This is a genomic window from Nonomuraea sp. NPDC049649 (genome assembly GCF_040675175.1).
Taxonomy (GTDB): domain Bacteria; phylum Actinomycetota; class Actinomycetes; order Streptosporangiales; family Streptosporangiaceae; genus Nonomuraea.
This window is the reverse complement of sequence record NZ_JBFAOH010000034.1, coordinates 1-53584: the sequence shown is the minus strand read 5'-3', so window position 1 is coordinate 53584 and position 53584 is coordinate 1. Positions and strand designations below refer to the sequence as shown.

The window sequence follows — 53584 nt, the reverse complement described above, 5'->3', positions numbered from 1 at the left end:
CCGGTCCAGCAGGCGGCGGTCCACCGACGGTCCGGCCCGCACGGCTGTTCTCGCCAGCAAACCGGCGTGCAGCACCAGCAGGTCGTCGACCTGGCCGGGGGCGAGACGGCGGATGAGCGGGTGGGAGTCGGCGAGCGGCTCCGTGAGTCACAGGGGGCCTGACACCGAGGTGGGGGCCGCCGGACAGAGCGGGGACCGGGAGACTTTCTCGTTCAGTTCAGCGGCTGACGGCTCTTCTATACAGGCGGGTGGCCAGCGGGACGAAGACCGCCAGGAGCAGGAGCGACCAGAGGAGCGATACCGGGACCGCGTGGCGGAGTGGCCAGGCGGTGGGCGGGGGCATGGCGGCGCTGGTGTTGCCGAAGAGGTCGCGGGAGGCCTGGACGAGGGTGGAGACCGGGTTCCATTCGGCGATCGGCTTCAGCGGGGCGGGCAGCCGGGCGGGGTCGACGAACGCGTTGGACAGGAAGACCAGCGGGAACGTCATGATCGTGGCCACGTTGTTGAAGGACTCGGGCGTACGGAGGGAAAGCGCGACGGCCGCCGTCACCCAGGAGAAGGCGTACGCGAACAGCAGCAGCATGACGAACCCGAGGGCCGCCTCCCACGGCGGCGTGTGGATGCGCCAGCCGACGAGCAGCCCGACCAGCGTCATGGTGACGATGCTGGTGACGTTCATGATGACGTCGGCGACGGTCTGGCCGGTGAGCACGGCCGAGGGTGACATCGGCAGGGTGCGGAAGCGGTCGAAGATGCCTTTCTGCAGGTCCTGGGTCAGGGTGTAGCCGGTGATCTGGCCGCTGGAGACGATCGTCATGACGAAGACGCCGGGGAGCAGATACTCGGCGTACGACATGCCGGGCAGGCTGATCATGCTGCCGAACACGTACGTGAACAGCAGCACGAGCACGATGGGAAGCATGACGACGCCGCCCAGCAGGTCGGGCGCCCGCCGGATCTTGAGGGCGTTGCGCCTGGCGATGGTGAGGCCGTCGGCTAAGGGCAGGGCGGTCATGATGCGGGCTCCTTGGCGGTGAGGGCGAGGAACACGTCGTCCAGGGTCGGCCGGCGCAGCCCCGCGTCGCGGACGGTGATCTGTTCGGCGGCCAGCCGGACGAGCGCCTCGGTCAGCGCGGACGCGCCGCCCGCGACCGGGATGGTCAGCCGCAGGGCGTCGCGCCGAGGCTCGCCGGTGGACAGCGGGGCCAGCACCCGGACGGCGGAGGCCAGGTCCTCCGCGCTGGTCACCGACAGCTCGATCCGGTCGCCGCCGACCTGGCTCTTCAGCTCGTCGGCGGTGCCGAGCGCGATCACGCGGCCGTGGTCGACCACCGCGATGCGGTCGGCCAGCCGGTCGGCCTCCTCCAGGTACTGGGTGGTGAGCAGCACGGTCGTGCCCGTCCCGACGAGTTCGGCGATGACGTCCCACAGGCCCGCCCTGGCGCGCGGGTCGAGGCCGGTGGTGGGTTCGTCGAGGAACAGCACCGGCGGGGCCGCGACCAGCGCGCCGGCCAGGTCGAGCCGTCTCCGCATGCCTCCCGAGTACCCCTGCGCCGGGCGGCCGGCGGCGTCCGTCAGGCCGAAGCGTTCCAGCAGTTCGCGGGCGCGTGCCCGGCTGCGCCCGGCGCCCAGGTGGTGGAGGCGGCCGATCATCTCCAGGTTCTCCAGGCCGGTGAGGTGGTCGTCGACGGCGGCGTACTGGCCGGAGACGCCGATCCGGGCGCGTAACCGGGCTGCGTCGCGGACGACGTCGAGCCCGGCCACGGTGGCGCGCCCGGCGTCCGGTGTCAGCAGGGTGGTCAGGATCCGCACGGTGGTGGTCTTGCCCGCGCCGTTCGGGCCGAGCAGCCCGAGCACCGTGCCCTCCGGGACGGCCAGGTCCATCCCGTCGAGGGCGACGACCTCCCCGTACGTCTTGACCAGGCCCTCGGCCACGATCGCGTCAGGCATGAATCTCTCCTCGCTGTGAACGGTGTACGCCGATGTCGCCGTACTGGGTGTGCGCCCGCACCTTGACCACGTCGGCGGACGGGCCGGGGCCGTCGGCGGAGTCGAGGCCGACGTCCACGGATCCGTACTTCGAGCTCAGGTCCAGCCAGGCGGCGCTGCCGTCGCGGATGCCGAGCTCCAGCCCGCCGCCGGTGGTCTCCAAGACGACCGCGCCGCGGACCGCCTCGCCGATCCGTACGTTCCCGTACGCCGTCTTGGCGGCCACCCCGGCCAGCGCGCGGTCGACGGTGGCGTCGCCGTAGGCCATGTTCAGCCGCAGCTCGCCGGTGACCTCGCGGAGGTGGATCTCGCCGTGCGAGTTCCTGACCACCGCCGTGCCGTCGATCTCGCCGACGCGGATGTCGCCGTGACTCGTGGTGATCTCGGCGTGCCCGGCCGCGCGGCTGACCGAGATGTCGCCGTACGTGGTCTTCAGGCGGATTCGGCCGGCCTGTTCGAGCCGGATGTCGCCGTACGAGGTGGCGTACGTGACCTCGCCGAGCGGTCCTTCACAGCGCAGGCCCGCCGCCCGCTTGACGTCGAGGCGGGAGCCCGCGGGCAGGCCGATGGTCAGCTCGACCGAGCCGCCCTGGCCGAGCAGCAGCGTGCGGGCCCAGTCGGCGGGCGACTCCACGAGCCTGCCGAGCGACAGGTCCAGGCCGGACTCCTGGTCGTCGCGGACCAGGAGCCTGCCGTCGCCGTGCTCGATCCCGGCCCGCTGGGCGGCCCGCACGTCGGCCTCGTTCCGCTCGTCGCTCGGGCGCACCTCGACCACCGTGTCGGCGCGGTCTGCGGCGGTGATTCTCACGGTGGCGACCGCCATGTCGATGACGGCCACGATCGGCTCGGGGGTGTGGAAAGCGGGCATCGTGGTCCCCTCTACGTGGATGGTCATCAGCGCACCCAGCCGCTGTAGCGGTTGCCGGACCGGCGGCGGGCCGGCTCGCCGGGGTCGAGCGCGGCCGAGACGGCGCGGACCAGCCAGGCGTTGACCGACAGCCCGTCGCGGGCGGCGGCCTCCTCGATGCGCGGCTTGAGGTGCTCGGGAACGCGGAGCGAGATCCGGGCCGTGCCGCCCTCGTCGGGGTCCGGCGGCGGTGGCGGGGCGGGCCTGGTCTCGTCCTCGTACGACGGCTCGACCGGCGGCGGCGTCACCACGAAGCCGGGGTCGCGGCCCCGCAGGCGCACCTCGACGGAGCCCGGCGCGAGGTCGCGGGTGATCTCGTCGGCGGCGGCGGACAGGGCTTCCAGCAGGGCGAGCCGGGCGGCGGAGTCGAGCGTGGCGGCGAGACGTTCGCCTACCGCGCGCGCTTCCTCGCCGCCCGCCGCTGCGGCGACCGCCAGCTCGCGGCGGAGGTGATCGACATAGGGCGCGAGATCCATGACGCCACTGTGACGCCATTCAGGCGTCATGACAACCCCTTGTGGCGTCAATGTGGCGCGGAGGGCAGGGAATCCACCCAGTTCCTCCTCGTCCCGCTCGCGCTGTTGATCGGGATCGTGCTCCTCCGGCGGATGCGGAACCGTCCGCCCGGCTACGTTCTGGGGGCGGTGACGGCCGCGTTCGGCGTGCTCGTCGCGAGCCAGGGCTGGGCGACGATGGCCTGGACCGAAACGAGACCCATCGGGATCGGCGATCCCGACGGTGAGCTCGTCCTGGCGATGATCGCCTCCTTGTCCGGCATGGCCACGATCGGGGTCGGCGTCTCCATCGCCGCGTTGCGGTGGGCCGGCTACGGGCGGGGAGGTCAGTCCCAGCGGAAGAACACCGCGGCGACGGCGAGGTTGATCAGGCGGCCAGGCGGCTTCCGGCATACTCGCGACATACCGCCGATCTCTAAGGTCCTGTGCCCAAACGGACGACCGGCGAGACGGGCGGATGAATGAGCGGAATTGACCGTAGACGGTTGCTGGGTGTGGTGGGCGCGTCCGCCGCGGCCGGGCTGGTGCCGGGGCTGGCCGGGCCGGCCCACGCCGCCGCGGCGACCATCGTGGTGGACGCGTCCAAGCGCCAGGGCACGTTCTTCAACCCCGGCTGGTACGTCAACCACACCCATCCGAACTGGTACTTCTCCAAGGGCCTGCTGCCCGCCTCGACGCTCCGGCAGCTCCGGGAGGACTTCAACGTCCGATGGGCGAGAGTGGTCGTCAGGGCCGAGAACTTCTTCGACCCGGACACCGGCGCGTACGACTTCGCGCGCAACTACCCGTACATCGACCAGGCCGCGTCGTACGCCAACCGGCTGCTGCTGAACTTCGTCTCCTCGACGAGCATGCGCAAGACCCCGCAGCTGTGGGAGAAGCTCATGTACGACACGCTCCTCGACCACAAGGCCCGCTATCCGAAGATCGACTCCGTGATGCCGTGGATCGAGCCCAACCTCGGCATCGTCGGCGGCCACCCCGACAAGACGGCCATGACGCCGAAGGAGTTCTATCCCTTCTACGCCGCCGGATACCGCGCCGTGCAGGCGGTCAACGACAGGATGAAGCCCGCCGTGCCGCTGACCTACGGCGGGCCCACCACCTCGAACCTGCCGGAGGCCTGGCTGGCGGAGTTCCTCAAGCTGTACGCGGCCGACACCGACGCCAGGAAGCGGCTGGACTTCCTGTCGGTGCAGCTCTACCACAAGAACCGGGACAATCCGCGGCAGGCGCTGACCCACCGGACCACCCTGCGGACCCTGCTGCGCGAGGCGGGGCTGAACCAGTATCTGCCCCCGTACGTCACCGAGTACGGCATCTACGGCGGCGCGGAGACCGGCGAGACCGGGGGACGCACGCCCGCGCAGGACCTCGCGCACGACCAGCTCGTGCAGGCCTGCGGCGTCGCCGCGCTCGGCCGCTACTACATCGAGAGCGGCATGAACCGGCCTTTCCACTGGGTCGTGCACCACGGCGAGAACCTGCGCAAGGACATGTTCGTCGAGGGCAAGGACGGCGTCCGCCTGCCGTTCGGGCACGTCGTCGTCATGCAGGGCATGCTGAAGGACGCCTACGACAACGGCGAGCGGGTCGCCACCACGATCACCCCCGACGGCTCGGCCACGAACGGCCTGGGCATCGGCGCGATCGCGCACGTCGACTCCGGCCAGCTCACGCTCATGTACTGGAACTACCAGGCGGAACTCGGCACCAGGACGTACGACGCGAAGCTGGTGATCCGCAACCTGCCCAGGAGCCTGTTCAGCACGAGCCGGATCCGGGTGGAGAGCTGGCTGGTCGACGCGACCAACAACAACTACAACTACAACGGCACCACCGAGTTCGCCCGTAATGCCATCTTCCGGATGGATCGCCCTGCGGAGTTCAAGCGGATGCTTCCCCTCACCAAGAACGCGATCGGGCTTCTCCGCATCACCCCGGCCACCTGACCCGGCTAGTCCCAGCGGAAGAACACCGCGGCGACGACCGTGCCGAGCACCGTGCTGACGGCGAGGCTGATCAGGTGGGTGGCCTCGACGGCCGTCCCGAGCCAGGCGGCCGACAGGGCCTGGACGGAGGCGCCGAACGGGAGCCACTGCCCGACCGTGGCGATGACCGGGGGCAGGTTGTGCAGGCCGCCGAACATGCCGCCGGTGGCTCCGATCAGGAAGAAGGCGGTCAGGCCGATCGCGACGGCCGAGTTCGGGGTGGGCGCGAGGGCCGCGACGATCAGGCCGACCGCGTACATGGCGGCGACCGCCAGCGCCAGCACGCCGAGCGTCACGCCCACCCGGGCCGGCGGGTTGGCCCCGAAGAGCGCCACGGCCAGGACCCAGGCCGCCGCGACGCCCACGGCGATCTGCGCGATCCCCACGGCGGCCTGGGCGACCAGCACCATCAGCGGCGAGGCGGGCGTCACGCCGAGCCGCCGCAGAATGCCCGCCCGCCGGTAGTAGGCCAGGAAGCTCGGCATGTTCACGATCCCGGTGGTGGCCACCACCAGCGTGAACACCAGCGGCAGCACGAACACGTCCAGCGCCGTCCGGCCGTTCCCGACGACCTGCGTGCCCGCCGACGAGGCGTTCATCACCAGGATCAGCATCGGCAGTCCGACCGGCACGACCAGCCCGGCGGTGTCGCGGACGACCATCTTGAGCTCGCAGATCAGCATCTGCCCGAAGGCCCGCGGGCCGGGGCGGTACACGGTGGTCATGAGTTCTCCGGTTCCGGCCGGTGTCCGGTGAGCGCGACGAACGCGTCCTCCAGCCCGGCCTGTTCGCTGCGGGTCTCGGTGGCGACGACGCCGGCCCGTACGAGAGCGACGCTGACGGCCTGGAGCAGTTCCCCGTGGCCCTCGACGGCGACGAGGTCGCCGTCCGCCCGCACGCGCTCGACCTCGTCCAGCCCCTCCAGCAGCCCGTCCGGTACGGGAGAGGCCGCGCGGAACGTCACCCGCTGGGCGAACCCGGCCCGCTTGACCAGCCCCGCGGGGGTGTCGAGGGCCACGATCCGCCCGGCGTCGAGCAGCGCCACCCGGTCGCAGAGCCGCTCGACCTCTTCCATCGCGTGGCTGACGAGCAGGATCGTCACGCCGGAGTCGCGCAGCCCCTCGACGGTGGCCCACATGTGGCGGCGCGCCTCCGGGTCGAGCCCGGTGGTCAGCTCGTCGAGGATCACCACCCGGGGCCGTCCGACGAGGGCCAGCGCGATCGACAGGCGCTGCTGCTGGCCGCCGGACAGGTTCTCGAAGCGGGTCCGGGCGGAGCCGGTCAGGCCGACCGACTCGATCAGCTCGTCCGCCGGGACGGGGCCGGGGTAGAAGGACGCGTACAGGCGGACCAGCTCGGTGACGGTGAGCGCCGAGTGCAGGGTGGCGTCCTGCAACTGGACGCCGAGGACCTGGCGCAGCCTGGCCCGGTCGCGCCGGACGTCCAGGCCGAGCACGCGGGCGGTGCCGCGGTCGGGCCGCCGGAGCCCGGCGATCAGCTCGACGGTGGTCGTCTTGCCCGCGCCGTTGCGGCCGAGCACGCCGAAGATCTCGCCGGGGTCGACCGTCAGGCTGATGTCCTCGACGGCGACCGTGGTCCGGTAGCGCTTGTGCAGTCGTTCCGCGTGGACCGCGGGAGGTGATGGCATGCCTGTGACGCTAGAAAGCGACGGGGGCGCGGCGCCTGTGCCGATGGTCAGCGAAGACACCCATGACTTTCGGCACCCGAGCCTGCCCGGATACGTCGTTAGAGTGGCGGTATGCGGCGGATCGACCCGGAGACCTGGTCGGGTCTGGCCATGCTGCTGGTCTGCGTGGCGGTGGGGACCCCGACGCTGCTCGGCGCGACCGAGACCCGGGTGCCGCTGCCCGTGTGGAGCGTCCTGTTCGCGGGCCTGCTGGTCGCCTGCCTGGCCGCCGTGCTCTGGGCGGACCGGCGGCCGAAGGCGGCGTGGGCCTGCTACGCCGCGGCGGTCGTGCTGGGCTGGCTGACGGTCCTGACCGCGCCGGGGGCGGGCTGGCTGCCGATCCTGCTGGTCTTCACCTCGACCCTGAGCGCCTACGTCGCGCCCCGGTGGACGGGCCCGGTGGTGATCGCGCTCAACACGGCCGTCGTCGCCGCGACCGCGGGCCTCGGCGGCGCCACCCTCGCCGCGGCCGGTCTCGGCGCGCTGCTGTACCTGCTGATCCAGGCGGCGGCGCTGCTCAGCTCGCTGGCCATGATCCGGGAGCAGCGCCTCCGCCGCGAGCTGGCCGAGGCGCACGTGGAGCTGCGAGCCGCGAGCGTCATCCTGGCCGACTCCGCCCGCGCGCACGAACGCCTGCGCATCGCCCGCGAACTGCACGACCTCATCGGCCACCGGCTCACCGCCCTCACCCTGGAGCTGGAGGTGGCCAAGCACCGCGACGGCCAGGCCGCCCGTACTCATGTCGAACGCGCCGACGGGGTGGCGCGCGACCTGCTGCGCGACGTGCGCACCACCGTCGGCCAGCTCCGCGCCGACGCGCCTGACCTGCGGGCCTCCCTGAGCGCGGTGGTACGGGACATCCCCGGCCTCGACGTCAGCCTGAGCATCGGCGACGACGTACGACCCTGCGAAGAGGTGACCATGACCCTGATCCGCGCCGTACAGGAGATCGTCACCAACACCATCAGGCACGCCGGCGCGACCTCGCTGCGGATCAGCATCGAGAACACGCCCGGCCAGGGCGTCACGCTCACCTCCGCGGACGACGGGCGCGGCAGCCCGCGGCTGACGCTCGGCAACGGCCTGCGCGGCCTGCTCGAACGCGTCGAGGCGATCGGCGGCGACGTGCGGTTCGACGGCAGCGACGGGTTCCGCGTGACGGCGACGGTGCCCGCCAGATGATCCGGGTGATCGTGGTCGACGACCAGACGCTGGTCAGGCAGGGCATCCGCAGCCTGCTCGACCTGACCGACGACATCGAGGTGGTGGGGGAGGCCGACGACGGCATGGCGGCGCTGGCCGCGATCGAGGAGCACGACCCCGACGTCGTCTTGCTCGACCTGCGCATGCCCCGCCACGACGGCCTCTGGACGCTGGAGGCGCTGCGCGAACGGGACGGGGAGCCGCCGGCGGTGCTCGTGCTGACCACGTTCGACAGCGACACCCTCGTCCTGGACGCGATGCGCGCGGGCGCGGGCGGCTACCTGCTGAAGGACGTCACGCTGGAACGGCTGACCAAGGCCATCCGCGTGCTCGCGGGCGGCGGGACGCTCATCTCGCCGTCGATCACCGACCGGCTGCTGCGCGCGGTCCACCGCCGCCGGCCTCCCGGGGAGCCCGACCTGCCGGTGATCCAGCAGCTCACCGAGCGCGAACTGGAGGTGCTCCGGCTGGTCGCGGAGGGCTACAGCAACCGCGAGATCGCGCAGGCGCTGTTCCTGGCGGAGGGCACGGTCAAGAACCACGTCTCGACCGTGCTGCTCAAGCTCGGGGCGCGCGACCGTACGAACGCGGTGCTGCGCGCCCTGCACGCCCACGTCCTCGACTGACGCGTCAGCCGGGAAGGTGGGGGTTCCAGCCGGGGCCGATCCGGATGGCGGGGGTGAACTTGTTGCCGCCCTTGCCGTTCCAGACGTGGAGCTCGCCGTTCTTGTTGATGGCGGCGATGTCGGCCTTGCCGTCCTTGTTCACGTCACCCACGGACATGAGGGTCCTGGCGTACTCGGTCCAGCCCGGGCCGGTCTCTATGGCGGGGGCGAACTTGTTGTTGCCTTTGCCGTTCCAGATGTGGAGTTTGCCGGCGTTGACGGCGGCGAGGTCGGCGATGCCGTCGCCGTTGAAGTCGCCGCCGATCGGCCGGCTGTAGTTGCTCCAGCCCGAGCCGATCCGGATGGCGGGGGTGAACTTGTTGCCGCCCTTGCCGTTCCAGACGTAGAGGACGCCGTCACCGACGGCGGCGATGTCGGTGTGACCGTCGCCGTTCACGTCGCCCAGAGAGGCGAGGGTCGAGGCGTACTTTGTCCAGCCCGGCCCGGTCACGATGGGGGAGGTGAACTTGTTGTTGCCTTTGCCGTTCCAGATGTGGAGTTTGCCGGCGTTGACGGCGGCGAGGTCGGCGATGCCGTCGCCGTTGAAGTCGCCGCCGATCGGCCGGCTGTAGGTGGCCCAGCCCGAGCCGATCCGGATGGCGGGGGTGAACTTGTTGCCGCCCTTGCCGTTCCAGATGTACAGAGTGCCGGTGCCGGTGGCGAAGAGGTCGCCGATGCCGTCGCGGTTGAAGTCGGCCCCGGACCGGACCACCGGCTTCGGCGGTGTCTCGGGCTCGCTGCAGTTGTTGCTCTTGACGTTGCGCCACTCCTTGCCCGAGGCCGGGCCGTACGCCTTGCCGTCGAACTTGGCGGTGACCCGCTCGGAGTTCTTCGTGCCCCAGGAGGCGGAGCCGTCCTTGTTCTTGTCGTACCCCTGCTCGTAGTGCAGGTGCGGGCTGCCGTTGGAGGTCGGCCCGGTGTGCCCGACCCGTCCGATGGTCTGCCCGCGGGAGACCTTGGCGCCCACCTTGACCGAGCGGGACTTCAGGTGGATGTAGGTGGTGAAATGGCCGCCGCCGTGGTTGATCTGGATCACGTTGCCGGCATTGGAGTGGTAGAAGGACTTGTTCACCGTGCCGGAGGCGGGGGCCACCAGCGTCGCTCCCTCGGTCTGCGACTGGGGTTCCTTCACCATGTCCAGGGCAGGGCCGTGGGCCCAGGTGTTCAGCCGCCACTTCTGCCCGCAGGGGAAGGGGAGCTGGAAGTCCGGGGCTGCCGAGGCCGGAGCCGGAGTTATGGCCAGAGTGCCGAGGGCCATCGTGGCCACGACAGTAAGGCTGGACAGGCGTATGCCTTTGCGCATGTCATTCCTTCCGCGGGAAACGCCGTCAGGCGGCGTCGTTCGATGGCCGAATCCGAGACGTAACTGGATTTGTTGACTCGGAGTCGGTGCCCGCGGAAATCTACGCAGGAGCGGTATATCGCTGGTATGTCCGTCGGTTCGGCGCCCGTTTCTCAAGCTCGGGGTGCGTACGACCGATCAGAGCTTGATGCGGGCGGCGACCGGCAGGTGGTCGCTGCCGGTGGCGGGGAGGGTCCAGGTGGTGACCGGGGTGGCCGGGGAACCGGATGCGGACGGACGGCAGGTGGACCACGTACGCGGCCAGGTCGCCGTGGGGCGTCCGCTCGGTGGATCGCAGGCCGCGGTTCCAGTCTTCTCCGGCGCCGGTGGGTCTGAGGGGATGCCGGGACCAGAGATGACGCCGCCTGCGAACGGAGGCCTTCGTTCGCAGGCGGACGTGCGGGTGCGGTCAGCCGCAGTGCTGGAAGGGGCTGGTGTAGGAGCTGCTGCCGATGGAGCCGCCCCACTTGACGCAGGTGGCGGGGGCGGAGCGGCGCACCGGGCCGGCGTAGTAGCCGTAGCTGCCGGAGTCGGTCGTCCTGTTCGACCCCTGCGGTTCGAGGAAGGCCGACATCGCCGTCTTGGTGCCGACGTTCGACGTCTTCATGGTGACGACGCAGTTGTTGCGGTTGCCGCTGTTGTAGAGCAGGTAGACGCGGCCGCCGGTGAGGGGTTGCGAGTTGATGACGGAGTAGCCGCTGCCGCAGACCTCCGTGGGGGTGTACGGGTTGGCGCTGCCGCCGCCACAGGAGTTGGTGCTCGTGACGGCCTTCTTCTGGCCGAGGGAGATGGTGACGCCGTCGACGGTCGGGCTGGTGTCCATGGCGCCGCTGGAGGTGCGCTGCTCGTAGTGCAGGTGGGGAGCGGTGGAGCCGCCGGTCGAGCCGACGGTGCCGATGGCGGTGCCTTGGCTGACGCTCATGGAGGAGCCGGCCGCCCGCACCGTCGTGGCGAGGTGGGCGTAGCGGGTCCGGGTGCCGTCGCCGTGACGGATCTCGACCCACTTGCCGTAGCTGGTGCTGCCGGCGTTGTAGAAGTACGCGGTGCCGGCGGCGGTGGCGCGGACGGTTTCGCCGTTGATGGCGTCGCCGCCGTAGGTCTGCCAGTCGATGGAGCCGGACGGGTTGTGGCCGGGGCTCCAGTTGTTGGCGTAGAAGGTCTTTCCGCAGTTGAAGGGGCTCTTGTGGGATGCCAGCGCGGTGCTGCCGGCCGCTGCGGCCTGCGGGAACAGCGCGGGGGCGAGCGCTACTAAGAGGGCTACGACGATGGGGCGGGTGGGCTTTCCGGTGGGCATGAAACACCTCTCGGAAGTGGGTGGGGGGTCACCTCAGAACCACAAGTTGATCGTGAAGATAGCCTTGGAAAATGTTTTCTACAATCCCCTCTGACATGAAACTTTTCTGCTGTTGGGGTGAAGGTCGCGATAATTCGGACATAACGCCCGCCCTCGGGAGAGTGACGCGCCGGGCCGGGCGGGGACGCAGAATGACGTCATGAAGGCGATCGTGCAGGACGCGTACGGCTCACCCAGCCGCCTGCGATTACGCGACATCGAACTGCCGGCGGTCCAGGACGACGAGGTGCTGGTCCGCGTCCGCGCGGCCTCCGTGCACCCCGACGTGTGGCACGTCGTGACCGGCCGGCCGTACGTGCTCCGGATCATGGGCGCGGGGCTGCGCCGGCCCAAGAACCCCGTCCCGGGCACCGACATGGCCGGCGTGGTCGAGTCGGCGGGCCCACACGCGACCAGGTTCCGGCCGGGCGACGAGGTGTTCGGCGAGACCCTCCGCAGCATGCAGTGGAAGAACGGCGGCGCCTACGCCGAATACGTCGCCGTACACCAAGACAACCTGGCGCCGAAACCCGCGAACGTGAGCTTCGAGCAGGCCGCCTGCGTGCCCACCGCCGGGCTCATCACGCTGCTCAACCTGCCGCCGGGCCCGCTGGGGAACGTGCTGGTCAACGGCGCCGCGGGCGGCGTGGGCGGGTGCGCGCTGCAGATCGCCAAGGCGCGCGGGGCGACGGTGACGGGGGTCGAGCACACCGCCAAACTCGACCTGGTCAGGAAGCTCGGCGCCGACTACGTGATCGACTACACCCAGGAGGACTTCACCCGCCGCGGCGAACGCTACGACCTGATCTTCGACGTCCCGGGCAACCGACCGTTCGCGGAGTGCAGGCGCGCGCTCGCCCCCGGCGGCACGTACATCCTCATCGGGCACGACCACTACGGCGCGGAGGGCCGCCGGGTGCTCGGCAGCCTGCCGCGGTTCGTGGGGCTGATGACCCAGTCGATGTTCCGGCCGGAGCTGCCGAAACCGACCAGGCCCGTGCCTGACCGCAAGGAGTCGATGGCGGTGCTCGCGGAGCTGCTGGAGTCCGGCGCGCTCACCCCGATCGTCGACCGCGCGTTCCCGCTGGCCGAAACCGCCGACGCCCTCCGCTACCTGACCGAGGGCACGGCCCGGGGCCGGATCGTGGTCACCCCCTGAACCCGGGAGCGCGGAGTGGCCCCGAGACCGCTGACACCCTCCGGCGCCTGGCCGAGGGGCACCGCTCGCCTCACCTCCTGACGCGGAAGGGTGTGGGGCGGCTTGGCCCAGGGCCGGATCGTGACGGGGGTGGCGGGGCGGCTTGATTGAGGGCCCCGCTCGGGGCCGGATCGTCGTCGTTGCTTGGCGCGGGTAGCGTGGGGCGGCATGCGGCTTCATGTGGGATGCGCGATGTGGACGCACGGGCCGTGGCAGGGACGGCTGCTGCCGCACCCGCTCCCGCCGGCCGAACGGCTGCGGGCCTACGCCACCTGGTGCAACGCGGTCGAGGGCAACACGACGTTCTACGCCACCCCGGCCCGGAGCACGGTGGAGACGTGGGCGGCCCAGACCGAACCCGGCTTCCGGCTGCCGGTCAAGCTGCCCAGGACGATCACGCACGAGCGGCGGCTCGCGGCGGCCGACGAGCCGCTGCGGGAGTTTTTGTACGCGATCGAGCCGCTGGGTCCGAGGGCGGACGCGCTCTGGATCCAGTTGCCCGGCTCCTTCGGCCCGAACGACCTGGGGGCGCTGGCCGTGTTCCTGCACCGGCTGCCCCGCGACTACCGGTACGCGGTGGAGGTCCGGCACCAGGCGTTCTTCGAGGACGCGCGGGCCGTCCGGTCGCTGGAGGGCGTGCTGGGGCGGGCCGGGGCCGAGTGGGTGCCGTTCGACACGGTCACGCTCTTCGAGAGCCCGCCGACGACCGACGCCGAACGGGACGCGTGGGTGAAGAAACCGCGGATGCCGCGCCGCTCGGCGGCGCTCACCGAACGGCCGATCGTCCGCTATCTGGGCCGCGACGACGTCGATCGTACGGTCGAGGGGTGGGCTCACTGGGTGGGCGTCGTGACGGACTGGCTGCGTGAGGGCCGCTCGCCGACCTTCTTCATCCACACCCCCGACAACGCCGACGCCCTGACGCTGGCCCGGCGCTTCCACGACGAGGTCCGCGCCCGCCTGCCGCAGCTGGAACCCCTCCCGGACCCCGAACCGGTGGAACCGCTCACGCTGTTCTAACGGCCGGGTGTGGAGGAGCGGGCCGGGACGTATCTAGCGGCCGTGCGTGAAGGACTGGGCCGGGACGTACAGCTCGTGCCCGCTCGTGAAACGCACCCTGACGCCGTCGGACGTCCACTCGGTCTCCGCGACCTCCTCGCCGGGCGCGCTCACCATGTGGCCGTACCCGAAGCCCGGGTCACGGCCGATGACCAGCTGATGTTCCGGGGCGCTGAACAGCGAGTTCTTGCGGAGCAGGCCCAGGTGATGTGCTGAATTATCGGTATAGGTCACGTCGTCCGGCTGCTCGTTCCGGTACACCACCTCGGTCACGGGCCACTGCCCGGCGACCACGATCGTGACTCCGGCGACGAGCCCGGCCAGGAGTAAGGCGAGTTTCTTGACCATGCCCACAAGCCTCTACCGTCAGCCGCATGGACGGCTACGCGGAGCTGCTGGAGGCGGCGCGCGGCGGGAACGCTGGCGGTTCCTGCCCGCGCGGGCCGACGGGCAGCTTGAATCGACTCAAGCACGAAAATCAGGCTTGTGCGGGTGTTTCTCGTGCCGTGGAAGGAGGGTTGCCCGCTGAGAGGAAGAACGTTTTAATCCCTCTGGGGCACCCCGGCAGGAGGAGGGCACTTGATCGGCTACGGCGGCGACTGGAATCCGGAGCAGTGGCCTGAGGAGGTCTGGGCCGAGGACGTCGCCCTGATGCGCGAGGCCGGGGTCAACCAGGTCAGCGTCGGCATCTTCTCCTGGTCCATGCTGGAACCGGCCGAGGGCAGGTTCGAGTTCGGCTGGCTGGACCGGGTGATGGACCTGCTCGCGGCGGACGGGATCGGCGCCTTTCTCGCCACCCCGACCGCGTCGCCGCCGCCGTGGTTCGGGCACACCTATCCCGAGGCGCTGCCGGTGGACGCCGACGGGCGCAGGCTCCACCACGGCAGCCGCCAGGGCTTCTGCCCCAGCTCGCCGATCTACCTCGACAAGGCGCTGCGCGTCGTGGAGCAGCTCGGCGAGCGTTACCGCGAGCATCCCGCGCTGCGGATGTGGCACGTCCACAACGAGTACGGCTGCCACAACGCCCGCTGCTACTGCGACGCCTCCGCGGAGGCCTTCCGCGACTGGCTGCGCGGGCGGCACGGCACGCTGGACGCGCTGAACGAGGCGTGGGGCACCGCCTTCTGGTCGCAGCGCTACAGCTCGTGGGAGCAGATCCTGCCGCCGCGCGCCACCCCGTCGTTCCCCAACCCGGGGCAGCAGCTCGACTTCCGCCGGTTCAGCTCGGACGCGCTGCTCGCCCTCTACCGGGCCGAGCGCGACCTGCTCGCCCGGCTGGCCCCGGACGTGCCCGCCACCACGAACCTGATGGCGGGCGCGCACTGGGACATGGACTGCTGGTCCTTCGCCAGGGAGGTGGACGTCGTCTCCACCGACCATTACCTGATCGGCCCCGACCCGCACATCGACCTGGCGTTCGCCGCCGACTACGCCCGTTCGCTGGGCGGCGGCCGGCCGTGGCTGTTGATGGAGCACTCCACGAGCGCCGTCAACTGGCAGCCGGTCAACCGCGCCAAACGCCCCGGCGAGCTGCGCCGCAACTCGGTGCAGCACTTCGCCAGGGGCGCGGACGCGATCATGTTCTTCCAGTGGCGGGCGTCCCGGGCGGGTGCCGAGAAGTGGCACTCGGGGATGGTCCCGCACGCCGGCACCGGCACGAAGATCTGGCGCGAGGTGACGGGCCTGGGCGCGCTGCTCGGGGCCGCCGCCGAGGTGGCGGGCAGCACGGTACGGGCCGACGTGGCGATCCTGCTCGACCACGCCAGCGTGTGGGCGCAGGACCACCCGGCCCAGCCCACCGAGGAGCTGAAGCCGGTCGACGTCATCAAGAGCTGGCACGCCGCGCTCTGGAAGCAGGGCGTGACCTGCGACGTCGTCCACCCGGAAGCCGACCTGTCCGGTTACCGGCTCGTCCTGGCGCCCGCCCTCTATCTGGTGAGTGACCAGGGTGCCGCGAACCTCGAACGTTTCGTGGCCGCCGGCGGGACCGCCCTGGTCGGCCCGTACAGCGGGGTCGTCGACGAGCACGACCGGGTGCGGCTCGGCGGCTACCCGGGCGCCTGGCGCGACCTGCTCGGGGTGACGGTGGAGGAGTTCTTCCCGCTGGAGCCCGGCGAGACGGTCAGGCTGTCGGGCGGCGGCACGGGCTCGGTGTGGAGCGAGACGGCGCGGGCAACGACCGCCAAGGTGGCCGACACGTACGAGACGGGCGAACCGGCGTGGACCCGCAACGCGTGGGGCGACGGGACCGCCCACTACCTGACCACGGTGCTCTCGGGCGACGACCTGGCGGCGGTGCTGCGGACGGTCTGCGCGGAGGCCGGGGTCGGCGGGACGGCGACCCCGGGCGTGGAACTGGTCCGGCGGGCGCATCAGGACGGCCGGGCCTACCTGTTCGCGATCAACCACACGGCGGCGGACGCGGTCGTCGAGGCCACCGGCACGGACCTCGTGACCGGAGAGGCGGCGACGGGCGAGCTGACGGTCCCCGCCGGGGAGGTGCGGATTCTGCGGGTGTCCTAAAGCGGCCACGCCCTCCGCCGCGAAGGTCGTTTACGATCAAGGCAAGTCGCCGACACATGCACCCGGGGGGTCCGCGTGTCCGTTCTGCGCGGTCCTGTCTTGCTGTCGTACGTGGCCTTCGTCCTGGTCGGGGTGAGCGCCGGGATCGCCGGGGTGCTGCTGCCCGCGCAGATCGCCGACTACGGCGTGGACATGGCCACGATCGGCATCACGTTCTTCACGTTCTCCGCCGGTTATCTGCTGGCCGGGTCCACGTCCGGTTCGCTGATGCAGCGGTACGGGACGCGGGCGGCGCTGGTGCTGGGGACGGGCTGGTTCGTGCTGTCGGCGCTGGTGCTGGGGGTGCGGCCGCCGTTCGTGGTGTTCGTGGCGGTGCAGGTGGTGGCCGGGTACGGGATGGGGCTGCTGGAGGCGGTGCTCAACACGTACCTGGCGGGGCTGCCGTCGGCGGCGACGCTGCTCAACCGGCTGCACGCGTTCTTCGGCGTGGGGGCGCTGCTGGGGCCGCTGCTGGCGACGTGGATGCTGGCGTTCGCGCCGTGGAACTGGGTCTGGCTGGTGGTGGCGGGGCTCTTCATCGCGCTGGCGGTGGGGTTCGCGCTCGTGTACCCGCGCGAGCGGCCCGCGCCGGCGGCGGAGCGGGTCAGCAGGGGGCTGCTCGGCACGTCCCTGCGCTCGCCCGCGGTGGTGCTGGCCTGCACTTTCCTCGCCGTGTACGTGGGGCTGGAGACGGCGGTGGGCAACTGGGGGTTCACCTTCCTGGTGGACGAGCACGCCCAGGCCGCCGAGATCGCCGGGCCGATGGTGAGCGGCTACTGGCTTGGGCTGACCGCCGGGCGGTTCCTGATCAGCCCGGCCGCCGAACGGCTCGGCTGGACGACGGTGGGGATGGCGTACGCCTGCCTGGCCGGGATCGCGGCGTCGGCGGCGCTGATCTGGGCGGCCCCGGCGGGGCTGGTGGCCGGGGCGGGGCTGGTGCTGCTCGGGTTCTTCCTCGGGCCGGTGTTCCCGACCGCGATGGCCGTGGTGCCGAACCTGACCGAGGCCCGGCTGGTGCCCACCGCCATCGGACTCATGAACGGCGTGTCGGTCCTCGGGGGCGCGGTGTTCCCGTGGCTGGCCGGGGCGATCGCCGAGGGCGCGGGCGTGTGGACGCTCATGCCCTTCTCGCTGGCGCTGGGCCTGCTCCAGCTCGCGCTCTGGCGGCTGATCGTGGTGCGGATGCGCTGAGCTCAGTTCCGGCGGGCCGCCTCGGGGCCGTAGCGCTCGTGGACCCGCCGCAGCATGTCCATCAGCTTCGCGTCCTCGCGGATCTTCTCCCGGTACTTCTCCGGCAGCCTGCGCAGCTGCGTCTCCTCGTCCACCAGCAGGCGGTAGAAGTACGCGCACTCCTCCGGGTCGCACTCCCCGTCCAGCAGCCGGGTGGCGTACCGGCGGGCGGCCGAGGACATGTTCTGCGCCCGGCCCTTGGTGCTGACCAGCGAGGCCACGATGGTGACCGTCAGGACGCCGATGATCACGATCAGGGACAGGCCGGTGGGGATCTCGACCACGTTGACGGGCTCGCCGTCGTTGATGAACGGCACGTTGTTCTCGTGCAGGGCGTGCAGGAAGAGCTTGACGCCGATGAAGGCGAGGATGGCGGCGAGCCCGTACGAGAGGTAGATGAGCCGGTCGAGCAGCCCGTCGATGAGGAAGTAGAGCTGCCGCAGCCCCAGCAGGGAGAACGCGGTGGCCGTGAAGACCAGGTAGACGTTCTGGGTGAGACCGAAGATCGCCGGGATGGAGTCGAGCGCGAACAGCAGGTCGGTGCCGGCGATGGCCACCATGACGAGCAGCATCGGGGTCAGGACGCGTTTGCCGTCCACGACGGTCGTCAGCTTGTCGCCGTCGTAGTGCTCGGAGGTGTGCAGGAACCGCCGGGCCAGCCGGACCACGATGTTGTCGCCCTGGTGGCTCTCCTCGCCCTCGGGCCTGATCAGGTTGCCGGCGGTGAGGAGCAGGATCAGCCCGAAGACGTAGAACACCCAGGCGAACATGTTGATCAGCGTCGCGCCGAGGAGGATGAATCCGGTACGGGCGACCAGCGCGAACGTGATGCCGAACAGCAGCACCTTCTGCTGGTCGGCCCGGGGCACCCGGAAGCTCGCCATGATGACCAGGAACACGAAGAGGTTGTCGACCGAGAGCGCCTTCTCCGTGACGTAACCCGCAAAATACTCGGCCCCCATGTCGGAGCCGCCGAGAGCCCACACCCCGAGCCCGAACAGCACCGCGACGCCCACGTAGAGGCTCGACCAGATCGCCGCCTCGCGGAGCGTGGGAATGTGCGCCTGACGCACGTGGAAGAGGTAGTCGAACAGCAGCAGCCCGGCGATCCCGATGATCGTCAGCCACCACACCAGCACCGGCACACTCACACGAGCCCTCCCCGGGATCGGACAGGAACCTGTTACCCCGCGCCACGGGACTCACGCACCCGGTGTCGTGCGCGGCGGGCTGATCCTAATAAAGTCTGTTCGTCATGACTTCGGCACGCCGCACCGGGATCGCGCGATGAATGAACCTTGGCAGGAGATCGGCGATCGGGTGTATGTCCGCCGCCACGAGTCCTATGACATGAACGTGGGTCTGGTGGTCGGCGACGGCCACTGTCTGATCATCGACACACGCATGTCGCATCGGGAGGCCGCCGACCTGATAGAGGCGGTCCGGCGGATCACCCCGAACCCGTGGACGGTCGTCAACACGCACGCCCACTTCGACCACTATTTCGGCAACGCGATGTTCCGCCCGGCGGAGATCTGGGGGCACGTCCGCTGCGCCGACGAGATCGAGCTGCACGGGGCCCGCGACCGGGACGCCGTGGCGGCACAGCTTCCCGAGGACCGCCGGGCCGAGGTGGAGGAGGTGGAGCTCGTACCGCCGGACCACGTCTTCACCTCGGCCGCCACGCTCGACATCGGCGGCCGGATCGTCCACCTGCGCCACTTCGGGCTCGGCCACACCTCCCACGACGTGGTGGCGCACATCCCCGACGCGGGCGTGGTCTTCACCGGAGACCTGGTGGAGGAGGGTGCGCCCCCGTCGTTCGGTGGCTCGTACCCGCTCGACTGGCCCGGCACGACGGCGAGGATGCTGCGCGACATGCGCGAGCAGGTGTACGTGCCGGGACACGGCGCGGTCGTCGGCCGCGACTTCGTGATCGCCCAGCACGAGGAGCTGGCGGTGGTGGCCGAGCTGGCCCGCCGCGCGCACGTGGAGGGGCTGCGTGACCTCATCCAGAAGTTCCCCTACGACGAGGACGTCACCCGTACCGCCATCGAGCGCGCCTTCGCTCAGCTCGACGAGGCCCTTCTCTAGAGTCGAGCACTCCGCTATAGTGCAAAGTGCAATAGTCGAGGAGGGGTGATGGCGCGACGACACGACCTGGTGGGGCTCACCGTCCTCGCCATGCTCTCCGTACGCGCCAGCCACCCCTACGAGCTGCACCGCTTCATCGTCGACACGCACAAGGACTACGTGACCGGCCTGCCGCGAAGCCTCTACCACGCGGTGGACCGGCTGGCCAGAGACGACCTGATCACGCCCGCGGAGACCGAACGCGAAGGCCGCAGGCCCGAGCGGACGGTCTACGAGATCACCGACGAGGGCAGGCGCGAACTCGGCGTCCGGCTCCGCAGGCTGCTCGAACAGCCCGAACCGGACCGCCGCACACTCGTCGCCGCCGTCTCCCTGATCGGGGCGCTGCCGCCGGACACCGCGCTCAAAGCGCTGCGCACCCGCACGGCCACGCTCCAAGGCATGATCGGGACCATCGACGCGCACCTCGCCACCCAGGCCGAGAACGGGCTGCCGCAACTGCTCCTGCTGGAGCTCGAGTGCGACCGCGCACTCTACGGCGCCGAGCTCGACTGGGTGCGTACGGTCATCGGCCGCATCGAGCGAGGCGACCTCGACTGGCCGGGCACGGTCAAACAGTCGCTGCTGGAGCAACTGCTCGACGAGTAAGACGGCCGCCGGAGTGCGCCAACACCCCGGCGGCCGGCCATCCGAACACGGCGCCTGCCTTGTCCAGACTTCGCAGTTCCCAAGGATAGGCGCCCGACCACACGGGAGTGTGCCTTGTCCGCTGAGATCCGTGACCTGCTCGACCGCGTCTACGAGACCTGGAACGCCGGTGACGCCGCCGCCTACGCGCGACTGTTCACCGAGGACGCCGACTACATCACCTACTTCGGCGCCACCATGAAGGGCCGCCAGGCGATCGAGGAGGGCCACCGCAAACTGTTCACCATGCCGATCAAACTGGAGAGCCGGGGCGAGCCCGCCATCAGAACGCTCGGAGACGGCGTCGCCCTAATCATCGCCACCGGCGGCTCCACCGTCGACGGCGCGCCCGACCCCGGTCGCGACTCCATCCTCACCTACACCGCCGTACGAACCCCGGAAGGCTGGCGCTTCGCCTCCTTCCAGAACACCCGGGTGAGCCAGCCCTAAGACCGGCGGTGCGCGTCATCGCGGCGCGGCTCCCGGATAGCTCTCTTTCCAGAACACCCGAAGCCAGCAGCAGGGTTTCCGGCCGTCCGGCGGTGCGCGTCATCGCCGGGCGGTGGGAGGGTGCGCAGGGAGGGCGGGGAAGGTAGCGACCAGGCCGCCGTCCTCCGCGACGAGGGTGCCGCCGTGCAGGTGGGCGATGTCCCTGGCGATCGGCAGTCCGAGCCCGGCACCGCCCGCGTCCCGGGCGCGCGCCTCGTCGAGCCGGGTGAAACGGTCGAACACCGCCTCACGGTGCTCCGGCGGAATCCCCGGCCCGTCGTCGCGGACCCGCAGCACCGCCCGGCCCTCCTCTCTCACCACTTGTACGGTGACGCGCCCGGTGGCATGCCGGGCCGCGTTCCCCACCAGATTGGTCACCAGCCGGCCCAGATGCGGCCGTGACCCCTCCACCAGCACATCCGGTTCGATGTCGAAGGCCAGCTCGACCCCCGACCGCCGCTCCACCCGCAACGACTCCTCCGCCGCGACCTGACCCAAATCCACCTCGGTCATGCCGGGCCGCTCACCCGAGTCCAGCCGGGCCAGCAGCAACAGCCCGGCGGCCAGCGACTGGAGCCGGTCCAGATCCGCCAGCCCCTCCCGGGTCAGCTCGCTCGGTTCGGCCAGCGGTCCTGGCGACGGCCGGGCTGAGCGGCTCCGCCCTGGCGACCACCCCCGACTCCTCCCCGGCCCCTGCCTCCGGCTCCGCCCTGGCGACCACCTCCGGTTCCGTCCCGGTGCCTGCCCTCGCCGGTCAGCCCGGGTGCGAGGCGGTGGCGATCAAGCTGGAGGACGGCTCGACGGTGCGCGCGGTGCCCGCCACCCCGGTCGGCGAGGCTTCCGCCGGGGTCGCGGAACCGGCGGAGACCGTCCGGCTGGAGACCGTCACCAGGGTCGTCGAACCGGCCGAGAGCGTCCGGCCTGAAGCGCTCGCCGACGTCCCCGAATCGGCCGGGACCGTCCGGCTTGACGACGTCGAGTTCGCGGAGGCCCGCCCGGCTCTCCCGGTCGACGGCGAGCCTCCGGTCCTGCCTGGTAAGTCCGTCGCGGTGACCTGCCTGAAGCGCTGACGGCCGGTCAGGGGGCGGTGCAGCTGTCGTGGGTGGCGTCGATGCCCTTGGCGGCCTCGGCCGGGTCCGGGGGCCTCAGGCCGCGCCAGTCGTCGCCCACGATCAGCATCAGCCGGGCCGTGCGGGCGTCCGGCATCGCCCGCGCCGCGGCCCGGCGCACGTCGCGGGTGAGCGTGGGCACCCGCTTCTCGCCTGCCGGACCGTACAGAATCTTGGATTTGCGGTGCGGTTTGCGGGGGGTGTCGCCGACGCGGGTGACCTGGTAGCCGCGTTGCTCAAGGGCCGCCGCCACCTCGGCGGCGGCGCCGGCGCGCGTGGTGCCGTTGCGTACGTCCAGGGCCACCTTGGAGCGGGGCACCCGGGTCCGGCCGCCGCGCACGCCGCCGAGCCGAGCGTCCTTGGCGATGGTACGGAAGAGCCGGTCGGCCTGCGGTTGCTCCCATTCGACACGGCCCGGCTGGGTCACCGAGTAGCGCCAGGGGGTGGTGATGAAGCGGATCCGGCCGCGGTCGAGGCCCTGGAGGCTTTCGGCCAGGTCCTTCATGACGCCGACGGTGAGGCCGGGGTCGGTGGTGACGGCGCGGGTGCCGGCGTCGAGGAAGCCGAGCATGTGGGCCGGGTCGGCGTTCATCACTTTCTTGAGCATCGAGGCGATGAACATCTGCTGGCGCTGAATCCGCCCGATGTCGGAGCCGTCGCCGAAGGAGTAGCGAGCCCGGACGTAGCCGAGCGCCTGCTCGCCGTCGAGCGTCTGGCGCCCGGCGGGCAGGTGGAGCCGGGCTTTCTCGTCGTCGACCCGCTCGGCGAGGCAGACCTCCACGCCGCCGACGGCGTCGACCATGCTCTTGAACCCGGAGAAGTCGACCTTGACGAAGTGGTCGATGTGGATGCCGGTGAGCGTCTCGATGGTCTTCCAGGTGCAGGCGATGCCGCCGTTGTTGAACGACTCGTTGATCATGCCGGTGTGCGGCTGCTGGCCCGGGTGCCCTTCGCGGGGGCGGCAGCCGGGGAGCTGCACCACCGAGTCGCGCGGGAAGCTGATGACCACGGCGCCGTCGCGGCGGGACGACAGGTGGGCCAGCATGATCGTGTCGGTGCGCTCGCCCTCGATGTGCCGGCCGTAGCGGGCGTTCTTGCCCTCGCGCTGGTCGGAGCCGACGATCAGCACGTTCACGGCGGTCATGGCGACCTTGGGCGGCCGGGTGGCGTCCAGCTCGCTCGCCACGTCGATGTGCCGGACGTTGCCGGTGAGCCGGAGCACGACGCCCACACCGGCCGCCGTGACCAGCAGCGCCCCGGCCCCGGCGCCGATGGCCAGCCGCCGCAGCCAGCGGCGTCGGCGACGCGGTGCACGGGTTTTCGGGGGCGTGTCGATGAGCCCGCTCGTCACCGGATATCTTCCGGCTGGAGGCCCCGTCCTTCAGGGCGGCAAGGGAAGCCGGAACGGCCGGACACTTCTGTCTCCCAGTTCTGTCGGTGGCGGTCGGTAGTTTGATCGGCGTGTCCCGTTACCGGCTCCAGCCTTCGCCTGCTCAGGAGCAGGCGTTGCTGGAGCATTGCGGGCATGCCCGGTTTGTGTGGAATCTCGCGGTTGAGCAGCACTCTTGCTGGAGGCCTGGACGTAAGAGTGCGCCGGGGTTCGCCGAGCAGTGCCGGCAGCTGACCGAGGCGCGGGCGGCATTCGCGTGGTTGCGGGCGGGGTCGATCATCGTCCAGCAGCAGGCGCTGAAGGATTTCGCGCAGGCCATGAGCAACTTCTTCGGCGGCAGTCACCGTCGTCCGGCCTGGCGCAAGCGCGGGCGGGGTGAGGGGTTCCGGCCTCCCGCGTACACGAGTCAGCGGTGTTCGGCGTGCGGGATCGTGGACCGGCGAGCGCGTGAGAGCCAAGCGCGTTACCGGTGCCGGTCCTGCGGATACGCCGGCAACGCCGATGTGAACGCGGCCAGGAACATCGAACAGGCGGCAGGGCATGCCGTTTCTGCGCGGGAAGGGCCACGGGCTGCCGGGCCGGTGCACCGCGAACCTCAACGCGACCTCCTCCTCGTGGGGTAGTTGCGGTTGGAATCCCTGTGCTTCAGTTCAGCGCGGGGAGGATGCCAAGCAACTCCCCCTGGGGGACGCGGCCGCGGGTGGCAGCCCTAGGCACGTGGTGGGTCCGGCCGGTCGATAGTACAGAAACGGGCCGGGTCAGGTGTCCGTATCAGTCGACAACCGGTATACGGAGCGTCACCATTCCGCGCATGTCGAGCCAGGCGGCGTCGGGTTCGCGGACGAGGCGGAGCAGCACCTCGTCGCAGCCGGGGCAGCGGGCGACCAGCCCCGGGTCCGGCCCGTACACCTTGAGCGTGGCGACCGGGCCGGTCCGTCCGCAGCTCGCGCACTGGCCGGTGGCGGCGGTGAGGTCCACGGCGAAGAGTTCGCTGAGGGGGCCGGCCAGCACGTTTCCGTCGAGATGCGTCATGTCAGCCTCCGCTGGGTCCGAAGCGTTCCGTCTTGATCCGGTCCGGCGCGTGCCCGAGGGCGAGCAGCAGGTCGGCCGCGGCCTCGACGAAACCCGTCGGGCCGCACACGTACACGTCCGGCTCGAAGTCCGCCGGCCAGCCGCTCTCGGCCAGGTCGTCCAGGACGACGCGGCCCGCCTTGCGCGGCCAGTCCGCGGGCGCGCTCCTGGTGTAGAGGTACGTGACGTCCAGGCCGGGTTCGGGGAAGTGCAGTTCGTCCGCGTAGTAGCGGTGGCCGGGGTCGCGCAGCGAGTACAGCAGCCGGAACGGCGCCCGGCTGGAGACCCGCCGGCGTTCCCTGATCATGGCCATCAGCGGCACGATCCCCGACCCGCCCGCGACCAGCAGCACCGGCGCGGCGCTCTGCGGCCGCCACACGAACCAGCCGCCGACCGGCCCGCGGAACTCCGCCTGGTCGCCGGGCTCCATCACCCGGGTCAGGTACGGGGAGACCTCGCCGTCCGGCACCTCCTCCACGGTCAGCTCCACCCGGTCGCCGTCGGCGGGGGCGGCGATGGAGTAGCTGCGCTGGGTGCTGTAGCCGTCCTCGGCGGTCAGCCGCACGTCCACGTGCTGACCGGGCAGGTGGCCCGGCCAGCCGGGCACGTCGAACAGCAGCGTGCGGGCGGTGGCGGTCTCCTCGCGGGAACCGGCCAGCGTGACGGGCCGCCAGGTGAGGCGCCGCATCTAGTCGCCCTGGTAGCGCTGCTCGCGCCAGGGGTCGCCGTAGTCGTGGTAGCCCGCGGTCTCCCAGAAGCCGGGCGTGTCCTCGTCCAGCAGGCGGATGCCGCGCACCCACTTGGCGGACTTCCAGAAGTACAGGTGGGGGACCAGCAGCCGGGCCGGGCCGCCGTGCTGCGGCTCCAGCTCCTCGCCGTCGTAGCGGTAGGCGATCCAGGCCTTGCCGTCGAGCAGGTCCGCCACCGGCAGGTTCGTCGTGTAGCCGCCGTAGGAGTGGACCAGGGCGTACTCGGCGGCGCTGTCGACGTTCTCGAACAGCACGTCGAGCGAGACGCCCTCCCAGCTCGTGTCGAACTTGCTCCACTTGGTGACGCAGTGGATGTCCACCGTCGGCGTCTCGGCGGGCAGGGCCGTCAGCTCGTCCCAGGTCCACCGGTGGGCCTGCCCGTCCTCGGTGTCGATGACGAACTCCCACCGGTCGAGCGGGACGTGCGGGGTCGGCCCGGCCGAGAGCACCGGGAAGCCGTGCTCCAGGTACTGTCCGGGCGGCAGCCGGTCGCCGCCCTCGCCGCGGCGGCCCCGGAAGCCACGTGAGATGACGCTCATGGAGACCACGACTGCCCCGCCCGAAGGTGGTGAAAAGCGGCTTTACCGCGTTTTAGCTGTCGGGCATGCACGCGGGCGGACGGCCCGACGGCGGCCACACGTACTCCAGGTCGTCCGGCTCCGCACCGAAGATCGGCCGGTAGAAGGCCGGGTCCTTGCGCAGCAGCGCCGAACGGTGGCTGAGGTGCAGGGCGGGGTCGCCGAGCCACGGCGGCAGCTCGCCCGCCTCCGCCAGCTCCGACTGGCCGCGCGGGAGCGGGGTGCCGCAGAGCTCGGCCAGCTCCCGCGTCATGGTGGCGGCGCAGGTGTCGGCCCGGCCCATCGAGCACCAGTGGCCGCACATCTCCAGCCCGTAGCGCACCAGCGCCTCCTCGAACCCGGCCCACATCCTCACCACCGGGTGGTGCCGCCAGCCGTAGCCGGGCACCGTCAGCGCCCGCAGCACCTGCAGCGCCTCCACCCGCTGCTTGCCCAGCCGCAGCGGGTCCAGGACCTCCGCGGTACGGGCGAAGTCCGGGTAGGGCAGGAAGGTCTGCATGGCAAATCTCCTGCCCTGACCAGGGCGTTCACACGTGATTGGCGAGCCAGGGGCGGAGCGCGGGCAGCACGGCGGCGGGCTGCGTGGCCTGCGCGTGGTCGAGCCCGTCGAGCACCGCCACGTCCCAGCCGAGCGCCTCCAGCTCGGCCCGGCGGCGGACGATCGGGCCGGCGACGTCGACGCGGGCATTGCCCCACCGCTCGTCGTAGGCGATGAGGTCGGCCGACCCGGCGAAGCAGAGCCGCGGGCAGGTGAGCCGCCGCTGCGCCGCCAGGTCGTCGAAGTCCTGCAGTCCCTCGTACAGCGTGACGAACTGGCGGGCCTGGTCCTCCGACAGCGCCACTTCCACGGTCGACCAGTCGCCGGGGGTGGCCTCCTTGCCGGTCGCCGTGCCCGTCATGCCGAGAGTGGCCCTGGTGACGGCCAGCATCTCCGCGTACGGGCCGTCCACGGGCGGGTAGCCGCCCATGACGAGGGCGTCCAGCCGGTCGGTGCGGAGCGCGAGCTGCAGCCCGCTGAGCGCCAGCCACGAGTAGCCGTAGTACGCGAACCTGGCCGCGCCCACGGCGTCCGCGACGGCCAGCAGGTCGGCGGCCACGTTCTCCGCGGTGAGGGTCAGCGGCTTGGGGTGTGCGAGCACGTGGCCCTCGTAGTCGAACGCGGCCACCCGCACCAGGTCGCCCAGCCCGTCCATGAGCGAGCGTCCCAGGGCCGGGTCGTGGCCCCAGGCGCGCATCGCCTCCGCCTGCGGGCCTTCGGCGGGGGTGGGGTTGACGGGCAGCAGCAGGGTGGGGCCCGTGCCGTGGACCTCGATCTCGATCGTGCTTCCGTCGTGCAGCTCGGCCTGGGGCATCGGTATCTCCGTACGCCGTAATGAGTTCTGGGCGTGAATAGCTTACGGCGTAATGAGATCGTCGGCGAGCCGCCGACTCTCGAACACGGCCACCGACACCGCCAGCAGAGCCACACCGAGCACGATCCCGCCCAGCACGTCGCTCACCCAGTGCACACCCAGCGCCACCCTCGTGTACGCGACGCTCACGATCAGGAACACGGCCCCCGCCCACGCGGCTGCCCGTCCCCCGGCGGACAAATGGGGCATCGCGAGCAGCAGCAGAATCCCGGCCCCGAGCGTCACATTCAGCGCGTGACCCGACGGGAACGCGTCCCCCGGCGCGAACGCCACCGGATCGGGCAGGACAGGCCTCTCCCGGTCCACGATCACCTTCAGCAGCCAGCCGATCAGCCCGCCCACGACGATCGTGGCCGCCGCCCACAGCGCCACCCCTCTACGTTCTCGCCGCCACAGCCACACCGCCAGGACGAGCACCACGACCCGCCACGTCCACGGCCCGAACAGCTCGGTCCAGACGACGAGCAACCACGTCACGCCCGGGTCGGCCACCGTGTACTCGAACAACTCCCGCGTCACCCGCTCATCCAGCGGGTTGAGCGGCCGCGCGGCCACCACGAGCAGCCCCACGAACACCACGGTCAGCGCCACCGCGGTGACCGACGCGACCGTCACCCTGACCGGCCGCCCACGCGCGACCCGCGCCCCCGTCCGTTCCTGCATGCGCCCCGGCTACCCCACCCCCCACCACCCATGCGACCGGCCGCCTCCACCCCTGGCGCTCCCACCATCGGGCGCCTGCACGGGTGGTGCTCACGCGACCGGCCGCCACCCACCCGTATCCCTGGTGTTCAGGCGACCCACCCACTCCCAAGTGTTCTCGCCTATCCCTGGTGTTCAGGTGATCGGCGGTGCCGGGCGCGGTGGTCGCGGACGAGGCCGGCGATGCAGGCCAGGGCGAGGAGGCCGAAGAGGATGGCGGCGAGCACCGCCCAGCCGCCGATGGAGTTGGCGACGACGTTGGCCGCGGCGCAGACGGCCAGGCCGGTCCAGAGGGCGATGCGGACGGCGACGTTTTCCCTGCGGTACGGATCAGTCATGGCGGCAACGCTAGGCACGGCGCAATCGGGGAGAAATCCCACACACGCCCCAGCCATCGGTACAGCAGGCTGGAATGACGGCATCCCCGCCCGTCCGTACATTTGTGGACCGATGATGAGAAACGCCGTCGAGGCGCTCGACCGTCTCGCGGGCGGCCTCGGCACCGCCGTGCTCGCCCTGGCCACCCTGGCCTGCTGGCTGGTGGTCGGCGCGGCGTCGCTGTTCTGGGTCGGCCTGCCGCTGCTGCCCGCCGTGGTCTCGATGACCCGGGTGGTGGCGGACAAGGAACGGGCCAGGCTGGGCCGGTGGGGCGAGCCGGTGCTGACCCCGTACCAGTCCAGCGTCGAGGGCCTGAGCCGGCAGGACGCGCTCCGCGCCGTGCGGCGCGACCCGGCCACCTGGCGGGACCTGCGCTGGCTGGCGCTGCACGCGACGTCCGGCCTGTTCCTGGGGCTGCTCGGCATCGCGTTCCCGGTCATGGCGGTGCGGGACATCACGTTCCCCCTCTGGTATCGGCTGCTGCCGGAGAGCGAGACGACCACCAGCATGTTCCTGCCGCTCACCTGGGTGGGCATCCTGGGCACGGTCGTGATCGGCGTCGTCTGGGTGGTGCTCTGCCTGACGATCGGGCCCGGCATGGCCCGGCTGCAGGCGCTGCCCGGGCGCCGGCTGCTGCCGCCGCACCCGTCGGTGGACCTGTCGGACCGGATCGCCCAGCTCACCGCCACCCGCGCGGGCGCGCTGCGGGCGCACGCCGCCGAACTGCGCCGCATCGAACGCTCGCTGCACGACGGCGCGCAGAACCGGCTGACGGCCGTGGTCGTGCTGGTCGCCGCCGCCAGGCGGGCGCTGGACCGCGACCCGGCGGCGGCCGGCCCGGCGCTGGACCGGGCCCAGGACGCCGCCGAGACGGCGCTGCGCGAGCTGCGCGGGGTGGTGCGCGGGATCCTGCCGCCGATCCTTCAGGACAGGGGGCTCGCGGGCGCGCTGACCGCGCTGGCCGCCGACTGCCCGGTGCCGTGCCGGGTGTCGGTGGCGGAGCCGGGCGCGGTGCCGCTGTCGGTGGAGACGACCGCGTACTTCACCGTGGCCGAGGCGCTGACGAACGTCGCCAAGCACAGCGGGGCCGCGCACGCCCGGGTGGCGTTGCACCGGCGCGGCGACACGCTGCGCGTCGAGATCGAGGACGACGGGCGCGGCGGGGCCGTGGAGCGGGACGGCTCCGGGCTGGCGGGGATCCGCCGCCGGGTGGCCGCGCACGACGGGGTTCTCACCGTGACCAGCCCGGCCGGAGGGCCGACGAGAATCGAGGCGGAGCTGCCGTGCGTGTCGTGATCGCCGAGGACGACGCCCTGCTGCGTGAGGGGCTGGCGCTGCTGCTGGGCGGTGAGGGGTACGAGGTGGCGGCGGCCGTGCCGGACCCGGAGTCTTTCATGCGGGCGGTGGCCGAGCACCGGCCGGACGTGGCGGTGGTGGACGTCCGCATGCCGCCCACCCACACCGACGAAGGCATCAAGGCGGCGGTCGAGGCCCGGCGGCTCCACCCGGAGCTGGCGGTGCTCGTGCTGTCGGCGTACGTGGAGCAGGCCTTCGCCACCGAGCTGCTGGCCGGTGGCACGAACGGGATCGGCTACCTGCTGAAGGAGCGGGTGGGGCGGGTCGGCGAGTTCGTGTCCGCGCTGGAGCGGGTGGCGTCCGGCGGCACCGCCATCGACCCGGAGGTGGTGGCCCAGCTCTTCACCCGCCGCCGCGGGCCCCTCGACCGGCTCACGGCCCGGGAGCTGGAAGTGCTCGCCCTGATGGCCGAGGGCCTGGGCAACACGGCCATCGCCGAACGCCTCGTGGTCACGGACGGCGCCGTCCACAAGCACATCCGCAACATCTTCGCCAAACTCGACCTCTCACCCACCGACCGCGTAGACCGCCGGGTGGCCGCCGTCCTCCACTACCTGGAGGCCTGAACCCTCCGATAGCTGATGTCCGTGGGGTGGCCGGGTGATAATGCGGGCGTGGCCGGGTGTTCCAGGCGGGTGGTGCTGCTGCTCGGGGTGGGCGGGCTGGTGGGGCCGGAGCCTCGGCGGCCGGGCTGGACGGTGGCGGGGCCGGGGGATTTCGCGCTGGTGCGGCGGCGGTGGCGGGAGGTGACCGTCGATCGTGCGTACTCGGTGGCAGCGGCGCGGAGGCAGGCGGCCGCGATGGCGCCGAGCGGGCGGGGGCTCTGGAGGGATCTGCCGTATCCGTCGCTGAGTGCCACGCCGGGGCGTTTGCTGGCGATGGCGCGGGCGTATGCCGTGAGCGGGGACGCGCGGTTGCGGGCTGCTGTCGAGGGCGGGATCGACCACTTCCGGGAGCATGTGTACGCGGCGGGTGCGGAGCCGGTGGGGAACTGGTGGCATTGGGAGATCGGGGCCCCGAAGCGGCTTCTGGACGCGGCCCTGCTGATCGGGCTGTCCGGGCGGCCGGGCCGGGCGCTGTGCGAGGCTGTGGATCATTTTGTGCCGCCGCGCCGGTTACATCGCTACGGCGGCACCAGCACGGGCGCCAACCGGGTGGATCTCTGTCTGGTGATGCTGCTGCGGGCGGTGCTCGGCGGGGACGCGGCGCGGGCGGATCTCGCGGTGCGGGCGCTCGCGCCGGTCTTCCGGTACGTGACGGAAGGCGATGGTTTCTACCGGGACGGCTCGTTCATCCAGCATGACGCCGTCCCGTACCAGGGCGGGTACGGGCTGGTGCTGCTGGAGGGGCTGGCCACCATGTTCGCGGTGCTGCGCGGCACCCCGTGGGAGGTCACCGACCCGAACCGGCGGGTGGTGTACGACAGCGTGGCGCGGTCGTTCGCCCCGTTCGTGCACGCCGGGCACGTCATGGATCTGGTCAGCGGCAGGGGGATCGCCCGGGACCCGGAGGGCGGCGCGGTCAGGGGACGCCGCCTGGCCGCGGCGGTCCGGAGGCTGGGCCTCACCGCGACGCCCGAGGAGCGCCGGCGCTGGCGGCGCCTCCTGGACGGCCCCCAGCCCGTGGGGCACCGGCTGTTCCCGATGAGCGCCCGCGCCGTGCACCGGGCACCGGGCTGGTGCGCGGCCCTCAGCATGTCCTCCGACCGGGTCGCCCACTACGAGCACGGCAACGGGGAGAACCTGCGCGGCTGGCACACCGGCTCGGGGATGCTCTATTGGTGGGGCGAGGGCCATGCGAGCCAGTACGCCGACGGGTTCTGGGCCACCGTCGACCCGTACCGGCTGCCCGGCACCACCGTCTCCACCCGGAGGCTGCCCGACGGCGCGGGGGAGGCGTGGGGCGGCGCGCGCCCGCCGTTCCGGTGGGTGGGCGGCGCGACCGACGGCCGTTACGCGACGGTCGGCCAGCATCTGCGCGGGCTGGAGTCCACGGTGGAGGCGTTCAAGTCCTGGTTCTTCCTCGACGACGCCGTGGTCTGCCTGGGCGCGGGCATCACCGGCGGGGACGGGGCGCCGGTGGAGACCGTGGTCGACAACCGGCGCACCGCCGCGCTGCTCACGGCCGACGACGAGGAAGGCTGGGCCCACCTGGCGGGGCACGGCGGCTACGTCGTGCGCGACGGCGGCCCGCTGCACCGCCTCAGGGAGCACCGGGCGGGCGGCGGGATGAGCCGGCCGTACGTGACCGTCTGGCTCGGCCACGGCGTCGACCCGGACGACGCCCGCTACGCCTACCTGCTGCTGCCGAACGCCACCCCGGAGGCGACCAGGGCCCGCGCCGCCGACCGGGGCTGGGCGTGGGTGCTCGCCAACACCGCCCGCCAGCAGGGCGTGCACGTCCCGTCGGCCGGGGTGACGGCGGTCAACTTCTGGCAGCCGGGCTCGGCGGGCCCGCTGTCGGCGTCCGGGCCGTGCGCGGTGCTCGTCACCGAGCGCGGCGACGGCTCGGCCACCGTCACCGTCGCCGACCCCCGCCGCGACCTGGCCGGGGTGACCGTGACCTGGAACCGCCCGGTGGCGGCGGTGACACGCCGCCCGCCCGCGCTGACCGACGCCGGGACGGGCCGGCGGCTTACGCTCACCTTCGGCCCGCTCCCGGAAGCGGCGACGGTCACGGTCCGGCCTCTCGGAAGTGGGCGATCAAGCCCGAAAGGGAAGGAGTACTAGTACCTTCTTCCGGATTGGAGACCCCCGACCGGGAAGACAGTCTTATGAATGGTCTTGATAACTTGTCCGGCGGTGAGCCGGGAAGTCTGGTCGGCAGGTCCTCGTCCGTACGAGTAAAGGATGTCCCCATGCGCGCCCGCGATCTGGTAGCCGACTATCCCGTAGTGACCCTTGATACGCCGGTGCTCGAGGCCGCCCGGCTCATGGCCGAGCAGGACCTGCCCGGCATCATCGTCCGCGGCGACGACCAGCTCACCATCCTGCCCGGCACGGAGACGCTCCGGCTGGCCGTGCCGCGCTACATCATGGACGATCCGGCGCTGTCCCGGGTGGTGGACGAGGGGCACGCCGACAGGTTCCTGGGCTCGCTCGGCAACCGTACGGTCCGCGAGGCGCTGCCGCAGGAGCGGCGGGAGCTGCCGGTCACCGATCCGGACGCGACCGTGGTGGAGCTGGCCGCGCTGATGGCGCGGACCCGGAGCCCGTTGGTGGCGATCGTCGAGCAGGGCCGGTTGCTGGGCGCTGTGACGCTGCAGGCGTTGCTGGACAGGATGCTGGAGACATGACCCCGCTCGCCTGGGCGAGCGTGGCGGTCTTCCTGGTCGCCTACGCGCTGATAGCCACCGAACGGATCCCCCGGGTGGCGGCGGCGCTGGGCGGGGCCGGGGTCATGCTGCTGATCCACGCGACCGACGCTCAGGCGGCGTTCTTCTCCGAGCACTCGGGGATCGACTGGAACGTCATCTTCCTGCTGCTCGGCATGATGACCATCGTCGGGGTGCTGAAGGAGACGGGTGTCTTCGAGTACCTGGCGATCTGGGCGGCCAAACGGGCCCGAGGGCGGCCCTTCCGGCTGATGGTCCTGCTGGTGCTGATCACCGCGGGGGCGTCGGCGCTGCTCGACAACGTGACCACGGTGCTGCTGATCGCGCCGGTGACGTTCCTGGTGTGTGAGCGGCTGGCCGTGTCTCCGGTCCCCTTTCTCATCGCCGAGGCGCTGGCCTCCAACATCGGCGGCGCGTCGACGCTGGTGGGCGACCCGCCGAACATCATCATCGCCAGCCGGGGCGGGCTGAGCTTCAACGACTTCCTCATCCACATGGCGCCGATGGTCATCGTGCTGGTCGGGGTGTTCGTGGTGCTCTGCTGGCTGATGTGGGGGCGGAGGTTCCGGTTCGACCCGGAGCGGGCCGCGGCCGTGATGCTGCTGGACGAGAAGGAGGCGATCGCCGACCGGCGGCTGCTGTGGCAGTCGCTGGCCGTGCTGGCGCTGGTGCTGGCGGCTTTCGTGCTCCACCCGGTGCTGCACTACTCGCCGTCGGTGGTGGCGCTGCTGGGGGCGGGCGTGCTGGTGGCGGCCACCCGGGTGACGGCGCGGGAGTCGCTGGCCGAGGTGGAGTGGCCCACGCTGGTGTTCTTCGCCGGGCTGTTCGTCATGGTGGGCGCGCTCGTCCACACCGGGGTCATCGGGCAGGTCTCCCAGGCCGCCGTCAACGCGACGGCGGGCCGGATGGAGGTGGCCACGATGGGCCTGCTGGGCGGTTCGGCCGTGGTGTCGGCGATCGTGGACAACATCCCGTACGTGGCCACCATGAGCCCGATCGTGGAGCACCTGGTGGCGGCGCACGGCGGCGAGCTGGCGCAGGTGCTGTGGTGGGCGCTCGCGTTCGGGGCCGACCTGGGCGGCAACGCGACGGCGGTGGGGGCGGCGGCCAACGTGGTCGTGCTGGGGATCGCGGCGCGCAACGGCACGCCGATCAGCTTCTGGGAGTTCACCAAGTACGGGTTGATCGTCACGGTGGTCACGGTGACGCTGGTGGCCCCGTATCTGTGGTTCCGATACCTGTAGAAACCCCTGTCAAGGTAAAGTTTTTTCTCTGAAACCCCTACGGCACAAGGGTTTCCGAGCCGGGGGCCCTGGGGCGACTTGCCCTGCTCCTTGCGCGACGATTACCTTCAGGTACATCGATGGCACGCGCTTGAACAGCGCTTTCAGTTAGAACCTGGCGCGTTGCCGATGTATTGCCGAGACCGCGCCCGCGGGTCAACGCGGGGCGGCCGCCGAATCCGCTCTCTGGCGGAACCGGGGACCCACCTTTCTCTGGGGTGAATCGGTCTTTCCTCACTGGGATCGCACCGTAGGGCACTTCCACGCCCGAACCCGACAGCTAACCCGGTAGGCGGCATGGAAGCTAGGAGCAATTCCCAGACATGGTCAAGCAGATCTTCAACCGCATGCCCGCGACCGCCTCCCGTTACGCCGTCGGCGCGGCCCTGGCGCTGGGCGTCGCGCTCGCCGGGGGCTCGGCCGCCGCGGTCACCACCGACGGGGCCACCCAGCCGCAGCCGGTCGCCCAGCAGCAGAACAAGGCCGAGACGGCAGAGAAGGCCAGCGCCGTGAGCGCCCAGACGGTCCTGCGGGTCGCCGAGTCGCAGATCGGCGTCAAGGAGAACGCCGCGGGCGGCGGCACCCCGTTCCACGAGTGGTACATGAAGTCCCCGCGTGCCCTCGAGACCCTGGCCCGGGACGGCGGCGGCACCCCCTCGCTGTACGCCAACGCCCCCTGGTGCGACATGTTCGTGTCCTGGGTCGGCGAGCAGTCCGGCGCCCGCCACACCATCGGCTGGGACGCCTACACCGTCACCCACGCCAAGTGGTTCAAGGACAACGGCCGCTGGGGCACCCAGGCCAGGCCCGGCGCGGTCGTCTTCTTCGACTGGGGCGGCAGCAAGAACATCAGCGCCATCGACCACGTCGGCCTGGTGAAGAAGGACAACGGCGACGGCACGATCACCACGATCGAGGGCAACACCGGCAACGGCAAGGTCGAGGAGCGTGTCCGGCCGGTCTCCCAGATCGTCGGCTACGGCTACCCCGAGTACGCCGACGCCTGAGCGACGGCCTCCCCACAGCGATCCGGTCAGGGTTTCCTGGCCGGATCGTTGTCGTCTTCGGTAGAGGCTGTCCAGACTTTCGGATGCGGCGCCCGGACATGATCGTCTTCTAGCGTTGCCCGCATGACTCAGACCGCGGCCCCGCCCCGGGTGCAGGAGCTGGACGTGATGCGCGGCTTCGCGCTCGGCGGCATCCTGGTGGCCAACATCGGCTACCTCGCCGATCCCGCCCACATGATGGCCGGGGTCACCGCCGTGCACGCGCCCGGCGGGCCGGTGGAGTTCGCCGTGACGGCGCTGGTCCTGACCAAGTTCTACGTGATCTTCTCGTTCCTGTTCGGCTACTCCTTCACCCTGCAGCTGCGGGCCGCCGAGCGGGCGGGGGCGAGCGTGCGGGCCAGGACCGTCAGGCGCTGCCTGGCGCTCTTCGTCATCGGCGTGCTGCACGGGCTGCTGTTCTGGGCGGGTGACATCCTCACCCTGTACGCGATGCTCGGCCTGGTGCTGCTCGGGCTCCGCGGCCTGCGGCCGAGGACCGCTGTCATCACCGGCTGCGCGATCGTCGGCGCGGTGGCGCTGCTCATGCTGGCGCTGGCGGGGCTGACCGCGCCGGCCCCGGAGAGTGCTGAGCTCGCGCCGGACCCGGCGGCGGGGGAGCGGGCGCTGGACCTGGTCACCGGCGGGCCGCTCGGCTACCTCACGTTCCAGATCGAGAACTATCCGGGGTACGCGGCCGGGATCTGGGCCTTCCAGGGGCCGGCCGCGCTGGCGATGTTCCTGTTCGGGCTGGCGGCGGGCAAGTCGCGGCTGCTGGAGGACCCGGAGCGCTACACCCGCCTGCTGCCGCGCGTGCAGGGGATCGGCTTCGGCGCAGGCCTTCCCGCCGCGGCCCTGTTCGCCTGGACCTACGGCGGGCCGGACGCCGCCTTCCTGGCCGGGACGGCGCTCAACACGGTCGCCTCCATCCCGCTCGCCGCCGCGTACGTGGCCACGCTGCTGCGGGTGACCCGCCGCCTGCCCGCCGTGGGCCGCGCCCTCGCCCCGGCCGGGCGGGCCGCCGCCTCCAACTACCTGGGGCAGTCCGTCCTGCTGTGTCTCGTCTTCACCGGGTACGGGCTCGCCCTCGCCGGCAGCCTGCCGCCGCCGGCGGTCATGGGCGTGGCGGCCGTGGTCTACGCCGTCCTGCTCCGGCTCAGCGCCGTCTGGCTCCGCACCCACCGGTACGGCCCGGTCGAGTACGTGCTGCGCCGGGTGACCAACGGCCGCTGATTCACGCGCCCAGGTCCCTGGCCAGGGTGTCCAGGCGGGCGGCGAGCGAGTCCAGCTCGTGGTCGCCGTGGACGTCGCGCACCTCGCGGTGGCGTGCCAGCACCAGTGCGCCCTGCCGGTCGGCCTGCTCCTCCGGCATGACGACGCACTCGCCCCGGACCAGGACGAGAGCCGCGTCCTGGTCCTGGGAGTCGACGAGCTTGCGCACGGCTGAACGGTCGATGAGTCGCATACGCCCCCGGCTGCCCCACGCCCCCCGCTCGAAACGAGTGTGGCGTCCATCACCGGGAAAATCCGGGCTTGCTGTTGTACGTTCGGAAAGTCCGGCTTGATCTATCCACGAAAGCGACGCATGAGCGACAGCGATGCCGCACAGTCGGCCTGGGCCCGGGTCGACACCACCGTCCCCCACTCCGCCCGCGTCTGGGACTTCCTGCTGGGCGGAAAGGACCACTTTCCCGTCGACCGCGAGGTCGGCGAGACCCTGCTGAGGGTGTTCCCCGACTTCGCGATGGTCGCCCGGCTGCAGCGCGAGTTCCTGGTCCGTGCGGTCCGGTACCTGGCGGGCGAGGCCGGGATCCGCCAGTTCCTCGACATCGGCACTGGCCTGCCCACCGCCGGCAACACCCACGAGGTCGCCCAGTCGATCGCGCCCGAGTCGCGCGTCGTGTACGTGGACAACGACCCCATCGTGCTCGTGCACGCCCGCGCGCTGCTCACCAGCGCGCCGGAGGGCGCCACCGACTACCTCGACGCCGACGTCCGCGACCCCGGCACGATCCTCACCGGGGCCGCCCGCACCCTCGACTTCACCCGGCCCGTCGCCGTCATGATGCTCAGCATCGCCGGGCAGATGACCGACGCCGACAACCCGTATGGCGTCGTCGAACGCCTGCTCGCCCCGCTGGCCTCCGGCAGCTACCTGGTGCTGAGCGACGGCACCAACACCAACCCCGCCCTCATCGACGCGGTCACCAACTACAACAAGAACGCGCACAACACCTACCAGCTGCGCTCCCCCGACGAGATCGCGCGCTTCTTCACCGGGCTGGAGCCGGTGGAGCCCGGCGTGGTGCCGACCCCGGAGTGGCGGCCCCTGCCCGACCGCTGGGACGAACCGCAGACCGTGGTCAGCGCCGTCTGCGGCGTCGCCCGTAAACCCTGACCCCGGCTACCACCCCGGCGGCCGCCGAGCGTCCGGACGACTCCTCGGCGCCGGTCCACGGCTCCACGTACGTCCGGTTTGGGCCGCCGGGGAAATTCTTGGCTTTCCTACGGCGATGACTGGTGCAAACGCCGGACGTGCCGCCCGTGGACGCGATCCCCGCTGACCTAGTGTCCTAGCGACCGCACCGGGGAGGGAGAGCCATGGACGTCCGCGGACTGCTCCCGCCCTTCCTGCTGCTGCTCATCTGCGAGCGGCCCGGCCACGGGTACGACCTGATCGAGCGGCTGGCACGGCTGGGGGCGGCCGGAACGGAACCCGGCCAGGTCTACCGCGCGCTGCGCTCACTCGAACGCGACGGCCATCTCGCCTCCTCCTGGGTCGCCTCCGAGGCGGGCCCGGCACGCCGGCGGTACGAGCTGACCACCGGCGGGATGGCCGAGCTGGAGGCGTGGATGGGCCGTCTGACCGAGGTCCGCGGGCTGCTGGAGACCTGCCTGACCAGATGGACGCGGATCGCGCCGGACCCCGGCGGTTACGAGCCCGCGCCGGAGAAAGAGGAGGCGCCGTGGGCGAGGACCACGCGTTGACCGCCGTGGCCGCCGCGTTCGAGCGGCGGATGGCACCGGCGGCCGCCATGGGCGAGGACGCCGAGGGGATCGTCCGCGCCTGCCAGGACATGGCCGAACGGTTCAGGAAGGGCGGCAAGCTGCTGGTCTTCGGCAACGGCGGATCCGTGGCCGACGCCCAGCACGTCGCCGTCGAGTTCGCGCACCCGGTGATCGTGGGCAAACCCGCGCTCCCGGCGATCTCGCTGACCACGGACATGGCCCTGGCGACGGGGATCGCCGGCACCCAGGGGCTAGACGGGATCTTCGCGGCCCAGCTGCGGCTGCTGGCCTCTCCGCGCGACATCGCGCTCGGGCTGACCGCCGACGGCCGCTGCGGCGGCGTCCGCGACGGGCTCGCGGCGGCACGCGAACTGGGGCTGCTCACGGTCGCCCTCACCGGGGGACGGGAGGCGCCCGAGGCGCACCACGTGCTCGCCGCCCGTACCGGCGACCCGCTGATCGTCAAGGAGGTGCACGTGACGATGTACCACGTGCTGTGGGAGCTCGTGCACGTCTTCTACGAGCTGGAGGCGGCGCGATGACCGGGCCGTGCTCCGGGGAGACCTGCGTGACCTGCTCCGACGAGGCGATCCCGGTCCGCGTCGTGCGGCTGCTCGGCGACGGGCTGGCCGAGGTGGAGACGGAGGCGGGGCCGGAGGAGGTCAGCGTGGCGCTGGTGGAGGCGCGGGCCGGCGACGTCGTGCTCGTGCACGCCAAGGAGGCCATCGCGGTCGTCCCGTACGGAGGAGAGAACGTGGAGTTCCGGGACGGCGGCGCGCGGGGAGAGCATCGGGCGGGGGATGGGGAGTCATGAGCACGGTCAGTGAGCCCGGCGGGATCGAGAGTCTGTATCCGTTCCTCGCTCCGGCGCCGGCCGACCGGGAGGCGGTCTTCGCCGACCTGTGCGAGTCCACCCGGCGCAAGGCGGACGAGATCGTCGAGCTGCGGCGGTCGCTGGTGGCGCTGCAAGGGGAGCGGCTGGTCGCGTGCGCGCGGGAGCTGGCGGCGGGATTCGACGCGGGGGCGCGGCTGTTCGCGTTCGGCAACGGCGGGAGCAGCACCGACGCCCAGGCCGTGGCGCAGCTGTTCGCCCACCCGCCGGAGCCGTCGCGCCCGGTCCCGGCCGTGCCGCTCGCCCAGGACGTCGCGCTGCTCACGGCGCTGTCGAACGATGTCGGCTACGAGCTGGTGTTCGCCCGGCAGCTCGCCGCGCTCGGGCGTAAGGGCGATGTGGCCGTGGGGCTGTCGACCAGCGGCGCTTCGGCGAACGTGCTCAACGCGATGGGGGAGGCGGCCCGGCGCGGCATGCTCACCGTCGGGCTGGTCGGGTACGACGGCGGGCCGATGGCTCAGGACGACCGGGTGGCGTACCTGTTCGTGGTGCCGTCGGCCTCCGTGCACCGGATCCAGGAAGCGCAGATCACGCTCTGCCACGTGCTGTGGGAGCTGACCCAGCGGGCGTTGACCGGCGAGCTGTGACATGCCGGGGGTGCGCCGGATCCGGGTCCGGGTCGAGGGGCTGGTGCAGGGGGTCGGGTTCCGGCCGTTCGTGTGCGGGCTCGCCGGGAGGCACGGGCTGGCCGGGTTCGTCGGCAACGACCCGCGAGGGGTGTTCATCGAGGCCGAGGGCGCGGCGGCGATGCTGGAGGCGTTCACGGCCGGGCTGACCGTGCAGGCGCCGCCCCTCGCGCTGGTGGAACACGTCTCGATCGAGCACACCGAGCCGCTGGGGGAGATCGGCTTCCGGATCGTCCCCAGCCGTGTGGATGTTTTCCGACCCGTGCGGGAGCTTGCAGGTGCCCTCGGGTCTCCCGGGTTGGCTCGCGGGGGGATCGCGTTGGTCTCGCCGGATGTGGGGACGTGTGAGGCGTGTCTGGGCGAGGTGCGTGATCCCGGGGATCGGCGGTATCGGTATCCGTTCGCGAACTGCACGGATTGCGGGCCGCGTTTCACCATCGTCACCGGTGTGCCGTATGACCGGTGTGCCACGACGATGGCCGGTTTCACGATGTGCGCCGCGTGCGCGCGGGAGTACGGCGATCCCGGCGACCGGCGGTTTCATGCGCAGCCGGTCTGCTGCCCGGCGTGCGGACCGGCCCTGCGGCTGCTGGACGGGGACGGGCAGCCGGTGCCCGGGGACCCGATCGAGGCGACGGCGCGGTGGCTGGAAGAAGGTCGCGTCGTGGCTGTCAAAGGGCTCGGCGGCTACCACCTCGCCGTCCTGGCAGCCCACGGTCAGGCCGTGGCCATGCTCCGGACGCGGAAGCGCCGCGAGAGCCGGCCGTTCGCGGTGATGGCGCCGGACGTGGCGGCGGCGGGGACGCTGGTGCACCTCGATGCCGCCGCGGAACGGCTGCTCACGGGTGTGCGCCGCCCGATCGTGCTGGCTCCGCGACGCCGTGACGCCCCGGTGGCCGAGGCCGTGGCGCCGGGTGCCCGCGATCTCGGGGTGATGCTCCCGTACACGCCGCTGCACCACCTGCTCGCCGACCGGCTGGCCGCGCCGTACGTGCTGACCAGCGGCAACCTCACCGACGAGCCGATCGTCCACCGGGACGAGGACGCGCCGCTCCGGCTGCGGGGCGTCGCCGACGGGTTCCTCACGCACGACCGGCCGATCCACGTGCCCGCCGACGACTCGCTGGTGCGGGTCTTTCGCGGGCGTGAGCTGGTGGTACGGAGGTCACGGGGTTATGTGCCCGGCCCGGTGCGGGTGCCATGGGTGTTCCCCCGGCCGGTGCTCGCCTGCGGAGCCCAGCTCAAGAACACGTTCTGCGTGGCCCGGGGCGGCCAGGCGTTCCTGTCCCAGCACATCGGCGACCTGGAGAACTACGAGACCCTGCGCGCCTTCACCGAGAGCGTCGAGCACTTCTGCCGGATCTTCGGCGTCCGTCCGGCCGTGGTCGCGCACGACCTGCACCCGGAGTACCTGTCGACGGCGTACGCGCTGGAACGTACGGGTGTGGACCTGGTCGGCGTGCAGCACCATCATGCGCACATCGCCTCCTGCCTCGCCGAGCACGGCCACGCCGGTCCTGTTATCGGGGTGGCCTTCGACGGGCTCGGCCTGGGTGAGGACGGCACGCTCTGGGGCGGTGAACTCCTCGTCGCCGACCTCGCCTCGTACCGCCGGGCGGGGCACCTGGAGGCGGTGCCGATGCCGGGCGGTGCGGCGGCGGTGCGTCAGCCCTGGCGGATGGCCGCCGTCTGGCTCGACCATGTCCACGGCGACGCGCTGCCCCCGTTGCCGCTGGTGGACAGGCATCGGGAGCGGTGGCCCGCGATCGTCTCGATGGCGCGTACCGGGACGAACTCCCCGCTCACTTCCAGCGCCGGACGGCTCTTCGACGCGGTCGCCGCGATCGCCGGTGTCCGCGACGTCATCACGTACGAAGGCCAAGCCGCGGCTGACCTGGAAGCCCGCGTGGACCCCGACGAGCAGGCCGCCTACCCGGCCCGGCTGCACTCCCAGGAGGAGGAACTGGTCATCGGCGCCGGGGATCTGGTCAGGGGTGCGGCCGAGGATGTGGTCGCGGGGGTGGACGCGGGACGGGTGGCTGCTCGGTTCCATCGAGGGCTGGCGGAGGCGGTCGTCCGGGCGGTGCGGGTGCTCGCCGGACGGACAGGGCTTCGTACGGTGGCGCTGTCCGGGGGCGTTTTCCAGAACACCGTCCTGCTGGAGGCGATCGTGTCGGGTCTGGAACGGGAGCGGTTCGAGGTGCTGGTCCACTCCCGGGTGCCACCGGGGGACGGCGGCATAGCGCTGGGGCAGGCGGTCGTCGCCGCTGCGCAAGACCGCCTGCGCCGCTGACCCCGTACCAGGGTCAGCAGATGCGCGGCAGCGGGTCGCCGACGAGGAGGTCGACGATCCGGGTGCCGCCGAAGGCCGTCTTGAGGAGCACCCTGCCCGGCGGGTCGGCTTCGACGGTGCCGATGACGGCGGCGCCCTCGCCGGCCGGGTGACGGCGGAGTGCGTCCACGGCGGCCGAGGCGTGGTCGCCGTCGACGACGGCCACGAATCTGCCCTCGCACGCCACGTACAGCGGATCCAGGCCGAGCAGTTCGCAGGCGCCGCTGACGACCGGGAGGACCGGGACGGCGCGTTCGTCGACCGTGACCGCGACCCCGGCGCCGCGGGCGACCTCGTTGAGTACGGTCGCGACCCCGCCCCGGGTGGCGTCGCGCATCATCCGCACGGGGACGGCGTCGAGGAGCGCGGCGACGGCGTCGTGCAGGGGCGCGGTGTCGGAGGTGAGGTCGGCCTCGATGTCCAGCTCGCCCCGGGCGATCAGGATGGTGATGCCGTGCTCGCCGATGGGGCCGGACACGATCACCGCGTCGCCGGGCCGGACCTGGGTGTCGCCCAGGGTGACCGGCCGGTCCAGGGTGCCGATGCCGGACGTGGTGATGTAGCAGCCGTCGGCCTTGCCGCGCTGGACCACCTTGGTGTCGCCGGTCACCACCCGCACCCCGGCCTTCGCGGCGGCGGCCGCCATGGAGGCGGTGATGCGGCGCAGGTCGGCGATGGGGAAGCCCTCTTCCAGGACGAACCCGGCCGACAGGTACATCGGCCGAGCCCCGCAGACGGCCAGGTCGTTGACGGTGCCGTTGACGGCGAGGTCGCCGATGTCGCCGCCGGGGAAGAACAGCGGCGAGACCACGTACGAGTCGGTGGTGAAGACCAGCCGGCCGGTGCCGAGGTCGAGCGTGGCGCCGTCGTCGAGCGGCTGGAGCGCCGGGTTGGCGAAGGCGTCGACGAAGACGGCCTCGATGAGCGTCCGCGAGGCCTTGCCGCCCGCGCCGTGCGCCAGCGTCACCCGCTCCTCGCTGATCTTCGGCTTGCGGCGGCGGGCGCGTTCGATGCGCTCCAGCACCTGCTCCTCGCGGGACGCCGGGGCGTGCCGGTCGGCCGCCTCGGCCAGGGCGCGTTCGGCCCACTCCGCGGTGCGCTCGGTCACGGCCGCTCTCCTATGACGACGGGTTCGCGCCGCCGGGTGAGGCGGCCGAAGTTGTAGTAGGCGGCGCAGGCGCCCTCAGAGGAGACCATGCAGGTGCCGATGGGCGTCTCGGGTGTGCAGGCGGTGCCGAAGACCTTGCACTCCCAGGGCCTCAGGACGCCTTTCAGCACCTCGCCGCACTGGCACGCCTTCGGGTCCGCGACCCGTACTCCTGGTACGGGGAAGCGCGTCTCGGCGTCGAAGGCCGCGTACGCGTCGCGCATCCGCAGCGCGGAGTGGGCGATGAAGCCCAGCCCGCGCCACTCGAAGTGCGGCCGGAGCTCCATCACCTGGGAGATGGCCGTCAGCGCCCTGCGGTTGCCGTCCCACGGCACCACCCGGGTGTACTGGTTCTCCACCTCGGACCGGCCCTCGGCGCGCTGCCGCAGCAGCATGTGGACCGCCTGCAGCACGTCCAGCGGCTCGAACCCGGCGCACACCAGCGGCATGCCGTAGTCGCGGGCGATGAAGCCGTACGGGCGGCAGCCGATGACGGTGGAGACGTGGCCGGGGCCGATGAAGCCGTCCAGCCGCATGTCGGGCGAGTCGAGGATGGCCTTGATCGCCGGGATGATCGTGACGTGGTTGCAGAAGACCGCGAAGTTCCGGATGCCCTCGGCCTCGGCCCGCAGCACGGTCATGGCCGTGGACGGCGCGGTGGTCTCGAAGCCGATGGCCATGAAGACGACCGTGCGGTCCGGGTTCCGGCGGGCGATCTTCAGCGCGTCCAGCGGCGAGTAGACCATGCGGATGTCCGCCCCGGCGGCCTTGGCGTCGAAGAACGACCCCTGCCCGCCCGGCACCCGCATCATGTCGCCGAAGGACGTCATGATGACGCCCGGCTGCCGGGCGATCGCGATGGCGTCGTCGATGCGGCCCATCGGGATGACGCAGACCGGGCAGCCGGGGCCGTGCACCAGCGACACCGACTCGGGCAGGAAGTCCTCCAGCCCGTGCTTGTAGATCGCGTGCGTGTGGCCGCCGCACACTTCCATGAACGTGTAGCGCCGGCCGGGTTCACACAGGTCCCGGATGCGCTGCGCCAGCTCCCGGGCCTGTCCCGGGTCGCGGTATTCATCGACGAACCGCACTGCCCCCGCCTTTCAGGTGATGTCCGATTCCGCGAGCGCTTCGAGCTCGTCGGTGTACGCCTGCCCGAGACCGCGCAGGAGGGCGAGCGTGGCCGCCGCCTCCCGTTCGTCGATCTTGGACATGGCGAAGCCGACGTGCACGAGCACCCAGTCGCCGACTTGGATTCCCTCCTCGGCGACGAGTCCGACGTTGATGGCCCGCCGGACGCCCGCGACCTCGACCTTGGCGAGTTCGGGTTGTCCGGGGATGAGTTCGACGATCTCGCCGGGGATGCCCAGGCACATCGGCCGCCTCGCTCCTTTCACATCCGGGTGATTTTGAGGTAGCGCTTCATGGCGGGCAGTTCCCGCCACATCATGGCGAGCAGCGCGGCCCCGGCGAACAGGGCCAGCAGCTTTCCTCGATGCCGCATGTCGTCTTCACCTCCTTCCGGGCTAGCTGGGTGACAGGTTCGGCATGATCGGCAGGATCGGGTTCTCCTTGCCGGGGCGGATGCCGGTCGAGCGGCGCGCGTCGGCCGTGTCGTCCGGGTTGTGGCCCACCTGGCGGCGGTAGGCGCCCCTCGCGTTGCCCTGCCGTACGCCCTTGACGTGCGAGGGCGTGTCGGGCGCGACGTCGGGTCTGCCCACGCGGATCTTCCCCATGTCGTCCTCCTTCTCAGGTGCCGAGTTCGGCGAAGAAAGTCCCGATGCGGTCCCAGAGCCGCTGGCCGCCGGACATGCCCGTCCACTCCTCGCGGACCAGGGCGACGAGCCGGTGGCAGACGTCGATGGGGACGAGCCAGCGTTCGTCCAGGCCGCGCACGATCGCGACCAGGAAGGCCTCCACCGAGGACTCCATCGTCTGGAGCTCCGGGTAGCGGCCGGTGAGCCGCTCCCACGCCTCGCCGTCCACCTCCCAGCGGGTGGCGCCCACCGGGCTCGGATAGTGGGCCAGCACCGCGCCGTCCGCTTTCCGTACGAAGAACGCCAGGCCGACCGGCACCCCCAGCTCGGACGGCGGCGGGCCGGTAAGCCGGATCCGCCGCGACGGCACCAGCCGGAACTTGCCCAGGGCCGCCTCCGACCGCTCGAACAGCAGCGCGCAGGCACGGCAGGCGCAGAGCACCTGGTCCTTCCGCTCCTCCAGCAGGTGGGCGTGGTCGGCGGGCAGCGGCTCGCCGCAGAGTTCGCACGGCTCGGCGGCCCGCCGCCGGGCGACCCGCCGGTTGACGACCCGGGCGAGCGCGCTGTCGGTCATGGGGCCGCCCTCGACGTGGCCGAGCGCCGCGCCAGCGAGTCGACGGGGATGAACGCCGGGCCCGGCCCCTTCTCGGGCGGCTTCCCGGCGGGGATCTGGTGCAGCATGAACAGGTGGGCCAGCAGGACGTCCTCCGCCAGCGCCGGGCCGAGGTCCGGATAGGCGGCGGCCCGGTCCATGATGCGGGCGAGCGCCTCCCCGTACACCTCGGCGAGCGTGGCGACCGCGTCCAGCGCCTGCTCCGCGACCGGCCCGGAGGTCTGCTCCAGCTCGCTCAGCAGCTCCTCCAGCAGCTCCAGGCGGCCGGCGACGTCGCGCTCGTCCAGCCGGGGCCGGTCAGTCATGGCCGCCGCCGAACATCGGCGAGTGCAGCTTGCGCAGCGTGCGGCCCTTGCCGAGGTACATGTGGACGCCGCAGGGCAGGCACGGGTCGAAGCTGCGGACCGCGCGCATGATGTCGACGCCCTTGAAGTTCTCCGGCCCGTTCTCCTCGAAGATCGGCATGTCCTGCACGGCGTCCTCGTACGGTCCCGGCGTGCCGAAGCGGTCGCGCGGGCTGCCGTTCCACGGGGTCGGCGGGTACGGGTGATAGTTGGCGATCTTGCCTTTCTCGATGACGAGGTGGTGGGAGAGCACGCCCCGCACCGCCTCGTGGAAGCCGACGCCGATCGCCTGGTCCGGCACGTCGAAGTCCTGGAAGACCTTGGTGTCGCCGTCGCGGACCCGCTCCAGCGCCCGCTCGACGAAGTACACGGCCATCGCGGCCGCGTAGGCCACGAAGTAGACCCGGGCCCGGTTGCGCTCGATGGCGTTCGACCACTGCGGGATGCGCCACTCCAGCGTCATCTCCGGCAGCGTGGTCCCCTTGGGCAGGTGGATCTGCACGCTCGACCCGGTCGACTTCACGTACGGGGTGTCCACGAGGTTGGCCAGCGCGGTGGTGTAGAGCCGCGCGAACGGGCCGCCTCCGGTGTCCAGCGGCAGGTGGTCGCCGGTGCGCGGGTCCAGCCAGCGCGGGCTCATCACCCAGCTGTAGTTGCCGTCGAAGTCCCGCTTCTGCGGGGCGGGCAGCGTGGTCTGGTTCCACGGGTGGCGCATGTCCACCGGGTTGCCGAGCGGGTCGTGGGTGACGAACGGCTTCTCGTTCACCCAGTCGTCGTAGTAGGAGCTGCCGAGCAGGATGCGGATGCCGAGGTTGATGTCGACCAGGTTCGTGGTGATCAGCTCGCCGTCGACGACGATGCCGGGGGTGACGTACATCGCCTTGCCCCACTCGTTCATCGTCTCGTAGCGGTAGTCGACGACCTCGGGGTCCTGGAAGGCGCCCCAGCAGCCGAGCAGGATCCGGCGCCGGCCGACCTCCTCGTAGCCGGGCAGGGCCTGGTAGAAGAAGTCGAAGACGTCGTCGTTGAGCGCCACGGCCCGCTTGATGAAGTCGATGATGTTCATCAGCCGCGACAGGTAGTCGGTGAAGACGCTCGGCGAGGGCATGGTGCCGACGCCGCCGGGATACAGCGTCGACGGGTGCACGTGCCTGCCCTCCATCAGGCAGAACATCTCCCGGGTGACGCGGCTGATGTGGAGCGCCTCCTTGTAGATGTCGCCCTCGAAGGGGTTGAACGCCAGCATGATGTCGGCGATCGTGCGCTTGCCGTGGATGGCGGCGTTCGGCGCCTCGGCGGTCTCGGCGCGGCGCAGCACGCTCGGGTTGGTGCCCTTGACCATCGCTTCGCAGAAGTCGACGAAGACCAGGTTGTCCTGGAAGAGCGTGTGGTCGAACATGTACTCGGCCGCCTCGCCGAGATTCATGATCCACTCAGCGAGTTTCGGGGTCTTGATCCCGTACGCCATGTTCTGTGCGTAGATCGAGCACGTCGTGTGGTTGTCTCCGCAGATGCCGCAGATGCGGCTGGTGATGAAGCCGGCGTCGCGCGGGTCCTTGCCCTTCATGAACACCGAGTAGCCGCGGAACAGCGAGGACGTGCTGTGGCACTCCACCACGCGCTGGTTCTCGAAGTCGATCTTCGTGTAGATGCCCAGGTTGCCGATGATGCGGGTGATCGGATCCCACGACATCTCGACGAGCTGACCCGGCTTGGGCGTCGCTCTCTCCTGCTGCTCGATGGCCATCCGTCGTCTTCCCCTTCTCTCGTGCCGGCCGGTCTACGGACGCCAGCGCGGGTCGTAGCCGCTGGTCAGCGCCTCACGGTTGTGCCGCCACCGGGGCTCTCTGTTGGCGGTGTGGTTGGTGATGCCGCGCATCCGGCGGATGAAGGCGCCGTACGGCTTGATCAGCGTCGAGGACAGGTTGGCGCCCGGCGGCATGTCCATGAACGGCATGAACTTGTCCGGGAAGCCGGGCATGGTGCAGGCGATGCAGATGCCGCCCACGTTGGGGCAGCCGCCGATGCCGCGCATCCACCCCCGCTTGGGCACGTTGCAGTTGACCACCGGACCCCAGCAGCCCACTTTCACCTGGCACTTCGGCGAGTTGTAGTCGCCCGCGAAGTCGCCCTGCTCGTAGTAGGCGGCACGGTCGCAGCCCTCGTGGACCGTCTTGCCGAACAGCCACTGGGGCCGCAGCATCTCGTCCAGCGGAGGCGGCGGCGCGCTGCCGGCCGCGTGGTGGAGCACCCAGGTCAGCGTCTCCATGAAGTTGTCCGGCTGGACCGGGCAGCCCGGCACGTTGACGATCGGCAGCCCGCCGGCCGACCGGAAGTCCCAGCCGAGGTAGTCGGCCAGGCCCATGCAGCCCGTCGGGTTGCCCGCCATCGCGTGGATGCCGCCGTACGTGGCGCAGGTGCCGATGGCGACGACCGCCCAGGCCCGGGGCGCGAGCCGGTCGATCCAGTCGTTCAGGGTCATCGGGTCGCCGGTCGCCGGGTCGTTGCCGAACGACGTCCAGTAGCCGTCCCCGTTGATGTTCTCGTTCGGCACCGAACCCTCGATGACGAGCATGAACGGCTCCAGCTCGCCCCGGGCGGCGGCCCGGAACGGGGCCAGGTAGTCCTCGCCGCCGAGGCTGGGCGAGAGCACCTTGTTGTGCAGGTTGACCTTGGGCAGCCCCGGGATGAGGCCGGTCACCACGTCCTCGATCGCGGGCTGGGTCGCCGCGGTGATCGACACGGTGTCGCCGTCGCAGCTCATGCCCTCGGAGATCCACAGGATGTCGATCTCGTCGTACCCGGCGGCCTGGCCGCTCTTGTCCTGGGTCTGCGTCATCTCGGCACCTCGCTGGTGAGAGCGTCCGGCTGATAACTGATCGACTCGACGACGACCTCGGTGTCGCCCGAGAGCTCGACGTCGACGCCGCCGCAGCGCGGGCAGGCCACCAGCGCGAGCGCGTCGGCCGCGGGCGTCTTCGCCCCGCAGCCGCGGCAGCTCACCGCCGGCGGCTCGGTGACCAGCTCCACCCGCGCGTCCTGCGCCGGGGTACCGGCCGCGGCCACGCGGAAGCCCTGCTCGACGACCTCCGGATCGGCCTCGTGCCCGGCGAAGGTGGCCCGGACGCGGACCGCCGCCACCCGCCGCTTCCCGGCGCGGCGCAGGACCGCCCGGACGATCTCGTCGCACAACCCTGTCTCATGCATCGGCGCGTTCCTTGTCTTGTCGGTTCGCTTCCTCACGGGCCAGAGCGGTCACCAGGTCGGCCGCGCCGTCCACGGCGGCGGCGACCGGCTCCGACAGGCCCATCACCTCGTCGATCACCAGCGGCCGGCAGCCGACCAGCAGCACCCGGTCCACGCCGCCGCCCAGCTTGCGCAGCAGTTCCAGCACGGCCAGCGGGTGCATGCCGTGCCCGTTCACGGGCGGCATCGACTCCGGGGCCGGTTCGTCGTCGATCTCCAGCACGGCCACGGTGCCCGGCGGGCCTTCCACCTCGACCGCGTCCACCATGATCAGCGTGTCGTACGAGCCGCCCAGCAGCTCATAGGCCAGGTGGACGCCGCGGATGCCGTAGTCGGCCACCGTCACCGGCCCCGGCACAGGCTGCATCCGCCGCACCACCTCGACGCCGAACCCGTCGTCGCCCAGGAACACGTTGCCGATCCCGGCCACCAGCACCCGCCTCATACCGGCTCACCGTCCAGCGGCTCGGTCTCCTCGGGCGCGAAGTAGCGGAACCTGCCGTACCAGAGGTTCAGCTCGGCCGCCGGGTCGTCCTCCAGCGTCACCGCGAGATGGCGGGCGCCGTCCACGTCGAGCAGCACCGCCTCCACCCGGGCCGTCCTGCCGTCGAGGAACATGTCCTGCGGGTCGGTGCCCTGCAGCCGGGGACGCAGCCGGACCCGGCTGCCCTTGCTCACCCGGACCCCGGCGATCTCGACGCTGTCGGTGTCCGGCGAGACCGACTTGTCCGCCTCCGGATCCCACCAGGGCACCCCGGGCCGGGTCTCCTCCGCGGGGTTCCAGGTGGTGCCGTGCAGGCGCGCCAGGTCCTCCGGGGTCATCGCCTCGACCCGGTCCAGGATGGCGGCGGCCCGTGGGTCGGTGGCGCGCGCCTCGCGCTTCTCGGCGTCGGTGAGCGTCAGCGTCCGCAGCGACAGGATCTCGTCGATCTCGCCCGCGTCGTACAGGTCCCCGGGGCTCTCCGGCGCGATACGCGGGTTGTCGTAGAGCAGGATCGGCGACGACAGCACCACCTGGTCGCCGCTCAGCACGGGGAACGTGTGCGCGTTCACGCAGCCCGCCGCCGCGCTCTCCGCCCAGGCCGGGGGCTCCAGCAGCGACACGAACCGGCCGCCGGGCACCGCCATCAGCAGATGGGCGGCGATCAGGGCGTGCCGCAGCGCCTCATCCCTGGATGCCTCCGCCCCGGGCTCCCGCCCGGCGTTCTCCACTCGTACGCGCAGCTTGAGAACATCGTCGGCGCAGAGGGTCAGCGACAGCGCGACCTGCGCGTGCAGCGGCCACTCGCGCCAGCGGGTCCGCCCCTCCGCGCCCGGCAGCGGCGTCACCGTCTCGAAGCCCGGCACCCGCAGGTCGAACCGCTTCTCGCCGGACAGCAGCTCCGCCACGGACGCCCTGATGTCGTGCTCGCGCGGCACCGCCTCGTCGAAGCTCAGCGTGTCGCCGACCTGGTCGGCGGCGCGGTGGCCGCCGTCCGGCAGCCGCTCCTCGGGTGTACGGCGGCGCAGGTGCAGGAAGCGGAGCCGGAGGTGCACGGGGGCGTCGGCGGGCGCGACGAGCAGGCACTCGGTCTGCTGCCACCACGACTCGGTGGACCCGGCGACCCCGCCGCCGTGCAGCCCGTGCGCCCGCGCCCAGGGCTCCGGCAGCACCACGCCGAACTGCCACCGGACCCGGTTCTTCGGCGAGGAACGGCGATAGGGGTAGAGCAGGTAGCCCTCGTACAGGATCGCGTCCGCGACCGCGCGGGCCGCCCGGAAGCCGGGCGCGGCGTCGATGCCGTTCGCGTCCACGATCGGGTTGCCCCCCTCTTGTCCCAGGTCGTACGTGACTCTTTCGGTATAGCCACGCCGTCCCGGGACAAGTAGGTGAAGTGCTCCCCTAGGTGACGTTCTCACTTAGCGGCTCTTGGTGATCCCTCCGGGAGAGAACCGGGGCTTCCGCTCCTTACCCCGGTTTCTGCCCAACGGGAATTGCCCGCCGCTTTGCCCTACCGCTGGGGCTCGTAGTGCAGCCCGGTGATCCCGCAGTCGAACGGACGTGCGGAGACCAGGCGGAGCCGCTGGTAGGAGCCCGCCGGGAAGACCGGCATGCCGTCCCCGACCGCGGCCGGGTTGACGAACAGATGGAACTCGTCGACGAGCCCCGCGGCGATCAGGTTCGACACCAGCGTGCCGCCCCCGTACACGATGAGGTCGCCGCCCGGCTCCGCCTTCAGCCGGTTGACGATCTCCGTCAGGTCGCCGCCGGCCACGGTGACGTTCTCCCAGGGCGACTCGGTGAGGCTGTTCGAGATGACCGTCTTGGGGGTGTTGTTCATCCAGTCGATCGACTCCTGGTCCTCGCCCTCCGGCCCGGCCGCCCAGGCCGGGATGAACCCCTCGGCGAGCTTGCGGCCCAGGATCATGTGGTCGACCGACTTGGTGAGCGCGTTGACATGGTCGTTGAGGTCGCCGGACCACGGGACGGTCAGCCAGTCCATCGCTCCGCCCGGGCCCGCCATGTAGCCGTCGACGCTGGTCTGGACCTGGAGCTTGAGCTTGCGCATGAGGTGTGTTCCTTTCCGAGTTCCGCTGCTTCGAGTCTGGCGACGTGCCCTTACGGGCTTCTTACGCTCTTCTTCCGGTTCACGGCTTGAGCGGCGTCCAGGCGTAAGCGTCGCCGCGCCGCTCGATCCGGCCGAGCCCCGGGAAGGCCAGATGGTAGGCGTGGACCAGCAGTTTCTCGTCGGCCGCCCACGCCAGCAGCGCGCGGCGGCTGCGTACCGCCCGTTCACGGTCGAGGTCCCAGGGCGTGCACCACGTGGGGTGGGCCAGCTGCAGCGGGTCGTGGAAGGTGTCGCCCAGGCAGAGCAGCCGGTCCCCGCGCGACTTCAGCAGGAGCGCCATGTGCCCCGGGGTGTGGCCGGCCGCCTCGACCGCGTGGACGCGGGGCAGGATCTCCTCGCCGTACTCGACCGTACGGAGTCTCTCCCCGAAGCGGCGGATGGCCTCCCGCGCGGGCCGGCGCTGTTCCTCGGGCGCCCGCGCCGCGCTCCGCGACCAGAACCGCACCTCGTCGGCGTGCGCGATCCCGGCCGCGTGGGGGAACGCGGCGCCCCGGGCGTGGTCCTCGTGCAGGTGCGTGAAGACCACGACGTCAGGTTCGGTTGTGAGGCCGTCGCGGAGCCTGCCGACCAGGGCGGCGCGCTCGGGACCCTGGCCCTGGAAGTTCCGGCCGAACCCGGTGTCGACCAGCGCGAGGCCGTCCGGGGTCGCCACGCAGAGGCAGTTGTAGCCGCAGGTCACCTCTGTCCGGCCGGTCCGGTCGAGCTCCTCTTGGGGCGCGCCGTTTTCGGGCGAGAAGAAGTCCGCCAGCGGGAACTCCAGCCGGCCGTCGCTGATCACGGTGCAGGCGAGCTCGCCGACCGCGAAACGGTGGGTCCGCATGGGGACACCCTGCCCGCGGTCCGCTGAAAGTTTCAGGGGCCGCCGCAGGTCACCCGGGGGAGAGGTGCGTGACGGTTGACGGCGGGGCGCGGGCGTGGGATCAATCGCCGGAAAGCGCTTACCTGAAGGGAGAAGGTCGTGTTACCTCGAAAAGCCTGGCGGTGCCTGCTCACCGTCCTGGCCGCCCTGGCCACGGCGCTGACCGGCGTCGTCGCCCTCCAACTACCCGCCCAGGCGGCCAGCGTCGACACCAACGCCTGGTACGTGCTGGTCAACCGGCACAGCGGCAAAGCCCTCGACGTCTACAACCTGGCCACCAACGACGGCGCCCCGATCGTCCAGTGGGCCCGCAACGACGGCAACCAGCAGCAGTGGCAGTTCGTCAGCTCCGGCGACGGCTACTACCGGCTCAAATCCCGTCACAGCGGCAAGGTCCTGGACGTGTACGAGTGGAACGCCGAGGGCGGCGCCCAGATCGTGCAGTGGGCCGACCTCAACGGCTGGAACCAGCAGTTCCGGCTGGCCGACTCCGACGGGGGCCACGTGCGGCTGATCAACCGGCACAGCGGCAAGGCCCTGGAAGTGTGGGAGTGGTCAACTGCCGACGGCGCCCGCATCTCCCAATGGGACGACCTCAACGGTGCCAACCAGCAGTGGCAGCTCGTCAAGATGGGCAGCGGCGGCGGTGACAGCGGTGACGGCAGCGGTCCTTGGCCGTCCGACACCGGCAGCGTCCATCAGACCACCACCCGCAACGTCGGCACCTTCTTCGACGGCGGCATGAAGCGCTACTACGGCATCGGCGACGGCGGCCAGAGCGAGAGCCAGGACCC

Annotated in this window: 60 protein-coding genes and 1 riboswitch; of the genes, 27 read left to right on the top strand and 33 right to left on the bottom strand. The window is 71.4% G+C overall.

Annotated elements, in window-relative coordinates:
- Positions 1-217: 217 nt before the first annotated feature.
- Genes AB0J42_RS29950 through AB0J42_RS29935 form a run of 4 tightly spaced genes read right to left on the bottom strand, consistent with a single transcriptional unit; the run spans position 218 to position 3372 of the window.
- Entirely contained in the window at positions 218-1015 is a 798-nt protein-coding gene (locus tag AB0J42_RS29950) for an ABC transporter permease (RefSeq protein WP_364300258.1), read from the bottom strand.
- Entirely contained in the window at positions 1012-1950 is a 939-nt protein-coding gene (locus AB0J42_RS29945) for an ATP-binding cassette domain-containing protein (protein ID WP_364300256.1), read from the bottom strand. Before AB0J42_RS29945 ends, AB0J42_RS29950 begins: the two co-directional genes overlap by 4 nt.
- Positions 1943-2884: a DUF4097 family beta strand repeat-containing protein gene (locus AB0J42_RS29940; protein ID WP_364300254.1), complete on the bottom strand. Its 942-nt coding sequence runs from the start codon at positions 2882-2884 to the stop codon at positions 1943-1945. Before AB0J42_RS29940 ends, AB0J42_RS29945 begins: the two co-directional genes overlap by 8 nt.
- A complete protein-coding gene (locus AB0J42_RS29935) occupies positions 2884-3372 on the bottom strand; it encodes a toxin-antitoxin system HicB family antitoxin (RefSeq protein WP_364300252.1) in 489 nt (162 codons plus the stop codon). The genes AB0J42_RS29940 and AB0J42_RS29935 overlap by 1 nt, the downstream gene beginning before the upstream one ends.
- Between AB0J42_RS29935 and AB0J42_RS29930 the strand changes: the two genes are divergently transcribed.
- Together AB0J42_RS29930 and AB0J42_RS29925 are read left to right on the top strand one after the other, a co-directional pair.
- On the top strand, positions 3346-3876 hold the full coding sequence (locus AB0J42_RS29930; RefSeq protein WP_364300250.1) for a hypothetical protein: 531 nt from the start codon (positions 3346-3348) through the stop codon (positions 3874-3876). The genes AB0J42_RS29935 and AB0J42_RS29930 overlap by 27 nt on opposite strands.
- Positions 3873-5363, top strand: a complete 1491-nt coding sequence (locus AB0J42_RS29925) for a hypothetical protein (protein WP_364300248.1) — start codon at positions 3873-3875, stop codon at positions 5361-5363. Before AB0J42_RS29930 ends, AB0J42_RS29925 begins: the two co-directional genes overlap by 4 nt.
- Positions 5364-5368: 5 nt before the next feature.
- On the opposite strand, the gene AB0J42_RS29920 is transcribed toward AB0J42_RS29925, so the two are convergent.
- Entirely contained in the window at positions 5369-6127 is a 759-nt protein-coding gene (locus AB0J42_RS29920; RefSeq protein WP_364300246.1) for an ABC transporter permease, read from the bottom strand.
- A complete protein-coding gene (locus AB0J42_RS29915; RefSeq protein WP_364300244.1) occupies positions 6124-7050 on the bottom strand; it encodes an ABC transporter ATP-binding protein in 927 nt (308 codons plus the stop codon). The genes AB0J42_RS29920 and AB0J42_RS29915 overlap by 4 nt, the downstream gene beginning before the upstream one ends.
- A gap of 111 nt (positions 7051-7161) precedes the next feature.
- Between AB0J42_RS29915 and AB0J42_RS29910 the strand changes: the two genes are divergently transcribed.
- Positions 7162-8271 (top strand): histidine kinase, encoded by a 1110-nt coding sequence (locus tag AB0J42_RS29910; RefSeq protein ID WP_364300242.1) that lies wholly within the window; start codon positions 7162-7164, stop codon positions 8269-8271.
- The gene (locus AB0J42_RS29905) at positions 8268-8918 is read left to right on the top strand and encodes a response regulator transcription factor (protein WP_364300240.1); all 651 of its coding nucleotides are present in this window, start codon (positions 8268-8270) and stop codon (positions 8916-8918) included. Before AB0J42_RS29910 ends, AB0J42_RS29905 begins: the two co-directional genes overlap by 4 nt.
- A gap of 4 nt (positions 8919-8922) precedes the next feature.
- Here the strand turns inward: AB0J42_RS29905 and AB0J42_RS29900 are convergent, their stop codons facing one another.
- Positions 8923-10215, bottom strand: a complete 1293-nt coding sequence (locus tag AB0J42_RS29900) for an FG-GAP-like repeat-containing protein (protein WP_364300280.1) — start codon at positions 10213-10215, stop codon at positions 8923-8925.
- Between the two features lie 493 nt (positions 10216-10708).
- Complete coding sequence (locus tag AB0J42_RS29895) at positions 10709-11593, bottom strand: M23 family metallopeptidase (RefSeq protein ID WP_364300238.1); 885 nt, start codon at positions 11591-11593, stop codon at positions 10709-10711.
- A gap of 199 nt (positions 11594-11792) precedes the next feature.
- Between AB0J42_RS29895 and AB0J42_RS29890 the strand changes: the two genes are divergently transcribed.
- The gene (locus AB0J42_RS29890) at positions 11793-12791 is read left to right on the top strand and encodes an NAD(P)-dependent alcohol dehydrogenase (RefSeq protein ID WP_364300236.1); all 999 of its coding nucleotides are present in this window, start codon (positions 11793-11795) and stop codon (positions 12789-12791) included.
- Positions 12792-12998: 207 nt separating this feature from the next.
- The gene (locus AB0J42_RS29885; RefSeq protein ID WP_364300234.1) at positions 12999-13850 is read left to right on the top strand and encodes a DUF72 domain-containing protein; all 852 of its coding nucleotides are present in this window, start codon (positions 12999-13001) and stop codon (positions 13848-13850) included.
- A gap of 33 nt (positions 13851-13883) precedes the next feature.
- On the opposite strand, the gene AB0J42_RS29880 is transcribed toward AB0J42_RS29885, so the two are convergent.
- Positions 13884-14237 carry a hypothetical protein gene (locus tag AB0J42_RS29880; RefSeq protein ID WP_364300232.1) on the bottom strand — a complete coding sequence of 118 codons (354 nt, stop codon included), beginning with the start codon at positions 14235-14237 and terminating at the stop codon, positions 13884-13886.
- Positions 14238-14468: 231 nt separating this feature from the next.
- On the opposite strand from AB0J42_RS29880, the gene AB0J42_RS29875 reads away from it, so the two are divergent.
- Complete coding sequence (locus AB0J42_RS29875) at positions 14469-16412, top strand: beta-galactosidase (protein WP_364300230.1); 1944 nt, start codon at positions 14469-14471, stop codon at positions 16410-16412.
- A gap of 75 nt (positions 16413-16487) precedes the next feature.
- Positions 16488-17642: an MFS transporter gene (locus AB0J42_RS29870; RefSeq protein WP_364300228.1), complete on the top strand. Its 1155-nt coding sequence runs from the start codon at positions 16488-16490 to the stop codon at positions 17640-17642.
- Positions 17643-17644: 2 nt separating this feature from the next.
- On the opposite strand, the gene AB0J42_RS29865 is transcribed toward AB0J42_RS29870, so the two are convergent.
- Entirely contained in the window at positions 17645-18832 is a 1188-nt protein-coding gene (locus AB0J42_RS29865) for a TerC family protein (RefSeq protein ID WP_364300226.1), read from the bottom strand.
- Positions 18833-18968: 136 nt separating this feature from the next.
- On the opposite strand from AB0J42_RS29865, the gene AB0J42_RS29860 reads away from it, so the two are divergent.
- The 3 genes from AB0J42_RS29860 to AB0J42_RS29850 all read left to right on the top strand — a co-directional run bounded on the left by AB0J42_RS29860 (position 18969) and on the right by AB0J42_RS29850 (position 20912).
- A complete protein-coding gene (locus AB0J42_RS29860; protein WP_364300224.1) occupies positions 18969-19775 on the top strand; it encodes an MBL fold metallo-hydrolase in 807 nt (268 codons plus the stop codon).
- Positions 19776-19823: 48 nt separating this feature from the next.
- Entirely contained in the window at positions 19824-20423 is a 600-nt protein-coding gene (locus tag AB0J42_RS29855) for a PadR family transcriptional regulator (RefSeq protein WP_364300222.1), read from the top strand.
- A 114-nt stretch (positions 20424-20537) separates the two neighbouring features.
- Entirely contained in the window at positions 20538-20912 is a 375-nt protein-coding gene (locus AB0J42_RS29850) for an SgcJ/EcaC family oxidoreductase (protein ID WP_364300220.1), read from the top strand.
- 99 nt (positions 20913-21011) lie between these two features.
- On the opposite strand, the gene AB0J42_RS29845 is transcribed toward AB0J42_RS29850, so the two are convergent.
- The gene (locus AB0J42_RS29845; protein WP_364300218.1) at positions 21012-21464 is read right to left on the bottom strand and encodes an ATP-binding protein; all 453 of its coding nucleotides are present in this window, start codon (positions 21462-21464) and stop codon (positions 21012-21014) included.
- Positions 21465-21724: 260 nt separating this feature from the next.
- Here AB0J42_RS29845 and AB0J42_RS29840 point away from each other — a divergent pair, with 260 nt between their 5' ends.
- The gene (locus AB0J42_RS29840; RefSeq protein ID WP_364300217.1) at positions 21725-22021 is read left to right on the top strand and encodes a hypothetical protein; all 297 of its coding nucleotides are present in this window, start codon (positions 21725-21727) and stop codon (positions 22019-22021) included.
- Between the two features lie 7 nt (positions 22022-22028).
- On the opposite strand, the gene AB0J42_RS29835 is transcribed toward AB0J42_RS29840, so the two are convergent.
- Positions 22029-23411: an LCP family protein gene (locus AB0J42_RS29835; protein WP_364300215.1), complete on the bottom strand. Its 1383-nt coding sequence runs from the start codon at positions 23409-23411 to the stop codon at positions 22029-22031.
- Positions 23412-23521: 110 nt separating this feature from the next.
- Here AB0J42_RS29835 and AB0J42_RS29830 point away from each other — a divergent pair, with 110 nt between their 5' ends.
- Positions 23522-24073, top strand: coding sequence for a zinc ribbon domain-containing protein (locus AB0J42_RS29830; protein WP_364300213.1), 552 nt, complete (start codon positions 23522-23524; stop codon positions 24071-24073).
- Positions 24074-24221: 148 nt separating this feature from the next.
- Here AB0J42_RS29830 and AB0J42_RS29825 read toward each other — a convergent pair whose 3' ends face one another.
- From AB0J42_RS29825 to AB0J42_RS29795, 7 genes are all read right to left on the bottom strand, one after another.
- Positions 24222-24482, bottom strand: coding sequence for a DUF6510 family protein (locus AB0J42_RS29825; RefSeq protein WP_364300211.1), 261 nt, complete (start codon positions 24480-24482; stop codon positions 24222-24224).
- Between the two features lies 1 nt (position 24483).
- Positions 24484-25209, bottom strand: coding sequence for a ferredoxin reductase (locus AB0J42_RS29820; protein ID WP_364300209.1), 726 nt, complete (start codon positions 25207-25209; stop codon positions 24484-24486).
- The gene (locus AB0J42_RS29815) at positions 25210-25809 is read right to left on the bottom strand and encodes a sulfite oxidase-like oxidoreductase (protein ID WP_364300207.1); all 600 of its coding nucleotides are present in this window, start codon (positions 25807-25809) and stop codon (positions 25210-25212) included. It abuts the gene before it with no gap.
- 52 nt (positions 25810-25861) lie between these two features.
- On the bottom strand, positions 25862-26347 hold the full coding sequence (locus tag AB0J42_RS29810; RefSeq protein ID WP_364300205.1) for an MSMEG_6728 family protein: 486 nt from the start codon (positions 26345-26347) through the stop codon (positions 25862-25864).
- A 28-nt stretch (positions 26348-26375) separates the two neighbouring features.
- A complete protein-coding gene (locus AB0J42_RS29805; protein ID WP_364300203.1) occupies positions 26376-27200 on the bottom strand; it encodes an alpha/beta hydrolase in 825 nt (274 codons plus the stop codon).
- A gap of 42 nt (positions 27201-27242) precedes the next feature.
- Entirely contained in the window at positions 27243-27923 is a 681-nt protein-coding gene (locus AB0J42_RS29800; protein WP_364300201.1) for a phosphatase PAP2 family protein, read from the bottom strand.
- A 161-nt stretch (positions 27924-28084) separates the two neighbouring features.
- On the bottom strand, positions 28085-28300 hold the full coding sequence (locus AB0J42_RS29795; protein ID WP_364300199.1) for a hypothetical protein: 216 nt from the start codon (positions 28298-28300) through the stop codon (positions 28085-28087).
- A gap of 112 nt (positions 28301-28412) precedes the next feature.
- Between AB0J42_RS29795 and AB0J42_RS29790 the strand changes: the two genes are divergently transcribed.
- The 7 genes from AB0J42_RS29790 (at position 28413) to AB0J42_RS29760 (ending at position 36589) form a co-directional block, all read left to right on the top strand.
- Positions 28413-29636 (top strand): sensor domain-containing protein, encoded by a 1224-nt coding sequence (locus AB0J42_RS29790; protein ID WP_364300197.1) that lies wholly within the window; start codon positions 28413-28415, stop codon positions 29634-29636.
- Positions 29624-30262, top strand: coding sequence for a response regulator transcription factor (locus tag AB0J42_RS29785; RefSeq protein WP_364300195.1), 639 nt, complete (start codon positions 29624-29626; stop codon positions 30260-30262). The genes AB0J42_RS29790 and AB0J42_RS29785 overlap by 13 nt, the downstream gene beginning before the upstream one ends.
- A 48-nt stretch (positions 30263-30310) precedes the next feature.
- Positions 30311-32425 carry a polysaccharide lyase 8 family protein gene (locus AB0J42_RS29780; protein WP_364300193.1) on the top strand — a complete coding sequence of 705 codons (2115 nt, stop codon included), beginning with the start codon at positions 30311-30313 and terminating at the stop codon, positions 32423-32425.
- A 128-nt stretch (positions 32426-32553) separates the two neighbouring features.
- Positions 32554-32991 carry a CBS domain-containing protein gene (locus AB0J42_RS29775; protein WP_364300191.1) on the top strand — a complete coding sequence of 146 codons (438 nt, stop codon included), beginning with the start codon at positions 32554-32556 and terminating at the stop codon, positions 32989-32991.
- Complete coding sequence (locus AB0J42_RS29770; RefSeq protein WP_364300189.1) at positions 32988-34274, top strand: ArsB/NhaD family transporter; 1287 nt, start codon at positions 32988-32990, stop codon at positions 34272-34274. The genes AB0J42_RS29775 and AB0J42_RS29770 overlap by 4 nt, the downstream gene beginning before the upstream one ends.
- A gap of 200 nt (positions 34275-34474) precedes the next feature.
- A riboswitch (cyclic di-AMP (ydaO/yuaA leader) is annotated at positions 34475-34623 on the top strand.
- Positions 34624-34636: 13 nt separating this feature from the next.
- Positions 34637-35320: a CHAP domain-containing protein gene (locus AB0J42_RS29765; RefSeq protein WP_364300187.1), complete on the top strand. Its 684-nt coding sequence runs from the start codon at positions 34637-34639 to the stop codon at positions 35318-35320.
- Positions 35321-35443: 123 nt separating this feature from the next.
- Positions 35444-36589, top strand: a complete 1146-nt coding sequence (locus tag AB0J42_RS29760) for a DUF418 domain-containing protein (RefSeq protein ID WP_364300185.1) — start codon at positions 35444-35446, stop codon at positions 36587-36589.
- A 1-nt stretch (position 36590) separates the two neighbouring features.
- Here AB0J42_RS29760 and AB0J42_RS29755 read toward each other — a convergent pair whose 3' ends face one another.
- Positions 36591-36797: a hypothetical protein gene (locus AB0J42_RS29755; protein WP_364300183.1), complete on the bottom strand. Its 207-nt coding sequence runs from the start codon at positions 36795-36797 to the stop codon at positions 36591-36593.
- A gap of 144 nt (positions 36798-36941) precedes the next feature.
- On the opposite strand from AB0J42_RS29755, the gene AB0J42_RS29750 reads away from it, so the two are divergent.
- From AB0J42_RS29750 to hypF, 6 genes are all read left to right on the top strand, one after another.
- A complete protein-coding gene (locus AB0J42_RS29750) occupies positions 36942-37754 on the top strand; it encodes an SAM-dependent methyltransferase (RefSeq protein WP_364300181.1) in 813 nt (270 codons plus the stop codon).
- Positions 37755-37957: 203 nt separating this feature from the next.
- Entirely contained in the window at positions 37958-38344 is a 387-nt protein-coding gene (locus AB0J42_RS29745; protein WP_364300179.1) for a helix-turn-helix transcriptional regulator, read from the top strand.
- Positions 38323-38907, top strand: coding sequence for an SIS domain-containing protein (locus tag AB0J42_RS29740; RefSeq protein WP_364300177.1), 585 nt, complete (start codon positions 38323-38325; stop codon positions 38905-38907). Before AB0J42_RS29745 ends, AB0J42_RS29740 begins: the two co-directional genes overlap by 22 nt.
- Before the next feature lie 26 nt (positions 38908-38933).
- Complete coding sequence (locus tag AB0J42_RS29735; RefSeq protein WP_364300175.1) at positions 38934-39179, top strand: HypC/HybG/HupF family hydrogenase formation chaperone; 246 nt, start codon at positions 38934-38936, stop codon at positions 39177-39179.
- A complete protein-coding gene (locus AB0J42_RS29730; RefSeq protein WP_364300173.1) occupies positions 39176-39844 on the top strand; it encodes an SIS domain-containing protein in 669 nt (222 codons plus the stop codon). Before AB0J42_RS29735 ends, AB0J42_RS29730 begins: the two co-directional genes overlap by 4 nt.
- Position 39845: 1 nt before the next feature.
- The gene (gene hypF / locus AB0J42_RS29725; RefSeq protein WP_364300171.1) at positions 39846-42176 is read left to right on the top strand and encodes a carbamoyltransferase HypF; all 2331 of its coding nucleotides are present in this window, start codon (positions 39846-39848) and stop codon (positions 42174-42176) included.
- A 13-nt stretch (positions 42177-42189) separates the two neighbouring features.
- Here hypF and hypE read toward each other — a convergent pair whose 3' ends face one another.
- The 13 genes from hypE to AB0J42_RS29660 form a co-directional block, all read right to left on the bottom strand.
- Positions 42190-43323: a hydrogenase expression/formation protein HypE gene (hypE, locus tag AB0J42_RS29720; protein WP_364300169.1), complete on the bottom strand. Its 1134-nt coding sequence runs from the start codon at positions 43321-43323 to the stop codon at positions 42190-42192.
- Entirely contained in the window at positions 43320-44453 is a 1134-nt protein-coding gene (hypD, locus tag AB0J42_RS29715; protein ID WP_364300167.1) for a hydrogenase formation protein HypD, read from the bottom strand. The genes hypE and hypD overlap by 4 nt, the downstream gene beginning before the upstream one ends.
- Positions 44454-44465: 12 nt before the next feature.
- Positions 44466-44738, bottom strand: coding sequence for a HypC/HybG/HupF family hydrogenase formation chaperone (locus AB0J42_RS29710; protein WP_364300165.1), 273 nt, complete (start codon positions 44736-44738; stop codon positions 44466-44468).
- A gap of 150 nt (positions 44739-44888) precedes the next feature.
- Positions 44889-45098 (bottom strand): hypothetical protein, encoded by a 210-nt coding sequence (locus tag AB0J42_RS29705; protein WP_364300163.1) that lies wholly within the window; start codon positions 45096-45098, stop codon positions 44889-44891.
- 13 nt (positions 45099-45111) lie between these two features.
- Positions 45112-45693, bottom strand: coding sequence for a DUF5947 family protein (locus tag AB0J42_RS29700; protein ID WP_364300161.1), 582 nt, complete (start codon positions 45691-45693; stop codon positions 45112-45114).
- Positions 45690-46037: a hypothetical protein gene (locus AB0J42_RS29695; protein WP_364300159.1), complete on the bottom strand. Its 348-nt coding sequence runs from the start codon at positions 46035-46037 to the stop codon at positions 45690-45692. The genes AB0J42_RS29700 and AB0J42_RS29695 overlap by 4 nt, the downstream gene beginning before the upstream one ends.
- Complete coding sequence (locus AB0J42_RS29690) at positions 46030-47823, bottom strand: nickel-dependent hydrogenase large subunit (RefSeq protein ID WP_364300157.1); 1794 nt, start codon at positions 47821-47823, stop codon at positions 46030-46032. The genes AB0J42_RS29695 and AB0J42_RS29690 overlap by 8 nt, the downstream gene beginning before the upstream one ends.
- Positions 47824-47856: 33 nt before the next feature.
- The gene (locus AB0J42_RS29685; RefSeq protein ID WP_364300155.1) at positions 47857-48915 is read right to left on the bottom strand and encodes a hydrogenase expression protein HypE; all 1059 of its coding nucleotides are present in this window, start codon (positions 48913-48915) and stop codon (positions 47857-47859) included.
- Positions 48912-49283 (bottom strand): hydrogenase maturation nickel metallochaperone HypA, encoded by a 372-nt coding sequence (locus AB0J42_RS29680; RefSeq protein ID WP_364300153.1) that lies wholly within the window; start codon positions 49281-49283, stop codon positions 48912-48914. Before AB0J42_RS29680 ends, AB0J42_RS29685 begins: the two co-directional genes overlap by 4 nt.
- Positions 49276-49767 (bottom strand): hydrogenase maturation protease, encoded by a 492-nt coding sequence (locus tag AB0J42_RS29675; RefSeq protein ID WP_364300151.1) that lies wholly within the window; start codon positions 49765-49767, stop codon positions 49276-49278. Before AB0J42_RS29675 ends, AB0J42_RS29680 begins: the two co-directional genes overlap by 8 nt.
- Positions 49764-51116: a hypothetical protein gene (locus AB0J42_RS29670; RefSeq protein ID WP_364300149.1), complete on the bottom strand. Its 1353-nt coding sequence runs from the start codon at positions 51114-51116 to the stop codon at positions 49764-49766. The genes AB0J42_RS29675 and AB0J42_RS29670 overlap by 4 nt, the downstream gene beginning before the upstream one ends.
- A 197-nt stretch (positions 51117-51313) precedes the next feature.
- Positions 51314-51871, bottom strand: coding sequence for a dihydrofolate reductase family protein (locus tag AB0J42_RS29665; protein WP_364300147.1), 558 nt, complete (start codon positions 51869-51871; stop codon positions 51314-51316).
- A 79-nt stretch (positions 51872-51950) separates the two neighbouring features.
- Positions 51951-52751, bottom strand: a complete 801-nt coding sequence (locus tag AB0J42_RS29660) for an MBL fold metallo-hydrolase (protein WP_364300145.1) — start codon at positions 52749-52751, stop codon at positions 51951-51953.
- A 138-nt stretch (positions 52752-52889) separates the two neighbouring features.
- Between AB0J42_RS29660 and AB0J42_RS29655 the strand changes: the two genes are divergently transcribed.
- A partial coding sequence (locus AB0J42_RS29655; RefSeq protein WP_364300143.1) for an RICIN domain-containing protein occupies positions 52890-53584 on the top strand: 695 nt, incomplete at its 3' end.

What these genes read in the sequence shown, in the direction of transcription:
- AB0J42_RS29950 (WP_364300258.1), bottom strand. Translation starts at nt 1,015, where the DNA reads ATGACCGCCCTGCCCTTAGCCGACGGCCTCACCATCGCCAGGCGCAAC.
- AB0J42_RS29945 (WP_364300256.1), bottom strand. Translation starts at nt 1,950, where the DNA reads ATGCCTGACGCGATCGTGGCCGAGGGCCTGGTCAAGACGTACGGGGAG.
- AB0J42_RS29940 (WP_364300254.1), bottom strand. Translation starts at nt 2,884, where the DNA reads ATGACCATCCACGTAGAGGGGACCACGATGCCCGCTTTCCACACCCCC.
- AB0J42_RS29935 (WP_364300252.1), bottom strand. Translation starts at nt 3,372, where the DNA reads ATGGATCTCGCGCCCTATGTCGATCACCTCCGCCGCGAGCTGGCGGTC.
- AB0J42_RS29925 (WP_364300248.1), top strand. Translation starts at nt 3,873, where the DNA reads ATGAGCGGAATTGACCGTAGACGGTTGCTGGGTGTGGTGGGCGCGTCC.
- AB0J42_RS29920 (WP_364300246.1), bottom strand. Translation starts at nt 6,127, where the DNA reads ATGACCACCGTGTACCGCCCCGGCCCGCGGGCCTTCGGGCAGATGCTG.
- AB0J42_RS29915 (WP_364300244.1), bottom strand. Translation starts at nt 7,050, where the DNA reads ATGCCATCACCTCCCGCGGTCCACGCGGAACGACTGCACAAGCGCTAC.
- AB0J42_RS29910 (WP_364300242.1), top strand. Translation starts at nt 7,162, where the DNA reads ATGCGGCGGATCGACCCGGAGACCTGGTCGGGTCTGGCCATGCTGCTG.
- AB0J42_RS29905 (WP_364300240.1), top strand. Translation starts at nt 8,268, where the DNA reads ATGATCCGGGTGATCGTGGTCGACGACCAGACGCTGGTCAGGCAGGGC.
- AB0J42_RS29900 (WP_364300280.1), bottom strand. Translation starts at nt 10,215, where the DNA reads ATGGCCCTCGGCACTCTGGCCATAACTCCGGCTCCGGCCTCGGCAGCC.
- AB0J42_RS29895 (WP_364300238.1), bottom strand. Translation starts at nt 11,593, where the DNA reads ATGCCCACCGGAAAGCCCACCCGCCCCATCGTCGTAGCCCTCTTAGTA.
- AB0J42_RS29890 (WP_364300236.1), top strand. Translation starts at nt 11,793, where the DNA reads ATGAAGGCGATCGTGCAGGACGCGTACGGCTCACCCAGCCGCCTGCGA.
- AB0J42_RS29885 (WP_364300234.1), top strand. Translation starts at nt 12,999, where the DNA reads ATGCGGCTTCATGTGGGATGCGCGATGTGGACGCACGGGCCGTGGCAG.
- AB0J42_RS29880 (WP_364300232.1), bottom strand. Translation starts at nt 14,237, where the DNA reads ATGGTCAAGAAACTCGCCTTACTCCTGGCCGGGCTCGTCGCCGGAGTC.
- AB0J42_RS29860 (WP_364300224.1), top strand. Translation starts at nt 18,969, where the DNA reads ATGAATGAACCTTGGCAGGAGATCGGCGATCGGGTGTATGTCCGCCGC.
- AB0J42_RS29855 (WP_364300222.1), top strand. Translation starts at nt 19,824, where the DNA reads ATGGCGCGACGACACGACCTGGTGGGGCTCACCGTCCTCGCCATGCTC.
- AB0J42_RS29845 (WP_364300218.1), bottom strand. Translation starts at nt 21,464, where the DNA reads ATGACCGAGGTGGATTTGGGTCAGGTCGCGGCGGAGGAGTCGTTGCGG.
- AB0J42_RS29825 (WP_364300211.1), bottom strand. Translation starts at nt 24,482, where the DNA reads ATGACGCATCTCGACGGAAACGTGCTGGCCGGCCCCCTCAGCGAACTC.
- AB0J42_RS29820 (WP_364300209.1), bottom strand. Translation starts at nt 25,209, where the DNA reads ATGCGGCGCCTCACCTGGCGGCCCGTCACGCTGGCCGGTTCCCGCGAG.
- AB0J42_RS29815 (WP_364300207.1), bottom strand. Translation starts at nt 25,809, where the DNA reads ATGAGCGTCATCTCACGTGGCTTCCGGGGCCGCCGCGGCGAGGGCGGC.
- AB0J42_RS29810 (WP_364300205.1), bottom strand. Translation starts at nt 26,347, where the DNA reads ATGCAGACCTTCCTGCCCTACCCGGACTTCGCCCGTACCGCGGAGGTC.
- AB0J42_RS29805 (WP_364300203.1), bottom strand. Translation starts at nt 27,200, where the DNA reads ATGCCCCAGGCCGAGCTGCACGACGGAAGCACGATCGAGATCGAGGTC.
- AB0J42_RS29800 (WP_364300201.1), bottom strand. Translation starts at nt 27,923, where the DNA reads ATGCAGGAACGGACGGGGGCGCGGGTCGCGCGTGGGCGGCCGGTCAGG.
- AB0J42_RS29795 (WP_364300199.1), bottom strand. Translation starts at nt 28,300, where the DNA reads ATGACTGATCCGTACCGCAGGGAAAACGTCGCCGTCCGCATCGCCCTC.
- AB0J42_RS29790 (WP_364300197.1), top strand. Translation starts at nt 28,413, where the DNA reads ATGATGAGAAACGCCGTCGAGGCGCTCGACCGTCTCGCGGGCGGCCTC.
- AB0J42_RS29775 (WP_364300191.1), top strand. Translation starts at nt 32,554, where the DNA reads ATGCGCGCCCGCGATCTGGTAGCCGACTATCCCGTAGTGACCCTTGAT.
- AB0J42_RS29770 (WP_364300189.1), top strand. Translation starts at nt 32,988, where the DNA reads ATGACCCCGCTCGCCTGGGCGAGCGTGGCGGTCTTCCTGGTCGCCTAC.
- AB0J42_RS29765 (WP_364300187.1), top strand. Translation starts at nt 34,637, where the DNA reads ATGGTCAAGCAGATCTTCAACCGCATGCCCGCGACCGCCTCCCGTTAC.
- AB0J42_RS29760 (WP_364300185.1), top strand. Translation starts at nt 35,444, where the DNA reads ATGACTCAGACCGCGGCCCCGCCCCGGGTGCAGGAGCTGGACGTGATG.
- AB0J42_RS29750 (WP_364300181.1), top strand. Translation starts at nt 36,942, where the DNA reads ATGAGCGACAGCGATGCCGCACAGTCGGCCTGGGCCCGGGTCGACACC.
- AB0J42_RS29745 (WP_364300179.1), top strand. Translation starts at nt 37,958, where the DNA reads ATGGACGTCCGCGGACTGCTCCCGCCCTTCCTGCTGCTGCTCATCTGC.
- AB0J42_RS29730 (WP_364300173.1), top strand. Translation starts at nt 39,176, where the DNA reads ATGAGCACGGTCAGTGAGCCCGGCGGGATCGAGAGTCTGTATCCGTTC.
- hypF (WP_364300171.1), top strand. Translation starts at nt 39,846, where the DNA reads ATGCCGGGGGTGCGCCGGATCCGGGTCCGGGTCGAGGGGCTGGTGCAG.
- AB0J42_RS29710 (WP_364300165.1), bottom strand. Translation starts at nt 44,738, where the DNA reads ATGTGCCTGGGCATCCCCGGCGAGATCGTCGAACTCATCCCCGGACAA.
- AB0J42_RS29705 (WP_364300163.1), bottom strand. Translation starts at nt 45,098, where the DNA reads ATGGGGAAGATCCGCGTGGGCAGACCCGACGTCGCGCCCGACACGCCC.
- AB0J42_RS29700 (WP_364300161.1), bottom strand. Translation starts at nt 45,693, where the DNA reads ATGACCGACAGCGCGCTCGCCCGGGTCGTCAACCGGCGGGTCGCCCGG.
- AB0J42_RS29695 (WP_364300159.1), bottom strand. Translation starts at nt 46,037, where the DNA reads ATGACTGACCGGCCCCGGCTGGACGAGCGCGACGTCGCCGGCCGCCTG.
- AB0J42_RS29690 (WP_364300157.1), bottom strand. Translation starts at nt 47,823, where the DNA reads ATGGCCATCGAGCAGCAGGAGAGAGCGACGCCCAAGCCGGGTCAGCTC.
- AB0J42_RS29685 (WP_364300155.1), bottom strand. Translation starts at nt 48,915, where the DNA reads ATGACGCAGACCCAGGACAAGAGCGGCCAGGCCGCCGGGTACGACGAG.
- AB0J42_RS29680 (WP_364300153.1), bottom strand. Translation starts at nt 49,283, where the DNA reads ATGCATGAGACAGGGTTGTGCGACGAGATCGTCCGGGCGGTCCTGCGC.
- AB0J42_RS29675 (WP_364300151.1), bottom strand. Translation starts at nt 49,767, where the DNA reads ATGAGGCGGGTGCTGGTGGCCGGGATCGGCAACGTGTTCCTGGGCGAC.
- AB0J42_RS29665 (WP_364300147.1), bottom strand. Translation starts at nt 51,871, where the DNA reads ATGCGCAAGCTCAAGCTCCAGGTCCAGACCAGCGTCGACGGCTACATG.
- AB0J42_RS29660 (WP_364300145.1), bottom strand. Translation starts at nt 52,751, where the DNA reads ATGCGGACCCACCGTTTCGCGGTCGGCGAGCTCGCCTGCACCGTGATC.